The sequence below is a fragment of the Haloarcula amylovorans genome, assembly GCF_004681185.1.
GTDB lineage: Archaea > Halobacteriota > Halobacteria > Halobacteriales > Haloarculaceae > Haloarcula > Haloarcula amylovorans.
The window spans coordinates 57672-115342 of the sequence record NZ_SRIF01000006.1; the positions used below are offsets into that span (position 1 = coordinate 57672).

General features: G+C 55.6%; 48 protein-coding genes and 7 pseudogenes (2 of these 55 cut by a window edge). 24 read left to right on the plus strand and 31 right to left on the minus strand.

All coding sequences use genetic code 11. From position 1 onward, the window contains the following. Together E4S61_RS18550 and E4S61_RS26785 are read left to right on the plus strand one after the other, a co-directional pair. On the plus strand, positions 1–462 hold the 3' portion of the coding sequence (locus E4S61_RS18550) for a metallophosphoesterase family protein (RefSeq protein WP_135305436.1). It extends 18 nt beyond the left edge of the window; 462 of the gene's 480 nt are visible here — the last part of the coding sequence; its start codon lies off the left edge, out of view; the stop codon is at positions 460–462. Further along, positions 455–1414: a metallophosphoesterase family protein gene (locus E4S61_RS26785; protein ID WP_135305437.1), complete on the plus strand. Its 960-nt coding sequence runs from the start codon at positions 455–457 to the stop codon at positions 1412–1414. Before E4S61_RS18550 ends, E4S61_RS26785 begins: the two co-directional genes overlap by 8 nt. Positions 1415–1680: 266 nt before the next feature. Here E4S61_RS26785 and E4S61_RS18560 read toward each other — a convergent pair whose 3' ends face one another. Both E4S61_RS18560 and E4S61_RS18565 read right to left on the minus strand, forming a co-directional pair. After that, entirely contained in the window at positions 1681–2142 is a 462-nt protein-coding gene (locus tag E4S61_RS18560; protein WP_135305438.1) for a hypothetical protein, read from the minus strand. A gap of 224 nt (positions 2143–2366) precedes the next feature. Continuing rightward, positions 2367–3281 (minus strand): hypothetical protein, encoded by a 915-nt coding sequence (locus E4S61_RS18565; protein ID WP_135305439.1) that lies wholly within the window; start codon positions 3279–3281, stop codon positions 2367–2369. A gap of 109 nt (positions 3282–3390) precedes the next feature. Between E4S61_RS18565 and E4S61_RS18570 the strand changes: the two genes are divergently transcribed. Further along, positions 3391–4398: a sugar phosphate isomerase/epimerase family protein gene (locus E4S61_RS18570; RefSeq protein WP_135305440.1), complete on the plus strand. Its 1008-nt coding sequence runs from the start codon at positions 3391–3393 to the stop codon at positions 4396–4398. 78 nt (positions 4399–4476) lie between these two features. On the opposite strand, the gene E4S61_RS18575 is transcribed toward E4S61_RS18570, so the two are convergent. From E4S61_RS18575 to E4S61_RS18595, 5 genes are all read right to left on the minus strand, one after another. Then, entirely contained in the window at positions 4477–5148 is a 672-nt protein-coding gene (locus E4S61_RS18575; RefSeq protein WP_135305519.1) for a metallophosphoesterase family protein, read from the minus strand. Positions 5149–5417: 269 nt separating this feature from the next. Continuing rightward, the gene (locus tag E4S61_RS18580; protein ID WP_135305441.1) at positions 5418–5636 is read right to left on the minus strand and encodes a hypothetical protein; all 219 of its coding nucleotides are present in this window, start codon (positions 5634–5636) and stop codon (positions 5418–5420) included. A gap of 64 nt (positions 5637–5700) precedes the next feature. Then, complete coding sequence (locus tag E4S61_RS18585) at positions 5701–6978, minus strand: Cdc6/Cdc18 family protein (RefSeq protein ID WP_135305442.1); 1278 nt, start codon at positions 6976–6978, stop codon at positions 5701–5703. Positions 6979–8109: 1131 nt separating this feature from the next. Continuing rightward, entirely contained in the window at positions 8110–8472 is a 363-nt protein-coding gene (locus E4S61_RS18590) for a hypothetical protein (RefSeq protein ID WP_135305443.1), read from the minus strand. Between the two features lie 324 nt (positions 8473–8796). Then, on the minus strand, positions 8797–9570 hold the full coding sequence (locus E4S61_RS18595) for a DUF7509 family protein (RefSeq protein WP_449405166.1): 774 nt from the start codon (positions 9568–9570) through the stop codon (positions 8797–8799). A 142-nt stretch (positions 9571–9712) separates the two neighbouring features. Here E4S61_RS18595 and E4S61_RS18600 point away from each other — a divergent pair, with 142 nt between their 5' ends. After that, positions 9713–10105 (plus strand): winged helix-turn-helix domain-containing protein, encoded by a 393-nt coding sequence (locus tag E4S61_RS18600; RefSeq protein ID WP_135305445.1) that lies wholly within the window; start codon positions 9713–9715, stop codon positions 10103–10105. A gap of 341 nt (positions 10106–10446) precedes the next feature. On the opposite strand, the gene chrA is transcribed toward E4S61_RS18600, so the two are convergent. Both chrA and E4S61_RS26290 read right to left on the minus strand, forming a co-directional pair. Then, on the minus strand, positions 10447–11835 hold the full coding sequence (chrA, locus tag E4S61_RS18610) for a chromate efflux transporter (protein WP_135305447.1): 1389 nt from the start codon (positions 11833–11835) through the stop codon (positions 10447–10449). Between the two features lie 150 nt (positions 11836–11985). Continuing rightward, positions 11986–12159: pseudogene (locus E4S61_RS26290) on the minus strand (DUF892 family protein); the annotation flags it as partial. 220 nt (positions 12160–12379) lie between these two features. Here E4S61_RS26290 and E4S61_RS26790 point away from each other — a divergent pair. The 3 genes and pseudogenes from E4S61_RS26790 to E4S61_RS18630 all read left to right on the plus strand — a co-directional run. Next, positions 12380–12679, plus strand: a pseudogene (locus E4S61_RS26790) (zinc ribbon domain-containing protein); the annotation flags it as partial. Positions 12680–13024: 345 nt separating this feature from the next. Beyond that, positions 13025–13330 (plus strand): hypothetical protein, encoded by a 306-nt coding sequence (locus E4S61_RS18625; protein WP_135305448.1) that lies wholly within the window; start codon positions 13025–13027, stop codon positions 13328–13330. A gap of 336 nt (positions 13331–13666) precedes the next feature. Then, positions 13667–15133 carry an amidohydrolase family protein gene (locus E4S61_RS18630; RefSeq protein WP_135305449.1) on the plus strand — a complete coding sequence of 489 codons (1467 nt, stop codon included), beginning with the start codon at positions 13667–13669 and terminating at the stop codon, positions 15131–15133. A gap of 1150 nt (positions 15134–16283) precedes the next feature. Here the strand turns inward: E4S61_RS18630 and E4S61_RS18635 are convergent. Further along, positions 16284–17164, minus strand: a pseudogene (locus E4S61_RS18635) (hypothetical protein). Between the two features lie 687 nt (positions 17165–17851). Between E4S61_RS18635 and E4S61_RS18640 the strand changes: the two are divergent. The 3 genes from E4S61_RS18640 (at position 17852) to E4S61_RS18650 (ending at position 21492) form a co-directional block, all read left to right on the plus strand. Next, positions 17852–19213: a GntP family permease gene (locus tag E4S61_RS18640; protein WP_135305450.1), complete on the plus strand. Its 1362-nt coding sequence runs from the start codon at positions 17852–17854 to the stop codon at positions 19211–19213. A 1131-nt stretch (positions 19214–20344) separates the two neighbouring features. Next, on the plus strand, positions 20345–21190 hold the full coding sequence (locus E4S61_RS18645; protein WP_209309557.1) for a DUF7344 domain-containing protein: 846 nt from the start codon (positions 20345–20347) through the stop codon (positions 21188–21190). Further along, entirely contained in the window at positions 21187–21492 is a 306-nt protein-coding gene (locus E4S61_RS18650; protein WP_135305452.1) for a HalOD1 output domain-containing protein, read from the plus strand. The genes E4S61_RS18645 and E4S61_RS18650 overlap by 4 nt, the downstream gene beginning before the upstream one ends. Here E4S61_RS18650 and E4S61_RS18655 read toward each other — a convergent pair. After that, positions 21489–21728: a hypothetical protein gene (locus E4S61_RS18655; protein WP_135305453.1), complete on the minus strand. Its 240-nt coding sequence runs from the start codon at positions 21726–21728 to the stop codon at positions 21489–21491. The two genes, E4S61_RS18650 and E4S61_RS18655, sit on opposite strands and share 4 nt — an antisense overlap. A gap of 96 nt (positions 21729–21824) precedes the next feature. Beyond that, positions 21825–22019, minus strand: a complete 195-nt coding sequence (locus E4S61_RS18660; protein ID WP_135305454.1) for a hypothetical protein — start codon at positions 22017–22019, stop codon at positions 21825–21827. Between the two features lie 503 nt (positions 22020–22522). On the opposite strand from E4S61_RS18660, the gene E4S61_RS18665 reads away from it, so the two are divergent. The 3 genes and pseudogenes from E4S61_RS18665 to E4S61_RS18675 all read left to right on the plus strand — a co-directional run bounded on the left by E4S61_RS18665 (position 22523) and on the right by E4S61_RS18675 (position 24962). Continuing rightward, positions 22523–23134 (plus strand): hypothetical protein, encoded by a 612-nt coding sequence (locus E4S61_RS18665; protein ID WP_135305455.1) that lies wholly within the window; start codon positions 22523–22525, stop codon positions 23132–23134. A gap of 43 nt (positions 23135–23177) precedes the next feature. Continuing rightward, positions 23178–23741, plus strand: a pseudogene (locus tag E4S61_RS18670) (TVP38/TMEM64 family protein); the annotation flags it as partial. Between the two features lie 582 nt (positions 23742–24323). Then, positions 24324–24962 carry a phosphatase PAP2 family protein gene (locus tag E4S61_RS18675; RefSeq protein WP_135305457.1) on the plus strand — a complete coding sequence of 213 codons (639 nt, stop codon included), beginning with the start codon at positions 24324–24326 and terminating at the stop codon, positions 24960–24962. A 168-nt stretch (positions 24963–25130) separates the two neighbouring features. Here the strand turns inward: E4S61_RS18675 and E4S61_RS27005 are convergent, their stop codons facing one another. The 9 genes and pseudogenes from E4S61_RS27005 to E4S61_RS18715 form a co-directional block, all read right to left on the minus strand. Further along, the gene (locus E4S61_RS27005; protein ID WP_449405169.1) at positions 25131–25259 is read right to left on the minus strand and encodes a DUF7344 domain-containing protein; all 129 of its coding nucleotides are present in this window, start codon (positions 25257–25259) and stop codon (positions 25131–25133) included. A 22-nt stretch (positions 25260–25281) separates the two neighbouring features. Next, positions 25282–25952: pseudogene (locus tag E4S61_RS18680) on the minus strand (IS6 family transposase). A 222-nt stretch (positions 25953–26174) separates the two neighbouring features. Continuing rightward, positions 26175–27347 carry an MFS transporter gene (locus tag E4S61_RS18685; protein WP_135305458.1) on the minus strand — a complete coding sequence of 391 codons (1173 nt, stop codon included), beginning with the start codon at positions 27345–27347 and terminating at the stop codon, positions 26175–26177. A gap of 92 nt (positions 27348–27439) precedes the next feature. After that, on the minus strand, positions 27440–28108 hold the full coding sequence (locus tag E4S61_RS18690; protein WP_135305459.1) for a DUF624 domain-containing protein: 669 nt from the start codon (positions 28106–28108) through the stop codon (positions 27440–27442). Between the two features lie 4 nt (positions 28109–28112). Continuing rightward, positions 28113–28982 (minus strand): carbohydrate ABC transporter permease, encoded by an 870-nt coding sequence (locus E4S61_RS18695; protein ID WP_135305460.1) that lies wholly within the window; start codon positions 28980–28982, stop codon positions 28113–28115. After that, positions 28975–29898: a carbohydrate ABC transporter permease gene (locus E4S61_RS18700; protein ID WP_135305461.1), complete on the minus strand. Its 924-nt coding sequence runs from the start codon at positions 29896–29898 to the stop codon at positions 28975–28977. The genes E4S61_RS18695 and E4S61_RS18700 overlap by 8 nt, the downstream gene beginning before the upstream one ends. Before the next feature lie 5 nt (positions 29899–29903). Further along, positions 29904–31292, minus strand: coding sequence for an extracellular solute-binding protein (locus tag E4S61_RS18705; protein ID WP_135305462.1), 1389 nt, complete (start codon positions 31290–31292; stop codon positions 29904–29906). Positions 31293–31335: 43 nt separating this feature from the next. Beyond that, entirely contained in the window at positions 31336–32475 is a 1140-nt protein-coding gene (locus tag E4S61_RS18710) for an ABC transporter ATP-binding protein (protein WP_135305463.1), read from the minus strand. A gap of 57 nt (positions 32476–32532) precedes the next feature. Then, positions 32533–33849: a glycoside hydrolase family 32 protein gene (locus tag E4S61_RS18715; RefSeq protein WP_245180837.1), complete on the minus strand. Its 1317-nt coding sequence runs from the start codon at positions 33847–33849 to the stop codon at positions 32533–32535. A 57-nt stretch (positions 33850–33906) separates the two neighbouring features. On the opposite strand from E4S61_RS18715, the gene E4S61_RS26300 reads away from it, so the two are divergent. Both E4S61_RS26300 and E4S61_RS18720 read left to right on the plus strand, forming a co-directional pair. Continuing rightward, complete coding sequence (locus E4S61_RS26300; RefSeq protein WP_245180839.1) at positions 33907–34353, plus strand: hypothetical protein; 447 nt, start codon at positions 33907–33909, stop codon at positions 34351–34353. 226 nt (positions 34354–34579) lie between these two features. Next, on the plus strand, positions 34580–36994 hold the full coding sequence (locus tag E4S61_RS18720; RefSeq protein ID WP_167768571.1) for a TrmB family transcriptional regulator: 2415 nt from the start codon (positions 34580–34582) through the stop codon (positions 36992–36994). Between the two features lie 563 nt (positions 36995–37557). Here E4S61_RS18720 and E4S61_RS18725 read toward each other — a convergent pair. Further along, positions 37558–38100: pseudogene (locus tag E4S61_RS18725) on the minus strand (hypothetical protein); the annotation flags it as partial. A 410-nt stretch (positions 38101–38510) separates the two neighbouring features. Between E4S61_RS18725 and E4S61_RS18730 the strand changes: the two are divergent. From E4S61_RS18730 to E4S61_RS27010, 7 genes are all read left to right on the plus strand, one after another. Further along, the gene (locus E4S61_RS18730) at positions 38511–41510 is read left to right on the plus strand and encodes a GAF domain-containing protein (RefSeq protein WP_167768572.1); all 3000 of its coding nucleotides are present in this window, start codon (positions 38511–38513) and stop codon (positions 41508–41510) included. A gap of 78 nt (positions 41511–41588) precedes the next feature. After that, positions 41589–42134 (plus strand): hypothetical protein, encoded by a 546-nt coding sequence (locus tag E4S61_RS18735; protein ID WP_167768573.1) that lies wholly within the window; start codon positions 41589–41591, stop codon positions 42132–42134. A 29-nt stretch (positions 42135–42163) separates the two neighbouring features. After that, positions 42164–43174, plus strand: a complete 1011-nt coding sequence (locus E4S61_RS18740; protein ID WP_167768574.1) for a signal peptidase I — start codon at positions 42164–42166, stop codon at positions 43172–43174. After that, entirely contained in the window at positions 43171–43668 is a 498-nt protein-coding gene (locus E4S61_RS18745) for a hypothetical protein (RefSeq protein ID WP_135305469.1), read from the plus strand. The genes E4S61_RS18740 and E4S61_RS18745 overlap by 4 nt, the downstream gene beginning before the upstream one ends. A 134-nt stretch (positions 43669–43802) precedes the next feature. Next, the gene (locus tag E4S61_RS18750; protein ID WP_135305470.1) at positions 43803–44675 is read left to right on the plus strand and encodes a DUF5305 family protein; all 873 of its coding nucleotides are present in this window, start codon (positions 43803–43805) and stop codon (positions 44673–44675) included. Positions 44676–44898: 223 nt separating this feature from the next. Beyond that, positions 44899–45213 carry a HalOD1 output domain-containing protein gene (locus E4S61_RS26795; RefSeq protein ID WP_167768575.1) on the plus strand — a complete coding sequence of 105 codons (315 nt, stop codon included), beginning with the start codon at positions 44899–44901 and terminating at the stop codon, positions 45211–45213. Positions 45214–45258: 45 nt separating this feature from the next. Then, positions 45259–45453 carry a DUF7576 family protein gene (locus tag E4S61_RS27010; protein ID WP_449405167.1) on the plus strand — a complete coding sequence of 65 codons (195 nt, stop codon included), beginning with the start codon at positions 45259–45261 and terminating at the stop codon, positions 45451–45453. Positions 45454–45779: 326 nt separating this feature from the next. Here the strand turns inward: E4S61_RS27010 and E4S61_RS18755 are convergent. The 9 genes and pseudogenes from E4S61_RS18755 to E4S61_RS18795 all read right to left on the minus strand — a co-directional run. After that, positions 45780–46332 (minus strand): annotated as a pseudogene (locus E4S61_RS18755) (hypothetical protein); the annotation flags it as partial. A 75-nt stretch (positions 46333–46407) separates the two neighbouring features. Next, positions 46408–47463, minus strand: coding sequence for a TrmB family transcriptional regulator (locus tag E4S61_RS18760; protein WP_135305471.1), 1056 nt, complete (start codon positions 47461–47463; stop codon positions 46408–46410). Positions 47464–47523: 60 nt separating this feature from the next. Then, on the minus strand, positions 47524–47979 hold the full coding sequence (locus tag E4S61_RS18765; protein ID WP_135305472.1) for a universal stress protein: 456 nt from the start codon (positions 47977–47979) through the stop codon (positions 47524–47526). Positions 47980–48020: 41 nt separating this feature from the next. Further along, a complete protein-coding gene (locus E4S61_RS18770; protein WP_135305473.1) occupies positions 48021–48230 on the minus strand; it encodes a hypothetical protein in 210 nt (69 codons plus the stop codon). A gap of 96 nt (positions 48231–48326) precedes the next feature. Further along, positions 48327–49466: an oligopeptide/dipeptide ABC transporter ATP-binding protein gene (locus E4S61_RS18775; protein WP_135305474.1), complete on the minus strand. Its 1140-nt coding sequence runs from the start codon at positions 49464–49466 to the stop codon at positions 48327–48329. Then, a complete protein-coding gene (locus E4S61_RS18780; RefSeq protein WP_135305475.1) occupies positions 49463–50515 on the minus strand; it encodes an ABC transporter ATP-binding protein in 1053 nt (350 codons plus the stop codon). The genes E4S61_RS18775 and E4S61_RS18780 overlap by 4 nt, the downstream gene beginning before the upstream one ends. 1 nt (position 50516) lies before the next feature. Then, positions 50517–51530 carry an ABC transporter permease gene (locus tag E4S61_RS18785; protein WP_394346461.1) on the minus strand — a complete coding sequence of 338 codons (1014 nt, stop codon included), beginning with the start codon at positions 51528–51530 and terminating at the stop codon, positions 50517–50519. Positions 51531–51690: 160 nt separating this feature from the next. Continuing rightward, a complete protein-coding gene (locus E4S61_RS18790; protein ID WP_135305476.1) occupies positions 51691–52698 on the minus strand; it encodes an ABC transporter permease in 1008 nt (335 codons plus the stop codon). An 11-nt stretch (positions 52699–52709) separates the two neighbouring features. Further along, the gene (locus tag E4S61_RS18795) at positions 52710–54569 is read right to left on the minus strand and encodes an ABC transporter substrate-binding protein (RefSeq protein ID WP_135305477.1); all 1860 of its coding nucleotides are present in this window, start codon (positions 54567–54569) and stop codon (positions 52710–52712) included. Between the two features lie 263 nt (positions 54570–54832). On the opposite strand from E4S61_RS18795, the gene E4S61_RS18800 reads away from it, so the two are divergent. Together E4S61_RS18800 and E4S61_RS18805 are read left to right on the plus strand one after the other, a co-directional pair. After that, a complete protein-coding gene (locus tag E4S61_RS18800) occupies positions 54833–56575 on the plus strand; it encodes a glycoside hydrolase family 13 protein (RefSeq protein ID WP_245180843.1) in 1743 nt (580 codons plus the stop codon). A gap of 27 nt (positions 56576–56602) precedes the next feature. Then, positions 56603–57671, plus strand: partial view of a glycoside hydrolase family 13 protein gene (locus E4S61_RS18805; RefSeq protein ID WP_135305479.1) — the 5' portion only. Its footprint extends 632 nt past the window's final position; the window shows 1069 of its 1701 coding nt (coding positions 1–1069); the start codon lies at positions 56603–56605; its stop codon lies beyond the right edge, outside the window.

Sequence of the window (57671 nt, forward strand, 5' to 3'; positions counted from 1 at the left end):
GAGCACTGGAATGCCGTAGTCGACTCGAATGACGAGGTGCTGTATGGTGGCGATTTGACTATTCGCACGTCAGCTTCGGCCCTACTGGACTGGCTCGACGAACTCAACGGCGAGATCGTATTTCTGTTGGGCAACCACGGTGGCACCGTAATGGAGGGGCTGAACCGGGTTCAGTTCGTTGAAGAGTTTTGGTTCGAGCACCGAGGAGTTCCGTTTCACGCCGTCCACGACCCGGCGGATGGCCCCTCGAACTGGAAGGGGTGGCTGCTTCACGGCCACCATCACAACAACTGGCCGGAACGCTTTCCCTTCATCGACTACGATACTCGACGTGTTAATTTCTCAGTCGAGCTACTGGACTATCGACCGTTGGCGGCCGACAGATTAGTCGACTATCTGGTCTGCGGCAAACGATTCCCCGATCGAACCACCGCTGAGAACGCCCTGAAGGAAAATGACTAAATCCGATCTTGAACCCATCTGTAGTGTCGAGGGCCCTACCGTTGACTTGCTGGTCACCTCTGACCTACACCTCCGGGCGACAGGGGTGCAATATCCGGTTGTAGACCTCCCGGTCGAAACACACGACATCGTGCTATCTCTTGGTGACGTGGTCGACGAGAACCGTGACCATGCCAAGTCCGTGTCGGCTGGCGAAGCCTACGAAGAACGGGGCCGGGCATTCCTTAAGCGTCTTGACGAGCAGGGAGTACCAGTACTCGCGGTACCCGGGAATCACGACCCTGTCGACTGCACCCAGCGGCTGAGTGAGGGGCTCACGAACGTCCACTCGCTTCACGGCGTTACTCGAAACGTGGTCGTGGGCACAGACTGGTCGCTCACCGTCGCCGGATGGGGCTGTGAGCAGTTCGACTTCACGCCAGCCCTGCTGTCCCCTAACTACCCAAACATCCCAGTCGAAGACGAGGCACGGACGCCAGATGCCGTCGCAAACACTCTTCTCCGTGCGGCAGGGCAATATCTCGCCGGCGATCTGTCCGAAACGAACCTCGCACACAAACTTGGCACCGAGGCGACGAACCCCTCGTTCGAGACGTCGCTCGCTCGGCTCGATGCCCGCTTCGAGACGCTCGTCGAGCTGGTAGATAGAGCCAACAACCCGACTGTCGTCGCGAGCCACGTTTCCCCGTTCAATGTACCATTTGATATCCGCGGACAACACTCGCACAATGGAGACTACCATTTTGGCTCCGTGGCGCTTAGGTTCGCACTGGCGGCGACTGGTGTCGACGCCTGTCTCTCTGGACACACCCACCAACGCGGGCTGACAGCGATACCGACTATCAGCGGACATTCGTACGTACACAATCCCGGTAACGCTGGAGTCTCAAGCGTTTCTGTCAGCCAGGATGGAACCCTCCATGCGGAGCAAGTCGACGTTGAGTGGCGGTAATCTGGGTGCTGTGGGTTCTAGACGGTTTGGACAGCAAATACGTTCCCCGTAATCACTACGATTGAGCATGTCATAGATTTCTCACAGTCTGTTTATCCGGTTCTTGTCAAGGCTCCTGTGCAAGATCGCGCCGTGCAAGAAGTGTGGGACTTGCTAAGACTGTGACGGCAGGATATTCAAGCGGACATAAGAACTTGTCCACCTCACGTTCGCTCCGTTCTTTGGTGTACTCTACAGCATCCTTGCTAATGTGAGCGAGAACTGGTTCACTCCAGATTTTCAATCTTATCAAGCACTTTCTTTTGGAACTTCGTCGTTCTACTGCTCTTTCCATCTTGCGTCCACACCTCGAACTCAGTGTAATTTTGCGACTGTTTCGAACTCCCCTCCCGGGTCAAGAAGGACAGCCTAGTTATATCAAATATTCTAAATTTACACTTCCAGCTCTTTGATTTAATAATTCCATTGCGATACACTGCGGCGTTCACGGTGAATGCAAGCGGATCATGGTAGCTGTGGAGACCGTCTAATGTCCCATTTTCATTACCCTGAGTAAGGTGGAACTTGGCCTTTGTACCACTGGGGACACTACTATAGTCGGGAGAGAGATCCGAATTTGACCAATACATGGTATCTTGGAGATAGTGTGGAGAGGTCGAATCAACAATCTCTTCGAGTTTCTGTTTAAAATCGTGTATCTCCATCTGGAGTTTGACAACTCTCTCCATATGGTGCCTATAGTTGGATATATAATATAATGTTTGGGCAGTCGGATAGCGATTTATGTATCCGCTCAATCTTGCACTGTCTTCTGTAACCATATCCATCTCACTAGTTCATCACTGGGGGAACGTCGCAGAAAATCGGCTGTGATAGTTTCTATGACACGCTCTACGACTAGCTATGCTCAGATACTCCTAATAGGGGAATTTCTGAGGCAGTGAGGCTGAGGTTAGCCAACGATAGGTAGTTCCGAGATTGTTTCCGCAATCAACTCACGGTCAGCTCCACCTGGTTCAAGAACGACCGCGATGTCGTGTTTATTACAGTACGATAATACCCACCGAAGCCCGTCTGCTGGGTGGTTCGTTTCGGGGAGGCCATCTGAGGTCGGGTCATTGAGGTGGATTGCTTGGATCTGCGATCCACCGACGATCGCGAGAGTGACAAATACGGGACGCCACGGACTCTCCTCTGTAGGGGGCGCCACGCCGAGATTGGGATCATTCTTGCTGTGTTCCACATTATCCCGCAGGAACTGCTGGAAGACCTCTGATAGCTGGTCGCGGAGCTGTTCATCACCACGCTCCAGCACGGACTCAAACGCTCTATCGTCAACGGTGAGCGCACGCCGTTCCATCGCGACGTGTGCAGTATCGATTAGTATCGACACATCATCGAGTCGAGGGACCTGCTTGGCGAGAAAAGCCAGCGCCGCGATATCCTCGGGGGTGTGATAGCAGGAGGCATCAGGCGTGTTCTCGATTGCGAGTGGATAGCCACCGACCTGTGTGATCGTTGCAAGCCGTTCGACGTGTTCCCGGTAGTCGAATGTACGCGTAGTGTGGACGGTCAGCCACGTGGGATGGACTCGGTCGCCGACCGCGCTATGCACGAAATCGATTATGTCGCCGACGTTTCCCGGTGCCACGCTTAACCCCTGGGGCTGGCTCGTTCCGGGTGGGAGGTGAATACTAGTAATGGATTCGGGATGAACATCCTGCACGTCGCACTCATCTGTGAGAGTGTTATCCCGAGATAGAGACTCTGTATGCTTCCAATCCAGTTTTGCCTCGATCCCGTCCGCGAGGCTTTCCGCGTGATCGAGATACTCGGGGGACGCCGACAACAGTATGGGAACCGTCATGCCCGAACTATCAATGCAGGCGACGTAATGGTTCGGTAGCGTCTCACACGTTCTATACGGTCTTGGCTGGGAAACCTACTTGTCGATTCCCCAATTCGATATTGTATTGATGGGACGACCAATCCGTATCTCTGTCCCGCGTCGGATTCTATCCAGCGAGAACCCCGTTCGTCAGGAGTACCTCAGTACGATCGCCGAAATGAATCTCAGTATTGAGCTTTTCACACCAGACCCACCGGGGGGACATGGACCACTCGGATCGTTTCTCAATGAAGAACTGTACAACGAATCTGCTGTGGAACGTGCATCGCAACTTGATCTCGACGTGGAATCGGTCCACTGCACCCCTTTGCTAAGTGGCTGTAGCTCGTCAGGAGCGAAGGTCTGCGCTGACAAGGTTCTCGATGCACAGCTCGGATTCCAAGATCAGGATTCGGCCGAGGACACTGACGACGGCGGTGTGAGTCGGTACTCTTACTGTGACCCGTCAGTGTTCGTTTTCCACCCACCACGAACCTACGCGAACGAGAACGCGGATCTACAACGAAGACGAAAACAGTTGGTCGCAACGCTTGGAAACGCCCGACTCCGACTTGAGAACAACGAGAACCTCGACAGCGTTCCGATCCTGACGATTGAGAACGTCTGCCCTCGAGGGCCCTTCGAGTACCTACTAACCGAAGCACCGGACGTGCCGAAGTTCGAGAAGGCGACAGCGGATTTGCAGCGGGAGCAACCAGAGGATATTGATGTGCCGTCGGTACAGTTTACTGTCGATCTCGGTCACGCACCAAACCCGCTGGCTATGCTTGATGCAGTTGGGCGCCCAGCGCACGTCCACCTTCATGGGTCAATACCCATAACAGAGACTGACCGTCTCCAGGGCATCCGGGACAAGTATGGGATTGACGATGATGCTCTTCTCGGCCCAGAGGAACCACCCGGCGAGATACAGCATCTCCCGCCACAGGACGGCCGGCAAGATGTGGGCAGAATGGTGGACACTCTAGATTCATCGGGCTACAGTGGCCCCGTCGTCTTGGAACTCGCTCCACCGTTCCGTACGTCGGAGACTCTGAGACAGACTATCGATGCTCTGCGCACTGCTGGTTGGTGAATTCTATGCCAAAAGATTGCTCTGACAGCTAACTCGACGTACGTGACTAGATAAGCGACCTCGGTATCTTAGATTGCTTCACGAACCGTCGAGGAGCCGCGTCCCGGTTTTGGTGGGCAGCCCACACTCCTCGACACGAGAAATTACCCGGTTGATATCGTATTCTACCCGGCGGAGTTCGACTTCGTTAGCCGCAGTATCGAGAACCGCGTACGCAGCACGCTCGTCGCCGTCTCGTGGCTGGCCGACACTCCCAGGATTCACGATGAGCCGGCCATCGATCGTAGCTTTGTGCTGGATATGAGTGTGGCCGAGCACGATTCCAACGTGGTCGTCCAGATAGGGGCGCATCTTCGAGAACTGTGCCGGTCGTACGTAGGAGCCGAGCCGGTTAGGATCCGGATGGCTATGCGCCAATCGATAGGCGCCGTCTGCAAATTCCGTTCGTTCTGGGAGCTTAGAAAGCCACTCTCGCTGACCGTCACTCAGCTCCTGTTGGGTGAATTCGAGCCCTGCACGAGCCATTTCATTGTGTTCGTAGCGTTGTGGCGTCTCGACGTTGCGGTCATGGTTGCCCTGCACGACAAGTGAACTGACTGCTCGAACGCGCTCGAGACACTCGCGTGGCCAGGGATTGTACCCGATGACGTCGCCTGCGCAGATGATGTCGTCGACAGGTGGCATATCATCCAGGATGGCTTCGAGGGCCGGCAGGTTCGCGTGGATGTCGGAAATCAGGCCAACTCGCATACAGTTTCCTTGAGGAGCATCACTGAAATACAGGTGGTTAACCAACTCACGGTTCTGGGTGTAGACACGCGCCGCCTGTCGGACTATTGCTTCATCCGGGTCGATGGCATTCCGGCGTTTCGCAACCTGCTTGAACGCTGCTTCCAATCCGATTTCATCGTATAGTGCGAGCGCCGTCATAGCTACCGTTGGACTGCGTGAGGCTTCCGCCAAACAATGAGCGAGAAGGTTGTCCCAGTCTTGAGACTAGATAGGACATGGGTAACAGCTCAGTCGAATCTCTGCTGCTCGTTCCGAGGCCCATCTATCATGGGTATATTCTCGACCGGCAGATCGGAGGAAAATCTACCGTCTGGCTCGCTGTGTATCAGTGAGACAATAATCACGATGCTATGCTCCCGTATTAGCGCCTCATCACCAGCATTCTTAACTGGTCTAACGAACAATCCATCTGCAACCTCGTCCATCTCCTCAGAGGATATTGGCATCTATTGTTCGCGAGGACATGTAATGGAACCGGTGGCCGATAGCGAATAAATAGAGAATCAGTGGTTAAACATAGGACATGAGACGCGCCTGCTGGGCATCGTCGGGGTCAGGAACGAGGTCGTAGCGTTCGAGCATCGATTCTGACCCATCCTGGTCGTACTTTAGCCCCTCAAAGACGAGTTCCGGCGACACTTCCAGCGTGTGGATGTACGACCGGCCGCCAGCCCGGCCAAGATTTCGCTCGTCGCGTTCGAGCAGGCCGTAGAGCCGGATCGAGTCCAGAAAGTCGTTGACCCGCCGTTTCGAGCGCGGTTCGTAATCACAGACCTGGCAGATGTTTTCGTAGACCTGATAGATGTTTTTCGCCCGGGGAGATGCATCGTCGTCGATGTTAAGAAACGCCGTCGCGAGCATGGCGAGTTTCATCTGCGAGGTGAGCTGTTCGCGAACAATCGTGAGCACACGCTGTTCTTCGACCCGATTCCCAGCTTCCTCGACGTGATCTTCTGTGACGCGGCCCGCATCACGTTTTCGAGCGATGTTGCCAGCCGTTTCTAGGAGGTCGAGTGCCTCGCGGGCGTCACCCTGTTCCTGGGCAGCGCGAGCCGCACAGAGTTCAACCACGCCATCATCGACGATGTCCTCGCGGAACACGAGCCCAGCGTAGTGAGAGAGAATCTCGGTCAACTCGGTTGCATCGTACGGCGAGAAGAAAATTTCGTACTCACAGAGCGTGCTTTTGACTCGGGGGTCCAGCGAGTCCTTGAACATGTGGTTGTTCGAAATGCCGATGACACCGACTCGTGTGTCTTCTAGTGAGCCCATTTTACGGGCCCGCGGAAATTCATAGAGCAGTTTGTCGTTGTCCGCCCCGAGCATATCGATCTCATCGAGGACGACGACGACATCCCCATCAAGGGTGTCGAGTTCCTCGTAGAGTGTCGACCAGAGAAAGCCTTTCGTCGGGCCCTGTTCCGGGACTTGGTCGTCCGGCTGGCGGAGCTGGTTGATCAGTGAGATGAGGACGTTGAAAATGCTATCGTCCTTGTTACAGTTGATTTCGAGGATCGTTACGGGGATATCGTGTTGGGCCGTCTCCGCGCGGAGGAACTCCATCATCTTCTTCGTCACGACAGTCTTGCCGTTCCCAGTCTGGCCGTAGATAAAGACGTTGTTGGGACCAAATCCCTCGATGATATCCTGAAGTGCTTCCGAATAGCGGCTGATCTCCTCCTCCCGACAGAGGATCGTCTCCGGCGTGTAATCTTCGTCAAGCGGACGCTTGTTGGCGAAGATTTTGCCCGGTTCGTCGAACGGCGAATCCATGGTAGATGTATCCATATACCGAGTGAATATAAATCCCTAGTTCGAGTGTTTCGAGTGTTTCCGCTGTTTCGAGGTCTGAGTGGGCATTTCCACCCCCCATTTCCAGTGTAAGACGTCGTTATGGCGGCTGTAGAGGTAGATATCTGTGCTCTAAGAATTGTATTGAAAACGTGTTCATTTTTGACCCCCCGTTTCGAGTGTTCTTGTAGAGAGGTGGTGCGCGAGCACACCCCATTTCGAGTGTTCTCTCGGAGAGGCGAAGCGTCAACCGCCTCGGGGTTGAGGGGTTCAATAGCGCTCCCCTTTCGTTATTACGAGACCGATCCGCCGTCTTGGATGACCCCGCGGTACTCAGCCTGGTCCACCTGTAGCCACCCCCCATTTCGAGTGTTCTGAGATGGTTGCTTAGTGTTCAGATTGGGCTGCCGTGAAGAGTGGAATGAGGCTCTTGAGCTATTAGGTTGGTTGGGAGTGGAATGGTTCAGTGCCACAGTGGCGCCGAGGGTCCGACCGTCGACGTACTTGAAACGACTGGAGCCGGTGCCGACAAGCACCTTAGTCGATTCGCGTGGAGTACAACGGCTAGCATTTGGCGGTGAATCGAACGGTGTACTGCAGTGGTCACAGAAGGTGTCGCTGCTACGAGTGCTGTGAGAGGGGTGCTCACCGATGAGTGACCACACACACCCCCCGTTTCGAGTGTTCTTGGGAACGCATCGGTCCGGTGGAATTGTGCGGTCGGAGAGTGGCGCTATTCCGGCGAATACGTGGTGCTACAGGACGAATCGAGTTCCGCTTATTCCATGGATGGGGCCGCTGCGTCTTGCTGTTCTATCCCTTATATATATTCTTTTCCTCTAGCTAGAGTTAGTAGTAGTAGTAACAGCTGCTACAGCTAGAGAAACACTCGAAATGGGGTGTGGTCTGTGCACTCTTTATAAGTAAATCCGGGTCATCGGCTCTTCCGTTGGGGAGACCGCTGCTCGTGGATTAACACTCGAAACGGGGGGTGTGTGCGGCCCCGGTTCATCCAGTAGGTTGGGCTGTATTCGTGTTCGTCGACGACGGCAAAGTGCGGCGTAGTCTGGACCGCTAACAGCGGACCTAGTGGGGTGGGACGCTAACTATTCGTGACTCGCATTTCGTTCAAGCTGGGTCGACAGGGCCGACGTATTGGCTCTTGATGGTTTCACCATCTCGCCACTGGAGATAGTAGTAGTCACGGCCGTCGATCGTCTTCGTTGTGAGTGTTCCGTTGGGTGGCGGCAGTTCCGCTTTCTCACGCGCGTCTTCGAGCTGCTCTTCCCACTCATCGTCGTCCCACTCGTCCGGTGTTTCGGCGGATTCGGTCGGCTGGTCGTCCGTGGTTGCTGCCTCAAGGTCGTCGAGAAGGGTTTCGAGGTGATCGATGGCCCGGTCGTAGGTCGTGGCCGCCGGCTCATCCAACGACGCTCTGTCCACTTTTTGGAGTTCCGCAAGTGCCGCTTCGACGTGGGAACGGTTGCTCATCTGCTAACCAACACTGTGCTCCAAATCATTGGGATTGTTGGTTAGTTCATATCCCTCTAGTGTGGGTTTTTGGACTTCGGAAAAGAGTTGCTAACCAACGAAGGCAGCTCTCGTTGGAGTCAGTTTCGAGAGTATCGATACCGGGTCGGTGACAGGGTGGCCGGTGAGACACGAACTATATCGATACGGCGGTTCGACTGTTTCGATGACCCCGGACGTCCCGCTTCTTGAAGGTTGGTTCATGTAGCGCTTCGCCGTCTGAGAGCATGTCTGTTTCTCAACCTTCCTTTAGCGTATTCCTTTCTGCGCCTTTGCAGGAGAAGGTCAAGCGTCTGTGTCGGACGAATAGGTATCACCAGGAATGAATACGGGGAGGTCTGTGTCGCGGGTTTCTCGGTCGAGACTGTCGAACCAGTTGCGGAGCTTCCCGTAGAGATCGCTTTGGGCAGTGAATGAATCGTACTGGATATTGTAGCCTTTCGGTAGTTCATCGATCGTTGCGCTCCTGAAGTTCTCGTCTTGATAGAGCCCGATTCGCTGTCCAGGTTTGTGCGTGAGCGCAGGATTCCCGCGCCGGAGGTGGAACTCACCGAGAATACCGCCGGTTTCAGCACCGACGCCTGTCGTGAGACCGCCTTGGGTGAACAGGAAAATGACGGCGTCGCTGTGGGCAGCGAATGCGACTGACTGGGCAAGCGGGTCCATTCCTTCTACTGCCGGTTCGTCATCACTGCGGCTGTTGTTCTGTTCTTCGGCCTGTTCGTGTGTTGGAATGTCGATATCGGTCGCGATGAACGCACGGCAGTTGAGGGTCTCGCGGAGTTCCGTACAGACGTCTCGAAGGGCTTGTTCCATGTCCCCCTTGCCATCGTTGGTGATGTGCCTGTCTGGATCGAAGAGCGGGTCATTTTGGAATGGTGTGCGGAGTTTGTCGGCGTCGTCGTAAGCAGCTTCAGCGTTGAACGCAGTATACGGGCCCATGACGTAGACAGTGAAGTCGTTGTGGGTGCTGAATTGCGGCGGTGCAGGGGCTTGTTCTGCAAGAATATCAGAGATTGGGCGGCCGTTGTATTGGAAATTCGTTTCGCCGTCAAACATTGTGTTTTCTACGGATGTGGGGCATCAAAGAGGTGTCCATCGAGGACAGGGTCTCCGGCCAGAAAATGGCGGTGATAAACAAAGAAATAATTCGGTGTAACCGTCAACCTCATATAATGGCCACCCGTATATCCATGTACCAATGGCCGCTGAAACTGCTCACACGACGCCAGATCCCGATGAGGGGGAGCTCGAACAGTATGTCGACCAGCGGCTGTTCGACGACAGTATGGGCACGCTCGCGGATCATGCTGCCCGGAAGGCAGCGCTCGGTGACCAGCGGCGGTACGCTATCTTGTTCCTGCTCTGGGAACGAGAGGAGGTAGCGCGCAAGGAACTCGCGGCGGCGATCGACGATGACAGCTATGACCTCAGTCACCACCTCGGCGAACTCGTCGATGTGGGACTGGTCGCCCGGACGGGTGCGCCTGCGGATGCCGATGGCCGACAGACGTTCTACACAATCACGCATCTCGGGCATCAGGAGATCGAGGCAGATACTCGAAACATTACTGGCGCAGCCTCCTCACAGTAGATCGTCTCCAACGGAGAACCGTAGTCAGCGGCCAGTTCTACTGAATTGAGTCTCAGCTACGATTTGGTGGCTGCACCGCGAACTCGGTCTACGAATGGAACGGCGCCTTATTTCGCGGTTCCGTCGTTCAGCGGGGTGCATCTGAACGACGTCCGCTTCTTCGAACGTCACGGTCGATGCCACCCTTGGACGACTGAGAACGAGCTACTCGAGACGACGGACGATCTTCTAGGCTCACTGAGGCCGGAATAGGTGCCATAGGCACGAATCACGATCCTATTACTTCGACCCATTACACCTGAAACAGCTGTTAGAACGAACCTGTGTACCGACAGCGCCGCTCACAGCAGAAAGAACACACCTGCACCCAGCACGCCGCCGCCCAGAATCAGATACATCGCGTCGACATCGCGTGTGAAGAGACCAAAGGTGACGACGGCGAGCAGCACTCTCGCGGGGTCGAAGCCGCTGACAGCGAGGAACATGGGTGACCCCTCGATGACCGCGAAAGCGTCAACGGCGAGTGTGACGGTCGCACCGATGATGGCGCCGACGACAGCGGCGTTGATTCCGGCCAGCGCGGCCTGGACGACCGTGTTGTCCCGTACTCTGGCGACGTAAGGGAACGCGCCGGTGATAAAGAGGAACGACGGCGCGAAAGCCCCGAGCATGGCGACGAACGCGCCCAGGGCGGCCCAGCCGATCGAACCGTAGGTGTCGAGCATGAGTTTGTAGCCGACGAAGGCCGTAGTCATCACGACCGGGCCCGGAGTGAGTTGCCCGATGGCGATGCCGTCGACGAACTGCGTCCCGGTGAGCCAGCCGAACGTGCCGACGACGTAGGTCTCGATGAAGGGGATGAGCACGAGCCCGCCGCCGAAGATGAACGAGCCGGTGTACAGCATGAAGAGGAACAGCTTCACCCAGAGGTTCCCCCAGAGCACGGCGCCAGCGGTGGCGACGGCGGCTGGGATGGGGAGCGTATCGCCGAGTGTGTCGACGACACGGCCCCGGAGGGCGTAGAGAGCGGCGATGAGGCCCCCGACCAGCGCGCCGACCGAGACACACCGCCAATTCGTCAGGACCCAGTCGGGCCGGAACAGCGCGACCGCGACGACACCAGCGATTGCGAACTCCACGACTGGGTTTGGGTTAATCAGCACCGTCGCTGCGAGCGCGCCGGCCAGCAGCGCCAGCAGGCGAAGGTCGACCTCCCAAGACTCACTAGCGATATCGAACGAGAGATCGGCTCGTCCCTCCTTCAGTGAGCTCTGCCCCATCGAGTAGGCCGCGCCAGCGATGAGCCCGATGACGACCGGGTTCACGCCGTAGAAGAATGCCTGCACCGAGGGGAGCTGTCCGAACCCGAAGTAGACGTACGACAGCGTGAGGACGATGATGAATGTCGGCGCCATGAACATCGCGCCGGCGACGAGCGCCCCCAGATTCCCGCCTCGAACCCAACCCATGAAGATGCCCAGCTGGGTCGAGGCCGGCCCGGGCAGCATGTTGCATATGGCAAGGCCCTCCATGAATGTGGCCTCGTCGGTCCACTCGCCGACAAGTTCGTCCTCCATCATCGCGATGTGGACGAGGGGGCCGCCGAAGCCGACGAGGCCGAGTTTCAGGAAGAAGCGGGCGATGTCGACCAGACGCTCCCGCGACGCTGTGCCCCTGTACTCGCTCGCAGTGCCCGCTGCGGCCTCGGTCGTCGCGGCGTCCCCGGCCATGGCTGTACCGAGGTCCCACCCGGACAAGAAATCCGGTGTTCTGACCAAATCTGGAGTCCACTTTTTGTTGGGAGTCCGTTGACCGATTCACCCTCTGTATCGTGCGACTTCTGGTATCTCTCTTGGAGGGGTTTCTTGCTGGGAGGTCCGTCACACCCGTTGTGAACAGTAAATCGGGACTGGTCGCTCCGTTCGTGTTACGACCACTTCGCGGAGCGTTTCCTCTAAGAGATCAGCGGCTTCATCGTAGCCCGCTTTGCCGGCCAGTGAGGTGACGTTCCCGTAGGTGGCGATTTCGTAGTGTTCGGTCTGGTCTGCGAGCGTGCCGACCGCATCGACTAATTGCTATTCGACATAGTAGAGCTCCTGTACCCCTTCGGTAAGAAGCTTCTCGGTTGAGTCAGTTGTCATCGTGGTCCTCCATCACACGGTTAGTTCGTGCGACGAATGAACGGTGGGGCTGGGAGAGGAAGTCTACTAAATCCAGGTGAATACAAGGTTCGCTCATGTCGGGCTGTGGACACAGCGATCCACGGTCGCCGTGCAATCCGAGGAACACGGGATCCTCATTGACCGTGTAGACGAGGACAACACGAGCAAGACGTGTTCGTATTGCGGGCTGATTCGGAACAGCAACCCTGTAGAGTGCGGTCTATACGTCTGCTCGTCATGTGAGACGACGAACGCAGACGTGAACGGTGCGGTAAACATTCGGAGAAAGATAACTCAGAGTCCCCCGACGGGCGATATGAGTAACGGCTGGTTGGCACAGCTGGGAGTGTTCCTGTTCGACCGCGAGAGTGGGTCGTTCAACACGAGAGAGCAGGGAGACTGCAAACCGTAATATCCCACCGCTTGGGATTCTTCCGGCTTTAGCCGGCGGGGGGTGTCAAATGCTCACACTTGGGTGCAATCGATTGGCAGATTCGTCAGTCTAGTTTCCAGGGGGATTCAAGACGAATGCCACGGGGCTTGATTCCGTGGACGGTACCGACAACGTATGAACCAAACTATCAGGTTTCAACGCCCGCCCAACGAGATGTGACGGCACCACTCGCGTCTGGCTTTCAAGTTCAAAAACAGGGATGGTCAGACGACCTGCCGTGACCACCAAGCTAGGTGGGGAGAGCCGAATCCATCCTGCTCGGCCGTCCGATATAAGTTTTCGTCGCTCCACAATACTAGTGCGATGACCCCCGATATCGATGATACCGAGGTCGAGTACGCGACCGAACCGACGCTCGCTAGAACACTCATTGAGGACCGAGGTGGGTATCCAGGACATGCCTCTAAATCGGAAGGCGAAGGTGACAGCGGCCTGCTTCGAGTCGGGTTTCACGACCAAGACGAAGACCTCAAAGAGGTCTCCTGGGAGCAGTTTCGAGAGGAGTTCGAAGACAAGGAGCTCGCGGTAGCCTATCGGCCCGACGAGAAGCCCGTCGAAGACAACCAGCCAGTTGTCTTGCTCGAACGAGATACGCTCGAAGAGTCGTAACGAGGGTCCTTCGCTCTATACGACGCGGTAGAGGGCGGCCTGCAGGCCACAGCGTCTCCGATTTTCAGATACGTCCGTCGCCTAGTCTCCTCACTCGACGATTCGCACGTCTCGTCTGGGCATCTGTCCGCGGTCTGTGTGGATATAAACCTCCCAGTCTCCGTTCGAGACTGATGCGATGGCGTTTGCGCCGCAGTACTAACTGCTCGGTGGCAAATCTGCGCTGTTTCCCCTATGTACGTAGCTCCGAACCGAGATTAACGAGATCTACTATAAATTGATGACTATGAAAAGCAACGCAAATATTAATAAGAATCATTTAATATCTGAACAAAAATGGACGCCGACATCGCGATTCACGACGCATACGTCCTCACGGTCGACGACAGGAATCGCCTCTACGAACGGGGTACGGTACTCATCGAGGATGGTCGCATCACCGAGGTACGAGCCTCCCGAGACGACGATGCGGACATCGATGCGACTCGCGTCATCGACGGCGAGGGCAAGCTCGTGATGCCGGGGCTGGTCAACGCCCACACCCACCTCGAACTGACGCCGCTGATCGGCGCGTTCAGCGACCTCGACCTGATGGAAATGATGAGCGGGATGACCGCGATCTTCGGCCACATCGCCGAGGGCGAGTACGACTACCTCACGGAGGCGGGGTACGAACTCGCCGCGCTCAACTTTCTCGCCGGCGGCGTCACCACCGTCAATTCGATGGACGTCCGGCCGAGCGCGGGCGCGGAGACGTTCGGCGAGGCGGGGCTCCGCGGGTTCTTCGGGATGGCGCTCTCCGACCTCTTCTGGGACGTCCCCGTCGACGAGCAGTTCGCCCGTGCCCGCACGTTCATCGACGAGTACCACGACACCTACGACGGGCGGATTCGGGCGACGATCAACCCCCACGACGACTGGTCGTGTACCCGCGAGATGTGGAATCGAACAGCCGACCTCGCCGCTGAATACCCCGACCTGCTCGTCCACACCCATCTGCTCGAACTCGAAGCGAGCAACAGGATGGCCCGGTCGAACGGCGCCGCGGACTCGCTCGACCTCCTCGACGACGTCGGCCTCCTCGACGACCGACTGGTAGCCGCGCACTTCCGGCTGGCCGACGACGAGGACATCCGGCGGACGGCCGAGGCCGACGCGTCGGTCGCACACTGCCCGTCCATCTTCTGTTACTGGAACACGGACGGCGACGTGCAGTGGACGCCGGTGCCGGAACTTCGAGAAGCGGGCGTCGACGTCGGACTGGGCATCGACGACCACTACTGGCACGACTCCTACAGCATGTTCGGCGAGGCGCGGCAGGCACGGCTCGCGGCCAATCTCAAGCGGTCGGCCGGTCAGTACCATTCGATGGAACTGGTGCGGATGCTCACTATCGAGGGGGCGGAGGCGCTCGGCGTCGGCGATGAGATCGGCAGCCTCGAACCCGGCAAGCGGGCTGATGTCATCTTGCTCGACGTCGAGAAGCCCAAGTTCACACCCCTGACCAATATGCCAGCGCAGGTCGCCAACAACGCGGCGCCGGCCGACGTGGAGACGGTCATCGTTGACGGCGACGTGTTGATGCGAGATGGCGATGTTGAGACGATGGACGCCGATAAAGTGCGCGAGCGGGCCGAATCCGCGGTCGACCGCTTCGCGTCGGAGACGGAGTGGGAACTCGGGATTGGTGGGAGTGAGCCGCCGAGTAAAGTGGATGTCGCCCGCGACCTGCCGAAGCGTGGCCCTGCCCAGTTGCTCGGTCGACTCGCCTTCCAGTCTGTAAAGGATAAGCTCCCATTCTGAGGCGAGTCTGGGAAATCGCCCGGCAACAATCACATCCGATGCCAAGATTCTGGTGCAGCGATGGCAGTCTGGGTTGCCTCCATGCCGTTTGCCGAGGAACCGAGGCTACGCCAAAATACCCCGCGTCGTACGAAACCCATCGCCGGAATGTACCCTCGGTTCGTCGGGATCCGCGTGAGAACCCCCCAAGAACAGCAGGTGATGGTGAACTGGCAAGCCAAGATGTCCGCTACAGGATAGCACCCTATCTTTGAGTGAGAGCACGGCTCGTTTCCGTTGAAGCGTCACGGGGTGAGTGAAGCAGGAGTCGCCCTGACTTTGACATCCTCCTCCGCGTGAACGCGGAGGAATCCCGAGCGGTGGGAGTTTCAGGTTTGCAACCATGCTTCTGTCACTTAACAGGAACTCGTTTAACCCAGCCATCGTGAACAGCGGCTGACTGGCGGTGCCAAACCGCCGTTACTCCTATCCTCAACACCGTTGACTCCCATCTGTTGTTTTTGCCAGCAGGGAGTCGCTGGCGCTTCGCCGGATTCGGAGGTACCGTGGGCTTGCTCAACCGACGGACACGAGACGAACCCTTCAAGGATTCGCGTTCACCACGTCGGCGTTTCGGATACTGTCTCATTAGTGGCGGGGAGACCGCCTCCGAAGGCCGTTTGGAACCGCTCTGTTCCGGCCTGACCTTACACTCTACGCCGAAGTGACAGGACTTGAAACTATGGATTGGAGACACAGAACAGCTATCGACGGTGGTTCGATGTAGTATATTGTCGGATTCATCCTGCGGCTTTAGCGCAGGTATTCTCCTTGCTTTGTATAACCTCTGTATTCAGCACGCCATTCTTAACAGCAGTTGGAGAGACTGCACTCCGTAGCGTTACATCTTTCACCTGTATCGTGCGACTTTTGGTATCTTTCTCGGAGGGGTTTCTTGCTGGGAGGTCCGTCACACCCGTTGTGAACAGTAAATCGGGACTGGTCGCTCCGTTCGTGTTACGAACACTCACTACACTCCTGTACGAATGGGGTCGCTCCCGAGTTCTGCAGCTAGCAGACAGAGGCGTCGGCGACGGCAGGGCACGTGCCACCGCGTTCCTCAAGGTTGGTTCCGGGTCGATTCCCTTCTTAGACCGTGCTCGTCACGAGGTTATCCCGAAGACTCCACCACAACGGGTGTGACGCCGCCCGTCGTTGCTTTCCGGTCGCTGTTCTCCAGCAAATCCAGCCCGACGTAGCGTTGCTCGACCAGTCCTTCGGCGGTGTCAGCGTCCATCGCGAGCAACTCGGTCTGTGTTTGGTCCCGTCCCACTTGCCGGGCCTTCTGAATCAGGTCATCGCCGCCAGTCTCGATCAGCTTCTCCCAGACACGCTTGACCATCTGGCGGTGCGATTCTTGCCCAGTTCGGCGGTCAGGGCAGTCTCCACATCGTCCTTAGTGAAGAACACGCCGCTCCCGTCAGTCCGTTCCGTAGCGAACTCGGGCCATCGTTTGGCGATGCTAATGGCACGATACGTATTCTGGCGGTTCGACCGCTCGACGAACATCGTCTTGACTTTGGCCTGCCGACAGTTCGCGAAGAAATCTAGCGGCGAGGAACTTGGTTCGGTCCCCTCGGGCAACGTCTCGGCGTCTTCCTGCTGGTCGGGGTCGGCTTCGAGTTGCTGCGCCTTGGCGATAGCACTCTTGGCGACCTCGTGCGTTTCCTCTTGCTGTTCCTCAATGTCGTCGAGGCGGCTCTCGGCTTCAGCCGACTTCCCAACGGCCGTCGTTGCGATGTCGTGCGTTTGTTCTTGTTGGGCTTCGAGTTCCTCGACGCGGTCCTGCAACTGATTTATCATCGCAACTAGCCCTTCCAGAACACTCGAAACGGGGGGTGACGTTTCCTCCTCTAACTGCCCGATCAGCTCCTGCAGGGCCTCCGTATCTGGGGCGTCGTCACTGATATCCGTCCCTAGCTGGGCGGCTAGTTGGTCGTCGGTGGCTGTGCTGTCGGTCGCACTCTCGTCGGAGTTGGTGTGTCGTGGCATGCTGACCGCATCCTTGCGATCGCTCTCCTGATCCCCTGTCGACGTGGGCGGCGGGGCCCGCTTTCCACGTCGCTGCTCGGAATTCTTCGGTGGGCCACTACCCCGAGCCCCCTTGACTGGCCGGCCACAAGCATTACCGTGCGTGCCGGCGATAGTCATCTGTGGATTCCGGTTGGGTCCTGTCTGTACCGTGAGTCCATTATTCCCGGAATCCACTCCTGCCGTCGTGGGTGTGACCTGGGATGACTGCCATGCTGTAGTGCCGGGGTTTTATGAAATAATCTCGACAGCTGACTAGATGGGCCCGGCGCTCCGTCGTCGGTTTGTACCCTCAGCTTACCTGCCTCCCTTGCGAACGTGAGCGTCGTGCTCCCTATTCCTCGTCGCTACATAGCCGGTACTGGGTCGTTTCGATCTGGTAAGCGACGATGCCGTGGGTGGTTCGACAGCATCGCGTGTGCACCGCCGTCGGTAGTCCTCGTCGACAAGTAGATGCTAGTGATAACCTTGACAATTGAGGCCGAACAACAGACAGGTGGGTGCTGGGGGACAGCCATTGGTAGGACTGACTCATTCCAAGCCACCCCAGCGTCAGTAGGTGTGTCTGCAAGGCCGCTGTCAGGCTCGATAATGACCAAATCAATACATAGTAAAGTCCATTACAGTTCGTGATTGTGTCCTGAGTGCATGCTTCAAGGATTACCACTGATACTGTTACTCGTCGGGGCAGTAGCGTTTATCATTATCGCCACGGCGAAATTGGATCTGCACGCATTTCTTGCACTCCTCATCGCCGCCTATTTGACCGGACTCGTCGCAGGACTCGACCCCGCAGAAGCCGCCACACTTGTGACAGACGGGTTTGGCGGCATCCTCGGCTACATCGGGATCGTCATTATCGCCGGGACGATTATCGGCACCTGTCTCGAGCGGTCCGGTGCGGCGATTGTCATTGCGGAGACAATTCTCGATTACGTCGGCGAAGAGCACACGACAGAGGTGATGGCGATTACTGGGAGTTTCGTCTCCATTCCAGTGTTCTGTGACTCTGGATTCGTTATCCTCTCTGGATTGAACCGGTCGCTTGCCGAGCGCTCCGGGCTCTCGCTGTCGACGCTCGGTGTGGCGCTCGCCGGCGGGCTCTACGTCACGCACGTATTCGTCCCGCCGACACCTGGCCCAATTGCGGCTGCCGGGATCATCGGCGCGGACATCGGTCTCGTCATGCTCGCCGGAATCATCGTCAGCGCGCCAATCGTCTTCGTCGCTGCGATATGGGCCGACAAAGTCGCGTCGAACTATCACATCGATCCCAACCCGGAAATGACAATCGACGAGATCAAAGACGAATACGGGACGATGCCATCACGCGCCGCGTCGTTCGCGCCGCTACTTATCCCGATTGCACTCATCGCTATCGGGTCGATTGCAGCCTACCCCGAAGCGGAGAATCCAGAACTGATCACCGGGGCACTCCAGCGCTGGCTGCTGTTCCTCGGTGATCCGGCGGTCGCGCTGCTTATCGGTGCGTTCATCGCCTTCGCGATTGTGCCCGATTTCGACAGCAGCGTCACAGACGAGTGGGTCTCCGACGGGATTAAAAACGCCGCCGTTATCCTCGCGGTGACTGGCGCCGGCGGCGCGTTCGGCGAAGTCCTCGGCGCACTGCCGCTCCAGAACTTCATTACCGACACGCTGGGTGGTCTCGGCATCGGGCTGTTGGCCGCGTTCATCATCGCCGCGGCGATGAAGTCGGCGCTGGGTTCCTCGACGGTCGCGATCCTGACTACCGCTAGCCTCGTCGCGCCGCTGCTTCCGTCGCTCGGACTGAACACGGAGCTCGGCCAAGTGTTCGCCGTCCTCGCGATTGGCGCCGGCAGCATGACCGTCAGTCACGCGAACGACTCCTACTTCTGGATCATCACGGAGTTCTCTGACATGGAGACGGCGACGGCCTACCAGGCCTGGACACTCGCGACGCTCGTGCTCGGTGTTTCGAGCATCATCTGGATTGTCATCCTCCAGAACATCGCGGGACTGGTCTTCTAGCCGACGACTAGTTCCCGCAGATAGTTGAGGTTCGTGCCAGTCGGGCCCGTCAGGACGAGGTCCCCGCGGGAGTCAAGGTCGACCACGCTATCGCCGCCGGAGAGCTAGAAGCGAACTTGCGCCAAGACGAGGAGCTGAATCAAGACAAAATCAATACCCTCACTGGCGAGATTGAAGAGCGCGTGTTCCCCGGGCATGGCGTAGCTTTTTCACGGAGATTCCGTCACTAGCTAGCTGGGTCCTGTCCGTCTATAGATCGATCGAGTCCATTATCCGAATCCCTAGACGGAGGCGTCAGGGCCTACGGTTTCCGTCGCTCGCCTTGAGTAATCGTGCTGGTATACTGCTCGACGTCCCTCGCTCACCGGTCGTCGGTGTTCCTTGTCGGCAAGCAGATGCTAGTGATAACATTGACAATAGCTGACGAACAACACACAGATAGACGCTGGGATACAGCTATTGGTAGGACTGACTCACTCCACAGCTACCCCAGCGTCAGTAGGTGTATCTGCGAGGTCGTTGTCAGGTCGACCTCGCTTTTGTGTGCCTGCTGGTGGGACTGTCCGGGAGTGCCATCGGTAGTGATCGGGTGTGGGTGGCCATAGTTGGCCAGCTTGCTGGTGAGTGTATTCGGTAACGTGCAGTGACGCGGCGGTGCGCTCGTCGATTGGGGTTTGTGTCGAGGGGTTGCTCAAGGTGTGTCTCGTGGGGCAGAGAGTGGCGGCTGGCGGACAAACCACGGGAGTTACTCGTCTCGGAGCAGACTCATCGAAACGATTGATACAGGTCCCAACTGTGGAACGAGATGTGGAGAGCCTGTCCTAAGCAACTCCGAACAATTCTCCTAGAGGCGGGCCGGATTTGGAGAGCCAGCATACCCGTTGTGAACAGGTGATTGAGACTGGTCGCTCCGTTCGTATGACGACCACTCACTACACGCCTGCAAGAAGAGGGTCGCTCCCGGTTCCTGCAGCTAGCAGACAGCAACGTCAGCGGCGGCAGAGCATCTACCACCGCGTCCAATAATCCTACTCACGGGTCCCAGAGTATTGCGCCCAGATAGTTACCCAGTAGTGATAAAAATATAACACAAGCACTAATACTTGCTATACGTACCAGTTGACAATGGGTATGAATGATAGCGAAGTAATCCAGTTACTACTGGATGACACCAATCGAACTATCGTCTCTCAGCTCAATGAGTCTGCTCGCGAGCTTACGGTCGATGAACTTGCAGAACGCATTGTCGGTGAAAATGTTCTCGCGCTGCATGCCACAGAATACGAGAACCAGTTTGAAGAAACCGTTATCTCACTGCATCATAGCCGCCTCCCTCGACTTGCTGAAGCCGGATTGATTGAGTACGATGCTGCCGACAATATCGTCAGCTATGGGGACTATACTACCCTTGACCCGAACTGGGAGGAGATTGGTGCTATCGATGAACTCCTCTCGCGGTTCCGAACTGAGAGCCCCGCTGGAACGGAGAGTATTGGCGTCCTCGAGGGCCGAGATGAGGTCTATGAGTATGGCCGTGAGTTAGCTGATCGAGCCGACGATGAGCTCTTTCTCATCTACACCTCCCGTGAGTTGCTCCACAAGGAGTGTCTCCCGCACGCGAAAAACGCCATCGACCGCGGTGTTGCCCTCGCTGCTGGTGCAAAAAGCGAGGATACACGTCAGTTCTTCCGCGAGTCCCTTCCAGAAGCGACGGTATGGGACCCACAGCTTGACTGGATGAACAACCCGGATGACTTCCCGAAGATCAGCCGGCTGATCTTCGCGGACCGCGAGACGGTCCTTGTCGGGCTCTGGAAGAAATCAGACGCCGATGATTCGAAAGAAGAGATCGCGATGATCGGTGAGGGGGCGCGTAATCCGTTGGTCGTCCTCGTCCGGGAACTACTAGGACCGCGACTGGATCACCTTGACTATCAAAGTGAGAACTTCATGACGGGCCTGCCATTCGAACCATGACTGCCAACAAGGAGAGAGACGACACCGCGAACAGCACTATGACGGAACCAACACAGAGCATGAGCTACGAGATTGGCGAGACCGAGCCGCCGAGTATCGCTGTTGTAAAGGCGGTTGCTGCGATGACTGGTGAGGACGTGCGCGACCTTGAGCCGCTATATGAGGTACTGAATCCAGTCCATCTCGATGGAATGTTTGACGATGTGGATGGGGGGGCACATTCCCACGCCGAAGTCTCGCTGCAGTTCAACGGGTGTACGGTTACCGTGACTGCTGGGTCGGTCCAGGTTCAACGGTGTTAGTAATGATGGGAGCGTGTTTGGACCGAGTAGCCTAACCAAACGTCTACCGTAGCGAGGCGAGCGATGAGAGAAGAGACGTGGCCAACTTGCTCTTCCCACTCATCCGGTGTCTCGGCGGATTCGGTCGGCTGGTCGTCCGTGGTTGCTGCCTCAAGGTTGTCGAGAAGGATTTCGAGGTGATCGACTGCTTGGTCGTAGGTCGTGGCCGCCGACTCATCCAACGACGTTCTGTCCACTTCTTGGAGTGCCGCAAGTGCCGCTTCGACGTGGGTGGTACATCCAGACTGAATTGCTCCCCGCCCGTGTCAAACATGCTTCCGTCAGTCATCACCCTACATCGACGATTCGAGTAGGTCAGATTCCTCTTCAAGCAGGTCCCATACGTCGTGGGTTTCTGCAAGCGAATCAATGTCCTGCAATCGCTCTCTCAATTGGTCTGCTTCTTCAGGGCCTAATGAACCGTCTATGACCGCCTGTTGAATCGTATCTGCCAGCAGCCCGAGTTGATAGTCGAGGCTACTAACCATCTCTTATCTGGTTATCTGGCGACCTGGGAAGAAGTGATGCATGCATCCTATCGTCCAGCCAACAGAGTCAGTTACGACAGTTCTATTTATTATCCTTTTCGAGTGAAAATTGCGAATTTTAAATCAAGTAGCGGTGCTTTCTTCCTGAATTCGATTACTCAGTCAACAAAAGATGTCGATACTGTGAAGTAATCCACACGTTAGCTGTATCTGAGTTTAGATTATGCGACTGAGGGGGATAAGAGAGGCGCCCATCCTCGTTGCTGGAACCCGCGTGAAATGCAAGCCCAGAGTTATTACGTTGATTGTGGTGCTACGACCAACGTGGCTCTGTTGGGACCGTTGTCGATGGCAGGTTTCAGCAGGTGTGCTGTCTCGGGGTGCATATCCCTCCCCACGAAATGTTCAGCTGAAGAGAGATAATTGTCTATAAATCTTGAATAATAGTTGACAATAGCAAGCACGTGTCTTACCACCATCACAAACGAAGCATGTCTGTAGCTATGAGAGAGACAACGTCACCGACCGAAGGAAACGAACTGTTCAATCTCGACAGCGACTCGCGCCGGTCGTTCCTGAAGAAGGGTGCGTTGGCATCGAGTGCGCTTGCTCTAGGCGTGTCCGGAACCGCAGCTGCCCAAGAAACCGACGGTGGTGTCGGCGACCTCGACGACAACTGGAAGGCATTGACGTTCATCGACAACTTCCACCCCAACGCCCGGTTTACGTTTGTCTCGGGGGTCGTCGAATGGACCCCTAACTATGGAGATGTCCAAGATAGCTACTTTTCGGACTACAACACGTATATGATCCGGTGGCTGAACACCGACAACGTCGTCCCACTGTTCGTTGCTCAAGACGCAAACATCGGCGAATACGACGCCGATCTTGGGTTTATTCCCGATGCCGACGACGACCAGAACCAGCCCCAATTGTTCGAGATGAACCGCGAGTGGACTCCCTTCGGTGACAATGAGCGGCTCATCACTGTCAACGCGAGCCCCGTGAGCGAAGAAGATGAAGATGAGATTCTCGATAACGACGACTGGTGGCAAGAGACTCAGAACAGCGGTACGACGCCAACCGAAACAACGCCTACCGGCAACGGGAACTAAGAGAGCGCCACCCCCCGAGAGCCTGTTTTATTTTCGACGCTAGGCACTCCGCGAGTGGATCAGCCAGTTTGGTATTTTCGCGCCACTCGTCTTTGTCCTCATCCAAGCCCTGCAAGTCATCATCGCTCCGATACCTGGTCAAATCGTCGCACTCGTCGCTGGATATCTGTTCGGCCCGGTCGCGGGAACTGTATACAGTCTTACCGGTGTGTTGCTGGGAAGTACAGTTGCGTTTAGTCTTGCCAAGCGATTTGGGCGACCGATGGTCGAACGCCTGCTTCACGAGGATGTGGTAACCCGCTTTGATGGGTTCGTCGACCGGGTTGGCATCCCGGGGCTGTTAGCATTCGTTCTCATTCCGGGACTCCCGGACGACGCGATTTGTTTTCTGAGTGGCCTCACGACGTGGCGACTCCGAACATTCCTCGCTGTAATTATTGTCGGTCGCCTTCCGGCATATGTTATCACCGTCTACGCCGGCGGGGAGTTGGCCAATGGGCAGGTCATCTCGGCATTAGCGCTGATCGGCGCTGTCATCCTCTTTTCTGTGATCGGCTACCAGAAGCAGGATGCGATCCGAGAACTGATTCAACAGGGTGGGTCCTGAGTTCGCGCTCGATTGCAGCCATCAGGAATCCTCGTCGGACTGATGGTCGTACCTCCTTCCCTCAGCTGAGCATTAGTATTCTCCACTTGACAAACGAACGCGATATAGTTAGCATGCACACACGTTTTCTTAGCTTGGAGAGGCACCAACCGAATCTATGGCTGAATTTTGTGAGTCCAGTAATCGCCCCGTTTTCATCGAATTTCGCCTTTTGTGCCACGCGATATTCACCGACGGATTCCGATTAGCGTGGTCTTGCAACACCTCACATTTGTCGTTCGTACACCAGAATCACGGTTGGGGACTCTTACATCCGTCACGGATGCACCAGCCGTTACTTATTTCAGGGGGTTTTTAGAACTTCATCTGCCAAATAGGTGTCTTTGACACCCTATTCGTAACGCTCACGGATACCGCACCCACTGAGACGGAGTCCAACGAGAGATTCGAATACCGGTGTGTATCGTCCATCAGTGTCGGTTCCGTGCCGATTCTCTCCTCAGAATGTGCTCGTCATGCGGTTCAAGTGAGATGTCGAGAGAGACAGTAGTGTTTTCGGTCCCGCTACCGTACTCCCGGATGATGAGTCTGCTATCGCAGGCGATGACATACTATCCATACGTCTTCCACCCGATCACGGTACTCGGCGTAGGTATCTTGGTACTGATCCACCACGAGTGGACGCGACAGGACGGAGACCAATCAGTGCTCTGGCGCCGCGTAGGTGGATTCCTCGGGGTGGGCCTACTTGCGCTCATCCCGACAGTAGCGTACTTCGGCATTACGGGAGCGAATCCAATCCAGTCCACAATGGGGAATAGCTGGCGGATGGACGCGCTGGTCGCGGTTGGCTTGTTCATCGCTGGCGTCGGTATGTGGTATCTGTGGCGCCACTTCGACTGGGGACAGCTCATCCCTGGGGCGATGGTGGTTCTCATCGCCGTGACAATACCGTACATCGCGCTCTCGCCGTTCTGGAACGTCTCGGGACACGTTATCATCTCGCTCATGCCGGCGCTCTATCTGGCCCTTGTCGACCGGAAATTCTGGCCCTTCCTTGCAATCCCGATTGTGATGGTCTACAACCGCATCTTCCTAGACGCCCACACATGGGCACAGTCGATTGGTGGGTTTGTTATCGCCGCAGCCATCATCCTTGGTCTCTATTGGTTGCAGACTGACGGATCGCTCCGATCGGAGCCTGAGTCGACTACGCTTTGAACGCTTGGCACATGGGAACGATCGAATGTTCCTAATAACTTATCAACTCGAGAGAGCAGGGAGACTGCAACCCCTAATATCCCACCGCTTGGGAGTCTTCCGGCTTTAGCCGGCGGAGGATATCACTGGACTGCCCAGCTGCAATATACCCTTCTACATGGGTAGCGATTAGAGAACGTCCGACCTGATTTCGGCGCCCTGGTCTGTGAGTGTGACGACATTCTGCTCACTGTCGAATGTAACGAGTCCTGCCTCCTGCAACAGTGGAAGATGGTTGTGATACAGCACAATAGCGATGTCTTCACGTGGACGGCACTGTCTAGTTCAGCACCTCGGCGGGTGTTTTGCCGTTAAGCGCTTGATTTGGCCGTTGCTGGTTGTAATAGCGTTTGAACTGCTGACACCACTCGGTGACGGCCGGCCGACTGCCCACCCAACACGTATGAAAGCGGCCAGTTCGCTGTTTGAGGGTGTGAAACCACTTTTCGATGTGGTTTCGGTCGCTGTATTCGACCCGACCGCTTAACTCTAATCGTGAGAGGGTAGTCCGATAGCCATAGCCATCGACCAAGAAGTCTGTCTCGGAGATATCGTACTTCTCGGTGAGCCGATGCAGAAATGCGGCCGCCGGATTGGTGCCGTGGCGGCTGAAAACATCGATATCTAGCAGATATAACGAATCGAGATCGACTGCCGCATACAGCCAATACCATTCGGTGCCGATCTGGACAGCGGTCTCGTCGACCGCGACGGCTTCGCCGTCGGCGGGTCCGCGTCACTGTCGGCCAGCCGATGAACCCACTGCCAAACTGCGCCGTGAGAACGTTGGACACCCAGAATATCTAAGATTGCGACCGTCTCCCTGATCGACAGCCCCGCCGTGTGGAGACGCACCTCAAATCGCCGGACGGGTGTCGGGGTGCGCTCATTCTCCCAAATGTCTTGGCTGTCCACATCTAATGTCTCCCTGAGCAGGTCTGCGAGTTGCATGAGCACTTCTCGCTACGACCTGCTCGCTTCTCAAACTCCCTCAACTAGACAGTGACTCCTTAGCGCACCTCGTGTTACACACACACATTCCATTATACCTCGTGAGGTTTACGCTGATACACAATACTCTCAACATCACTGTCGGGAGAGAATCGAAGTTCCCGGCGTCGGCGCTACTATATTCACCGGAAAGGTAGTGTCGGTAAAAGGAGTCCATCTGTATCAGTAGTCAAGCGAGAACAGGGTGTTGCCAGCAATGAGACAGCAGACGATCGTGAGGAGGGCGACAAGGAAGTTTAGCGAGACAATCCACCCGTACTGATCCGCAAGGAATCCGACGACGATTGACCCAGCTGCGGCCACGACCATGTAGACCGTTCGAAATAACCCGAATCCAAAGCTGCGTTCACCTTCGTTCAGGTGATCCATAAACCGGGGGAATACGGCTGCTCCCCACCCCATTCCTAACCCAAGGAATACAATACCGACAGCGGATTGTGCGATACTTGCACTATAGAGAAGGAGCCCGATACCAGTGATACTGGTCACCATACAAATCGAAATCGCGATGTCGCGACCGAACCGGTCTGCAATTATTCCCACACCGATCTGGAGAATACCCTGAACGACGAAGTATACTGCGAATAGCGTGCCTGCAAGCGTCTGGGAATAGCCGTGGTATTGTACAAAGAACGCGGGGAGAAATGATGCGAGTCCCTGCCAAGAGAATTCCACGATAATAGCGATGATGCCAGTAAAGAGAACCCCTGGCCGAGTGAGGACATCAACTATCTCGGCCCGGTCAACTTGTTTGCGCATCGGCTGATTGGGTTGGCGAGGTCCAGAGGGACGGATACCGATCGCAATCAGCGCGGCAATCGGAAGTGCGACGAGTGCACCAAGTGAAACCGCAGGACGCCATCCAAACCTGACAGCGACCCACGACACAGTGATAGGGGCCAATAGCCCTGCAAGTGGTGCACCGGAGTTGTGTATCCCGATAGCGGTCCCAATGCCGTCGTAAATTCTCGTAAGAAGTGCGGTCCCAACGCTGTAATGGAACCCGGCGACAGCTCCCAACAAAATTGCCCCTAGAACAAAGACACCGAAGCTGGGAGCAGCGACAATAACTAATGCCGTAAGTCCGGTTCCACCGACCGAGACAAGGATAAGGAGTCGGTCACCAAATCGGTCAGCAAGAATGCCGCTCGGGAATTGTGTAAGTGCGTACGCTAGCCACATCCCAGTTAATGCCACACCAATTAGCGTATTTGATGTGTGGAACTCGGTTGCAATATCAGGGACAACCGGGCTGAGCGCAAGCCGACCGAATACTGTGACAAACAGAGCGAGTGTACAGAGACTCAACACTGTCGTTCGATACTGCCAACGCATTCTACTACCTCCTAGCCTCGATTGTTACCATGGTAGGTACAGTCATGTTAGTCGGGTGCGCTTCGGTCTGTAGTGGCAGAGATAAGGAGAGATTAGAGGATAGCGGTCCGAACAGTGGTACTTGACGCCGGTGTCTGTGCTTCGACAGATTCGACAATGCTCACCTGTAGGGAAAAGGCGATACCCGCAAACAGTAGGACAAACGCAATTGTTAGCACAGCAGTCAGCACGAAGATGATAACGGTCAGCAGACCCATCGTCAACGCAGGCGTAGGATGTTTCACCAACCAGCCGATTCCGAATCGGAGTGCCGTGATTGGATCCTCGCCTCGGGCGAGTTTCACGTATGTCGGCATTAGTGCAAGCGCGAGGTACAGAGCGACGTAGGCAGCGACAAGGGCAACAGCCTCGCCAATCAGTGAACCCTGTTGCAGCGCTGTCACACCGTAGGTAGCTGCGACAAAACCGAACGCCACGGGGACACCGCTGAACACGACGCTCGCCACGCCATTCTGGCGGAGGACTGCGCGGATGTGGCTGCGATTAATGTGGTTCCGGTCGCTGCGAAGGTCTTGGATCGCAGTGTAGGCAGCCAATGTCGCTGGACCGATAGTCAGTATTGGCAGTGAAGCGAGGAACCACGCCAAACTGATGAGTGCGAGCTGGAGGCCATTATGGTAGATGAATCCGGGCACGTCGGCGAGTGCGTGGCGGAACGCCACTTGATCGGTTTCTTCTGGTGTGGTCTTCTCTCTGGGCATGATGTCATCCCGTTCCGGCCTGCATCTGGACACTCGAAATAAGCTTATCTTGGAACAATAGGAAGACGATGAACAGTGGCATCGAGGCTAACGCTAGTGACGTCATGATAACGTTCGGTGCGAGCGCATTCACGTCCCGCAACGTCACGACGCCAATGGGGAGCGTGTAGAGCATGTCATCGTTCAAGACGATGAGCGGCCAGAGGAACTGGTTCCAACTCCAGATGAAGATGAACAGGCCAAGTGCCGTCATGATGGGTGCAGACAGTGGTAGGATAATGCGTGCATAGATTCGTAGCGACGAGAAGCCGTCGAGCCGCGCCGCTTCCTCCAGTTCTTCGGGGATGTCTCGGAAGAACTGGACCAATAAGAACACGCCAAGCGGGCCAGCCGCAAACGGCAGGATGATGGCCCAGTAGGAGTTCATCAGGCCGAAGTTATTAATGAGCGTGTACAGCGGGATGAAATTAACATAACCTGGAATCATGAAGCTCGCCATAATAATGCCGAGAATCAGCCCTCGGCCGGGCCATTCCAGTCGGGTGATGGAGAACGCAATCATTGAGTCAACCACGAGTACAATAGCGGTCGTTATACTCGCGATCAGGAACGTGTTGAGCGTCCAGCGGTAGATTATCGGTTCCTCCAGCAGATAGCGCTGCCAGACCGCAAAGGTAACTTCCGGCGGAACCCAGTGGAATCCGCCCTGCGAGAGAACGCTTAATGGCGTTACAGACAGCTGGAACATCCGCCAGTACGGAACGAAGAAGACTACAGCGAGGCCGTACATCACTGCATAGATCGCGATACGGTGCAGTGTGTCACGGTCAGTAAAGCGATCCGTCAGTGACTGGGAGGCATCCGCGTTACTCATCGTTGGTCCCCACGAGTACGTAGTTCAGAGCGGACACGCCGATCAATATCAGTAGTAGCGTATAGCCGACTGCCGACCCAAACCCGAGTTCTCGCGTCTGGAACCCGAGTTGGTAAAGGTAGTAGACGAGCGTTTCTGTGCTTCCGACCGGGCCACCTTTTGTCATCAGGTAAGGTTGTCCGAACACCTGAAACTGGAATATTGTCGACGCGATAACAACGAACAGTAATGCGTTCTTCATATGTGGAAGCGTAACGTCTCGGAACATTCGCCACGGGCCAGCCCCGTCGAGGCGCGCAGCTTCATAGAGACGTTCTGGGACATTTTGACGGGCAGCGAGCAAAACGGCGAAATAGAATCCAGCTTGCCACCACACAGTCGTAATGACGATGGTGGGCATGGCCCAGAACTGTGAGTTCAACGGCGATCCCTCGAATAGCCAGCCGAAATACTGTGTCCCGACGCCACCCTGAGAGAACATCTGTGCCCAAACGAGACCCACAACGGAGACGGTCAGCACATACGGGCTAAAGTAGATGAACTGTAGGATACGGCTGCCTTTGAGTTCCTTGTTCAAGCCGAGTGCAAGCACGAGGCTAACGCCAACGATGAGTGGTACAGTCAATACCACGAACTCCAGCGTATTCCAGAGCGCGTTCCAGAACGCGGGATCTTCTAGGAGTCGAGCGTAGTTATCTAAACCGACAAAAGTGGATTGAGACGGTTCAAGGAAGTTCCACTCGTGAAGACTCATGTACAGCCCCTTCAACAGGGGGTACAGCAGGAACATCGTGAACAACACAAGGTAGGGGGCTGCGAACAATACCCCCGTTATCAGTTCCCGTGTCGATCGGTCGAACAGTCGCTCTAATCGGCTTGCGGTCCGGGCGTCAGTTGTCGCTTCAACGTTGCTCATGGGTACTATTGGTTGAGCGCCTGCTGGAGTTCACTGGCACTCTTGTTCACGCCCGTCTCAACATCAGTATTCTGGAGATATATGTCGAGGAATGGCCCCCAGAATCGGTCACTATTGAGATGGATATTAGTCTGTGGCTGATAGCGGACCTGCTGGTCGGTGACCATCTCGTACATCGTCGAGATGGTGCCGTAGTCCTGCCATAGTTTGGTGTTCTTGACTTCGTTAGAGGTGGCGACAGACTTCGCTGCCGGAAGATGACCGCCGGCCGATGCCCACAGCGTATTGTTCTGGGTAACGTATTCCGCAAACTCAACAGCTGCCTGTTTCTCCGCATCTGAGTGGTTAGGGTTCTTCGGGAAATACAACGAATTGGACTCACACCACGCCACCTCGTCGCCATCGCCTGGGAACATAAACGGGTTCTTGAAACTAAAAGAGAGATCTTCAGGAATCTCCCCGTTCTCATTCTCAAAGTTATTGACCGACCACGTCCCTGCAATGAACATTCCGAGATCGCCACTGACGAACTCCTCTACTCGGGCCGAGTCGCTCTGGAACTTCGACGTGTCCCAGCCAAAGTCACCCGTAATATTGGACATTAATTCCGCCGTTTCCATGCCAACTGTATCATCGTAAACTACATCGTAGTTGCCCGGTTCGCCTTTCAGTACTTCACCCCCAGCTTGCGTGAGTGCAATAAGATACGTACGGAATGCGGCCCCTCCGCCCTTCCAGTTGAGGAAGGAAAACGCTTGTGACGCCGTCTCGTCGACGATAGTGTCACAGCCGTCGGAAAACGATTGCCAATCAGTGAAATTTGGTTCGACACCAGCCGATTCCAGTACGCTGTCGTTTGTGTACAATCCCTTGCCGTGGATGTCAATGGGCAGGGCGTACGTTGATCCGTCAACCTGTAAGTTGTTCCAAGCGATATCGAAGTACTTGTTCTTCGCTCCGTCTGAGAGGTAGTCGTCGATAGGATGGGTGATGTCCTGAAGGTGGCGGCCGTACGAACCGTAATAGCTTGCCACGTGGGGCGCATTTCCAGAATTGACCGACGTGAACAGTTTGTTGAGGAAGCTACCGAAGGGGACGCTCTGTTTGTTGACGTGGATGCCATTATCCTGTGAGTTGAACTCCTCAACGAGCGTCGTCATCTCCTCGTTCTCCTGTGCGCCGAAGTACATCCAGTAGTTGATTTCGACATCCCCGCTGGATCCACCACCGCTGCTCCCGTTGCCATTACTGCTACCGTCACCAGTGCTGCCGCCGGTCAACCCTGCACAGCCAGCGATGCCGGTCGCGAAGGCGGCCCCACCTGCTCCGAGGAGGCGGCGACGGCTGATTTGCGTGTTGTTCGACTCGTCAACTGTATTGTTATTGCGTGCCATAGTGTTGATATAGTTTGTATGATGTCTGTATCGTTACGCGATGTTATGCTGTGACAGACGAATCGCCCGCTTCTGGTGGTGCGGCCTCATCGAGGACCAGATTCTCCCCCGTTTCGGCGTCGAAGACGTGGAGATGGTCGCTCGGAAGCGTGAATTCAACAGACTCGCCCGGCTCGAAACGGGTGTTGCCGTCGACCCGGACAGTCCACTCTGTCTCGCTCTTCGAGAGGTAGAGGTAGTTATCGCTGCCTTCGTGTTCGAGGACATCAAGCGTCGCCGCTACAGTGTCCTCACCATCTGTGTCAACGCTGATGTGCTCCGGTCTAATCCCGAGCACCAGGTCATCACTCTGGCGATTTTCGCGGACTTTTGTGGCCAGCTCTGGCGGAACCTCATACTCGAAGTCCTCGCCCTGGAGGACACCGTGTTCCAGCTGGACATTAAAGAAGTTCATCGAGGGCGATCCGATGAAGTCCGCAACAAACCGGTTAGTCGGCTTCGCGTACACCTCTGCCGGTGTCCCAACCTGCTGGATAGTCCCATCAGAAAGGATAACGATACGGTCGGACATCGTCATCGCTTCCGTCTGATCGTGAGTGACGTACACCGACGTTGTCTCCAAGTCTTCTTGGATGCGCTGGAGTTCGGTGCGCATGTGCAGGCGGAGTTTAGCGTCTAAGTTGCTGAGTGGCTCGTCGAAAAGGAACACATCCGGTTGCCGAACGATAGCGCGGCCAGTGGCCACACGCTGTTGCTGTCCACCCGATAGGTTATTTGGCTTCTTATCAAGCAAGTCGCCGATACCCATCATCTCCGCCGTGTCCTCAACCCGCTGACTGATCTCCTCCTTGCTGAGGTCCGTAGTCAGTTTCAGCCCGTAGGACATGTTCTGCCGGACGCTCATGTGCGGATACAGCGCATAGTTCTGGAACACCATCGCGACCCCGCGATTCTGCGGCGCGATGTTGTTGACAACTGTGTCGCCGATTCTAATTTCGCCGCCTGTGATGTCTTCCAGTCCAGCGATCATCCGCAGGAGCGTCGACTTTCCTGACCCCGACGGTCCAACGATGGTGAGAAACTCACCGTCAGCGACGTTGAGACTCACGTCATCGACAGCGCATATCGTCCCGGCATCGGAGTCGTACTCCTTTCGTACATTGTTGATTGTGATACGACCCATCGATACAAACACTCGGCCCCACCTATTTCAACTTTTCCCAACTAGAGTGGTTAATTCTTATTCCGCCGAGAGCTCCCACACATCGAGCGATTCGACCGTCACGTCACAGTCCTTAGCATACAGCGAAATTCCTGTACTGTCTCGACGCGTGGGATAAATTCGAGTTGCAAGTGCTTGTGCGTCGTTAGCAAACAACTCGATAATAGAACGATCGAGAAATAGATGGAACGAGAACGTTCCGTTCTTCTCTAGCGCTATCGGCATGGACTCCGAACTATCGACTACTGCATCGCTATTAGAGGACTGAGACCGGTCGACGATCAGAGACCGATGACGAATTGAACAGCGGATGACGGTGCGTTCCTCGCCGTCAGGCGTCTCCCGTATAACGAGGCCGAACTCCCCCACGTCATTGGCATCGACTGTCATCTTTACCTCCAGTGTATCTCCTGCTACCTCGGGGAGCGGATTCGATCCATCCGACGAAATAGTGAAATTACTAAACGAGTGGTGAGTCTGACGCAGCGTCTCTAGTTCCGTCGGGAGCGAGTATTGAGGTGTCCCATCCTCGGTTAGCGAAACCACTCTCGGGAGTGACATCGCGCCGGACCAGCCAGCATCCCACTGTGCCTGTTGGTCCCGGTCCTCTTTCAACCATCCAAACATCACTGTGCGGCTCGCATCGTCTTCGAAGGACTGGGGCGCGTAAAACACCCCATGGTCAAGTACGCCGTCGTTGCTCGGTCGAAGACGGTGCGCTTCCTCATCGTACTCGCCGGTGAAGTACGCCACCTTTGAGTAATCAGACACGTGCAACAACGCCCCCTCCTCGAACTGCAGAAGTTCGGGACACTCCCATATCGGTCCGGTTTTGCGCCAGTCGCCAGTAAGCAGCGGATGGCAGTACTCCCACTCTATGAGGTCTGGTGACTCGAACAGGAGCGCCGCGCCGCCCTCACCGTCCAATCCTGAGCCGATGAGCTGGTACCACGTTTCGCCTTCCCGCCAAACGCAGTGGTCACGGAACTCACCGTGCCAGTCGATGCTGTGGAGGATGTCTATTTCCTCGGGAACCGATTCTAGAAGCGGATTCTCGCTCGATTTCTGCCAGTTTCGAAGCGAGTCGTCCGTCGCTCGAGCCAGACATGGGAGTTGATTGGTACCTGCTCCGCCCGTGTACATCACTGTCGGTGTCCCATCGTCATCGACGAAACAACCGGACCAGACACCAACGGAATCAGGACCATCTGGATCGGGTGCGAGCGCTATCGGTTCGTCGGTCCAATTTACGAGGTCCTCGGAAACGGCATGGCCCCAATGTATGGTGTCGTGGAACGGTCCAGCCGGGTTATACTGATAGAACAAGTGATACATGCCATCCCACTGAACGAGGCCATTCGGGTCGTTGAGCCAGTTCGCGGGCGGCGTGAAATGGTAGGCGGGACGGTGGTTGGCGTCGGGAACGGCTTCGCGAAGTGCCTCAAACTCCGCACGTCCCTTTGGTCGTCCGACTGTCGGTGGGTCCTCACCGTTGCCAGCAGCATAGGCAAGGCAGTTGTCGAGCAGCGTTTGCTGGACATCAGTTGTAATGGTATCGAGGCCATGGCCGACACCGACGACGTGGCCGTCGTCAACAGACCAGCGAAGTACCGACTTTCGGGCCGGTTCGTCCTTTCCATCCGTCCGACGGGCGGCAAGCACATCTGCATCATGGGGATGGCGCGACTCGTAGTGAACCGTAACAGCGTCGCCAGCGGGCACGCTCTCGGGACGGAGCGTCTCGAACCCATCGAACACCGGATGATCAGCATACGCTCGCCGGAGGAGAAAGCCAGTTTCCTCGCCATCAATGGGTTCGACAGCGTCTGGTTCATGTGATTCAATACCCAGAGCGGATGCGGCCGTGACGGCCCCATGGGAGAGAAGGAGACCGCCACCATCGGCTACGTAGTCGAGTAGAGCGTCAGCGACGTCATCGAGAGTTGCCCGAGTAGATTCGTCCAGCGCTGACTGGTGATGCCACCACACGACCTCATACTGGCTGAGTTTGTCAGCGGTGATGTGCGCGAGCGGTAATGTTTCAGCGTCAAAATCAGTTATCTCGGTGCTCTCGGTCGTCAGACGCCCAATCCGAGGGCGTGCATCGTTCAATAGGGGGGGACTTCTATCATCCATTTTCACAACTATCGTGATGAAATTCTATAGGCTTATGTGTATCGGTCGTGTTAGTGTCCAACATGAAGCTAATCAACGGGGTCGTTCAGCAAACGGCTTATTTCGGAAGCACAATGACCTCACAATGACCGCCGAGGACGACGCGAAACTCGCACTCCTGCGCGAGACACTCCAGGAAAACGTCGACTTCACGACTTACGAGACAGAGGTCTACCTCGCGCTCGTTCAAGGAGGAACGCAGTCAATGACGGATATCGCCGAGTCTAGTGATGTTCCCAAACAGCGAGTCTACGACATCGTCGACGACCTCCAGAGCCGGGGGTTTGTCGAACTCATTGATGACTACCCGCAGAAAGCGTATGCGGTCGACCCATCCGAAGCACTGTCGTCGATCCGAGGTCGCCTCTCAGAAGCCGAAGAGTTCCTCGAAGAACTCCACGATACCGTCGAAACGGTCGAGAGTGGCGTCGCACTGTTCAAAAGCGAGAGTACGATTCGTAGATACGTCCGTGATCTCCTCCAGACCGCAGAACGCGATGTCCTGTTGTTGCTCCCTGTCGGTAAAATTTCATCAGTTGTCGACGATCTCAAACAATGTGAAGACCAGCAGGTTCGACTGATTCTTTCGAATGTCTCGCCCGACGTAACAGATGTAGAAGAGATGGATATAGCCGTACCCGACACTGTTGACGAACTCAGAATCGTCTCGACAAAGGAGGATTTCGCACTCACTACCGATCGTCGTCGGGGACTCTACTGGGCACAGGCAGGCTACAATTATGTCGATAGTGAAGAACACGGCTACTACGTAACGAATCCCAGCCTTGCGATGGTTCTCGATCGATTTATCTCCGAGTCGATATGGCCACTCGCGAAACAGATCAAGAACGAGTCACGAAGCCCCGTTCTTCCCAAAGAATACATGCGGATTCGAGATTGTCTGGCCGATATCGCGGCCCTGACCGATGGTCAGACGGTCGACTCGTTTGATATCACATTTCAAGGATACGACACGGAGACGGGCGATGAAGTCACGAAAGAAGGGACGCTGACTGGTTACTACTATACTGAGTACGATATCCGCGCTTCGCTCACACTGGACATTAACGGAGAGACGGAAGGTGTCGAATCATCGCTAGTAACCATTGGTGGCGTGGGAATGCGGAATGCCGATTATGTAGCATATTACATCACGCTCCGAGAGAGCGATACGATCCATTCCAATCAACTTGATGAGGAGACGAAACGCCATCTCGAAGCGTGTCATGCAGAACTCCCAGCGGAGTTCGGGAACAAATCGGTCGTCACTGGATTCGACGCATATATCGACCGCATGCGTGAACTTGTCGAACCGAAATCGGGTGGAGACTATGAACGGATCCGGAAGTTCGAAGCGTTCCGCGAAGCGCTCGTCAGGTTCGAAGCTAGTGAAGTCGCTCCGCGGGTACAGTGGCGACAGATCAGAACGGAGGCTGGCGGCAACGTCGCCCACACTGGACGTGTCTTTGACGAACTAGGTTACGACCTGACACTCGTCGGTCAAATGGGCGACCCGATTCGATCAGAATTCGTCCGCGAGTTTCCGGAGCAGAAACTAGTAAGCGTTGGCCAAACGACGGGTACTGACTTCGTCTGGTTTGAAGACCGGAAGCTTCTCCTAACCGAGCCGAATCTTGAACAATTGGACTGGGAACGACTCAAAGAGCGAATTGAACGCTCCGTACTGGCCGAGTACATCGACGGGACTGCCGTTCTATCTCTCGGCACCTGGTTTACGAATCCAAATCTTCCCGACATCCTCGACGGCCTTCGAACGGAACTCTGGCCTCTTCTAAATTCGCCGCCGCCGCACATCCACCTCACATTAGGTGATATCACGCAGTACTCACAGGCAGAAATCGAGGCAGGAATACCGTCGATATCGTTGCTTGATGATACTGTGCCGGTGACGGTGGTTATGAATCGCAGCCAGACGCGCCAGCTCCGAGATACGCTCCTCACGACTGATAGCCACGGTACCGAATCGACTATCGAATGGATCCGTGACCAACTCGGTGTTACGCGATATGTGATGCACTCTCAGTGGGGTGCGACGATGGCTACACCTGAGAAAACTCTCTCCGCGCGAGCTCCTCAGGTTGTCAATCCACGCCAGATTCGTAACGTAGACGAACATTTCACCAGCGGAATGGCGCTCGCCCTCTCTGAGGGGCTGTCCGACGGTGCAGCATTGGTGTTGGCTAATTCGGTCGCAAGCTACTTTATGCGCCACAAAAAGGCACCTAACCCCGAGGAGCTTCGCTCGTTTGTGACGGAGTATGGCGAGTTCTTCGCCGAGTCGTAGCCGTTCGTTCGAAATGAGGAGATATCTAGGTCCACAGATCAGGAAGCCACATAGCGATATCATAGCTCCTGAAAAGCGCTTGCTCCAGCAGTATTTCATCGAGATCATAACGACTGGGCCGTGACTATTACTACGTCGACAGCTTTGGCGAATCGCTGGAACACTTTCCGATTTATAGAACCGTTCCGGTGGAATCTAGAGAAGGTTGATTTCAACAATCAGTTCGAAGATTAATTTAGCGGTTGTCAATGAAAACCCACTACATCGGACATGATGTCTTGTTGATAGCGTTGCCGCTCTATGGGGCTCAAAATTAGGGTGAGCTCCGAAATACATTCAGAGGTATTCGGTAAGGACGTCCGTCACACCCGTTGTGAACAGCGAATCGGGACTGGTCGCTCCGTTCGTGTTACGACCACTCACTACACTCCTGCAAAGATGGGGTCGCTCCCGGTTCCTGCAGCTACCAAACAGCAACGCCAGCGGCAGCAGGGCACGCGCCACCGCGTCCACCGACGCCGATTCTCTGCCGATTCGTTCGTTAGACCGCGTTCGTCACAGGGTCAGGTCGAAGACTCCACCACAACGGGTGTGACGCCACCAGTCGTCGCCTTTCGGTCACTGTTCTCCAGTAGATCTAAGCCGACGTAGCGTTGCTCGACCAGTCCTTCGGCCGTGTCGCTATCCATCGCAAGCAACTCGGTCTGGGTCTGCTTCCGTCCGACCTGTCGTGTCTTCTCGATGAGATCATCGCCGCCTAACTCCTGCAGTTTCTCCCAGACACGTTTGACCGTTTGACGATGCGGCTCCTTGCCAAGTTCGGCGGTCAGAGCGGTCTCCACGTCGTCCTTCGTGAAGAAGACGCCACTCCCATCAGTCCGTTCGGTCGCGAACTCGGGCCATCGCTTCGCGACACTGATTGCCCGATACGTGTTCTGGCGGTTCGAGCGTTCGACGAACATTGTCTTGACTTTGGCCTGACGACAGTTCGCGAAGAAGTCCAGCGGCGAGGAACTGGGCTCGATTCCTTCAGGGAGGGTTTCGGCGTCTTCCTGTTGATCAGGGTCGGCCTCTAACTGTTGGGCTTTCGCGATGGCGCTCTTGGCGCCCTTCATGAGGCTGGCGTCTGGATTGCTGACGATCTCTATGCAAAGATTCTCGATGAAGCAGAATCCGAGTAGGATGATAGCCAGTATCGACCCATTGTCCCACGTAGACAGTTGAGTCGGTTATTGTCGGGCCTCCTGAGGGGTCCCGAGTAAATTCGTTCTTTCCAGAGAAGGCGGCGGCATGGGCAGCCTTGCTGTTTTCGAGTGTCAGTCTGGTTGTGAGCATCAGTAGGTATGTGTCCCACCGCTATTACGTACATCAGCTATCGGTGGTGTTGGCAGAGCCGTGGTGAATATACAGCATGTATCTTGCAGTAGAAAGTACTCTAAGTACTGTCAATGTGAAAAGTCATTTTATACACCTATTTGCCGGTGATACTATCTGTGCTGGGGCTTACGAATACTGTATGACTGATTCCATTCAAGTACTTCACGTTGATGATGATCCGGATTTGAGTGAATTAGTAGCAGAGTTTCTGCACCGGGAGAATGACCGGTTTGAGGTTACTACTGCGGCCAGGGCTAATGAAGGGCTCAGCTACCTCAAGAGCGACAATTACGCGTTCGATTGTATTGTAAGCGACTATGAGATGACAGATAAAAATGGCATATCGTTTCTCGAAGACGTCCGGGAAATCTATCCAGATATTCCATTTATTTTGTATACTGGTAAGGGGTCCGAGGAAGTCGCCAGTGATGCCATCTCGGCCGGAGCGACCGATTATCTCCAGAAGGACGCAGGCACTGACCAGTATACTATCCTTGCCAATCGCATCCAAAACGTAGTGGAGCAATATCGGTCACAACGACGTGCTGAGGAACATCAGCGAATTACGAAGGTCATCCGGAATCTCAATCGCGCGCTCGTCTATGCCGACTCTGTTGCTGAAATTGAACAAGAAGTCTGTGCCATCCTGAGTGATGCCGATCCGTACGTCACAGCATGTATTGCAGATGTGAATACGGACACAATGCAAATTGAGCCCCACACATGGGCTGGCAACGCAGCCGATTATTTTACCAACCTGGATATGTCCGTTGATGAAGATTCACCAGGCCGTCACGCCCCCGGCGGACGGGCTTACCACGAAAGGGATATCGCTACCTCGCAGAATATTGCTGATGATCCACAGTATGAACAGTGGCGTGATGCAGCCACAGAGCTGGGATTTCAGTCGCTCGCAGTTATTCCCTTAGAGTACGATGACGAGCTCTATGCGCTGTTGGCGGTATTTGCCGACCGACGCTATGCCTTTGATGCGGCTGAACAGGATCTGCTTGCTGAATTGGGCAACGACATTGCACATGCGATGCATGCACAGGAAGTCCAGTCCACTCTCCGGACCCGGAACCGGGCAATAGAGGAGGCACCAGTAGGCGTCACAGTTACCGACCCCGACAAGACAGATAATCCGCTGATATACGTAAACGACGAGTTCACAGGAATGTCGGCGTATCCGGAAGAAGAAATTCTTGATGAGAACTGTCGGATTTTGCAAGGACCAGAGACTGACAACGAACCAGTGGCCACACTGCGCGAAGGCATTGACAATGAGGAGCGTGTAACGGTTGAACTCCGAAATTATCGCAAAAACGGGGAGCAGTTCTGGAATCGCGTCTCGATCGCTCCTGTATACGACGATGCGGGCCAACTAATAAATTACATTGGATTTCAGGAGGAGATAACTGAACGGAAACAGCAAGAACATCGAGCCGCTGGCCTCAACGAGATGCTTGCCGAGTTCATGGAGGCAGATACGGAACAACGGATCTGTAACATTGTCGTTGCGGCCGCCCAAAGTCAGTTGGATATTCCGATAGCTGAGGTACTGCTCGTTGACGAAACAAGTGGCCAATTACGTCCTGCTGCCCAGTCAAAACTGGCTCAGCAATATCTGAGTGAAAAGCAGCTTTTGGAAGAAGAGAACGGTACTGCCTGGGAGGTGTTTGTTTCAGGAGAACCAACAACAATCGAGAACCCGCCAACGAACTTGGTCGATAGAGCAGCGGCTGTCGAGACACTATACATTCATCCGTTAGGCAAGCACGGTGTATTTATTGCAGGTCTAGATTCAGTTGATTTCGATTTCGTACAAACGGTTTCGGAAAATATTCGATCGGCAATTGAACGGCTCGGTCGGAAGAAGCGCCTCAAAGAACGCGAGGAACTACTCGAAGAACAAAACGAGTGGCTCAACCGGCTAAACCGAATTAATGATGTCGTTCGCAATATTGACCAGATCCTCGTTCAGGCATCATCTCGATCAGAAATCGAGCAAGCAGTCTGTACTGAACTCATAAATGTTGATGCCTACTCTTTCACATGGATTGGCAAGTATGACTCGACCAGCAAACAGATAGCCCCCCGAGAATGGGCTGGTAACGAACAAAACTATCTGGAAAGTGTTTCATTTTATACAGGAGACACCTCCGTTGAGCAGAGTCCAACTGTTCAAGCCATTCAGTCCCGAGAGCCGCAGGTACTGAATACGGTACTCTCCGACCCACCATATGAACCATGGCGTGAAGCAGCTTTGAAACGAGGGTATCGATCAAGTATAGCTCTGCCACTCATCTACCGAGATAGCCTCTACGGCGTGCTTAACATCTATACAGATCAACCTGCCGTGTTTGATGAATTAGAGCAACAAGTTCTCAGCGAACTCAGTGAGACGATTGCCTATGCGATTAATGCCGTTGAAAGTAAAAAGGCCCTCGTAAGTGACGAAATTATCGATCTCGAGCTCCGGGTAGATGCATCCGACCATCCACTTATGGCGTTCATCCAAGAGGATCCGACGCGTGAATTCGAACTCAAAGGTGTAGTCCCTGCCGAAAATAATGTATTCAAAATGTACTATCTCGTTCGAGGTACTACCTCTGAGGCGGTCTTCGAATTCGCTGAAAATTCGGTAGTTGTACGAGATACCGAATTAATCACGGAGCGAGATGGGGAGTGCTTGTTCGAATGTATTGTGACTGAGAAGAGTCTAATCTTTTGGCTCCTCAATCGTGGTGCAGTTCCTCGGTCGATTTCAGTTTCGAAAGACAGCGGACGAGTCCGGCTTGAACTCTCTGGGGATGCGAGTGTTCGCGACTTCGTTGAACTCTTCGAAGCGGAATACTCGAACTCAGAATTAATTGCCAGTCGCAAGCGTGAACGCCCAATCTCAACTCGTGAGGAATTCGATGCAACCTTTGAAGAAAAAATCACACCCCGGCAGCGGGAAATCCTCCAGACAGCGTACTTGAGTGGCTATTTCGAGACCCCTCGAGAGCGCAACGGACAAGAAATCGCTGAATCGGTGGGCATCTCCCAACCGACGTTTAGCGACAATCTCCGGGCCGGGCTGCGAAATTTACTTGGCCTCCTATATGAAGAGGATGACGCTGACCTAGATAGTTAGCCAGCTATTTTCCAATACCTTTTGAAATAGTGACCAAACATATCTCAGCTACAGCTTGTATGTAATTCTGTAATGCGATTGAAAATTGCGGCAGTAGCAATGGTCGTTATCGCGATCACAGCAACACTCGGTGCAAGTGCGTTCACAACTGGGAACGTTACTCGATCCTCGAACGTCGACGTCGTCACAGACGACCAGGGTCTCATCGCCCTGTCCGACGGAACATCCGGTGACCTCGTGATGCAGAACACGAGCGGTGCATTGAATATTGACTTCACGGCGGGTGGCGCAGGCGGCGTTAACACGAATGCGCACTTCGAACTCGGAAATCCGTCAGATCCGACGAATCAGTCGGCATTCAATATTTCGAACCTCGACGCTGAGTCCCATGACCTCACTGTTAGCTACACGGGCGCCGGTGGTACGAGTGATACTGACAAAAACATCCAGTTCCAAATTTACGACAATGCTGGGACGCAAGTTGGTACTGTGAGTGAAGAGAGTACCTCGGCATCGATTACTGGTGCGAGTTCGGGCACAACCTACTACGTCGTAATCGTCGTCGACACTCACGGTCTCGACAGTACAGACAATCTCTCGGGAACCCTCGAGGTCTCGGCCTAAACTAATCGGGATTTCTGATCAATAGTACTGTGCTCAAACAACTCTGTGTTATACTGGTGCTCATTTTTCTTGGACTCTCTATAGCACCAGCTGGCTCCCCGGTTCAGATCTCATACGTGTATTCTGATAGCATGGAACCAACAATTCACACGAACGATGGGTTTTTTGTAACTTCTTCAAACTCAATCGAAGCCGGGGATATCGTCACTTTTTGGGCCCCTCAGCGAGACAGCTACGTCACTCATCGGGTAGTTGGTCAGTCCGATTCAGGATACATCACGAAAGGCGATAATAACCCAACGTCTGACCAATCCACCGGCTATTCTCACGTCAAGCAGAACGAGATTGTTGGGGAGGTCGTGACTTACCACGGGGCACCGATCCTCATCCCAAAATACGGGTCAACTGTCTCGGCACTCCGCGGTTACAGCCCAGTCATCCTGCTCGGATTAGGCCTCCTATTGCTCATTCGAATGGGAGGGACGGCAACACAGGGAGCCCGGCCTACACGCTCAGTACTTCGGATACAGGACGTGATGCTCCCACTGCTTGTGGTTAGCGTCGTCTCATTGGTTGGATTCATGCTTGTGGGTGCTTCTGTCCACCAGTTTACCTTTGTTGCTGTCGCCACCACTTCAGATACGCCGAATATTATCACGGTAGGAGAAAGCAAAACAACGACAATGATGATCAATCGGTCCACGACACCATTCACGCGGTCAGTCGTGACTGCTGAGAACATGCAAATTACGGAGCAGTCCAGAAACGAATCGAGTATCACGGTTACCACACGAATTCCCCCACCGGAGTCTACCGGCCGGTATGTATCACGCCTCTCAACACGGCATTATCCAGCTGTGCTGCCCCTCTCTCTGCTCCAGCAATTGGATCGAATTCACCCGGTGATACCGGCAAGCATCAGCACACTCCTCGTGATGACGCCAGTCTATCTTCTTTCGCTTCTCATATTCGATAGAAAAACGCCGGTTCGGCCGTCACGATCTCGATGGCTCTATCGCTTAAAGGAGGTAGTCAAATGAAAGGACGTCGTTCCCGCCGACGGGGAGGGAAATCATCTTCGTTCCTTCTCGTCGGTATCGTCCTCGTCTGCTTCCTTCTGGTGGGGGGAGCGGGGATCAAGTCCACCGCATTCAGTACGGCAACAGTGCCAAGAGAGGCGACCGCTGACGTGACGATTGATGAATCTGGTGCACACGCGATAGATACTGCTCAATCAGTACACGTCAATTCAACGGAAGCACTAGTGAATATCACTAACCATCTCGCCCAAGACACAACTGTCACCGTTGCGCTACGTGATGATTCTACATCGGTCGGTGATCTCATTGTCAATGGCGCCAATCAAGGCGATACTGCGACGTTCACACTTCGAGAAGGCAATACAGAGACAGTGAAAATCAAAATTCCAAACGATAGCGCTCTAGTGGGACAAACGGTGTACTACCACGCTAATGCTTCTGCAACAGGCTTAGCTGTGAGTGCTTCCAATCGTTCAGCGGCAATCAAAGGATGATACGAGCAGCGCTTCTCCGTGCCCGGTATCTCATCATTCAGCACGGCCACCTCTTGGCCTCCGTGCTGATAATTGTAGGACTGCTGTCGATTGGCGGAGCCGGATGGCTGTATACACATCCACCGACGACTCAGGTGACAGACCAAACCAATCAGCAGACGATTCAATCTAATATTTCGACACAGGCTGTCGTTACTGAGAACACGACACTGTACACTCCAAATCAGACCCTGGAAAATCAGCCAGTATACCTCAGGTCGGCTGCGCCGTCACCGACGCTTATCCTCACAACTACAGTGCCTTCTAACCAGAAAGTCGCCGTCTCTCAACAGATTCTAGTAAACTATACTGCCGACCGAGGCGACGAAACATTCTGGAAGAATTCGACTGTCATCAAACAGACAGAGGTGACGACCCACTCGGGACGAACTCAAATGAAGACCCAAGTCAATCCCGAGATGATTCAAGAGCGCGTGCAGGAACTCGACGAGACTATCGGTGATGCGGGGTCCGTAAATGTCGATCTACGATTTGTGGTGTCATATACGACAGCCAGGTACAACGGAACGCTATCGAAACCCATCAATATACAAATCACAGACAACTGGTATCAGATCGACTCCCCCACCGCCTCGAGAACGCATAGCATACCGGATGAGAGAACAGTTACCGTACCAACACGCCAACGAGGTGGTTATATCGGTCTTGGTATCCTTGGGGGGATTGCGCTGCTCCTCGGTATCGCGGTCAGCATAGTATCCTGGATTGAACCGAACCAGTTAGATTCAGCTGATATGGTTCATGAACTGCAACGTCTACGATATGCAGAGTGGATATCTACTGGTACTATTCCAGACGACGCAGGTGAGACCCTCATCGAGGTTGCCTCACTAGAGGAGTTAGTCGACATCGGGATTGATACAAACAATCGTACGATCTATGATCCTTCACGTAGTCGGTATGCGATTATCGATGGCACGACGGTCTACTACTACGACCGAGTCTAGAACCTGTGTGTGAAGAGATACCGCCAGTGAAATCAGCATATTCGTATACTGAGTCCCAGGATTATCTGCTCTCATCATTGACAGAGAAGCATTGGTTTTCGTCCTATCTGAAGGCGGTATCTATCATCTCGAGTAATAGAAATAGTCTCCAATTTCGGGGACCCCTTCTAATATAGGGAGTGTTAGTATCCGACCGTTACCCGTTCAACTAAGTAGAGATCCCGTGACCAACGATTCAAAAGAACACTCCCATTCATCGAACTACGAACCGATTTCTCTGTCGGTCATTCAGAAAGTTGCTAACACGGTCAACAAACCCCCCGAGCAACTAACTCCGACGCTGTCCGAAATTGTTGACCTAGGCGCGTTGAATCGCCTGTTTCAGAGCTGTCAGGATGGTTCGGCTCAGATGAATGGCCAAACCACGTTTACGTGGATAGGTTGTCGAGTCATCGTAAAGAGTACTGGAGATGTCGAAGTCTCACCTATTGAAAGTGAGTCTCAGGCTGCCTGTAGTGGAGGAAAAACTGCTGAATAGATGGCTCACTTGGATTGCAGTCTGAGCAAATGGAATCCCACCTTCATGACAAATACAAATAATACTGGGTCAAAATCAAGCAAAACACAATGTGAATGGTGCGGCGAGAAGGTCAACTGCGATATGTGGCATCCGGTTGCTAGTGGCACGGCGAAGGATGGGACATTTCAGCTATTCCGTTTTTGTAGTGAAGAATGTCGTGAAAACTGGGTTACAGAACAAGATACTGCCCCATCGTAGACTAACATGATCGTGCCAATCGTCAGAATCGCATGTGTGAGTTACCCAACTATAGGGTGGTTAGTACATCGCCTACTGAGCGGTACCTGGGACTATCTTAGAACAGATCCGTGTTGAATGGGGCGTCACACCCGTTGTGAACCAAGATTGGGGACTGGTCGCTCCATTCGTGTTACAAACACTCACTACACTCCTGCAAAGAAAGGGTCGCTCCCGAGTTCTGCAGCTAGCAAACAGCCACGTCAGCGGGGGCAGGGCACGTGCCACCGCGTTCCTCAAGGTTGGTTCCGTGTCGATTCTCTCCTCAGACCGTGTTCGTCACAGGGTTACCCGGACGACTCCACCACAACGGGTGTGACGCCACCAGTCGTCGCTTTCCGGTCACTATTCTCCAGCAGATCTAAGCCGACGTACCGTTGCTCAACTAATCTCTCGGCAGTCTCGGCGTCCATCGCTAATAACTCCGTTTGCGTCTGCTCTCGACCCACTTGTCGCGTCTTTGCTACAAGAACATCACCGCCAATCTCGATCAGTTTCTCCCAGACACGTTTGACCGTTTGCCGGTACGGTTCTTTTCCCGAGTTCGGCAGTCAGGGCAGTCTCGACGTCGTCCTTCGTGAAGAAGACGACACTCCCGTCGGTCCGTTCGGTGGCGAATTCTGTCCACCATTTTGCGACACTAATCGCCTAGTACGTGTTCTGGCGGTTCGACCGCTCGACAAACATCGTCTTCACTTTGGCCTGCCCGCAGTTCGTGAAGAAGTCTAGCGGCGACGAACTGAGCTCGATTCCTTCGGGAAGTGTCTCGGCGTCTTCCTGCTGGTCAAGATCTGCTTCGAGTTGTTGCGCCTTGGCGATGGCGCTCTTGGCGACCTTGTGCACTGTCTGAGATCGACTCCGGACGATTTGATATCGACGCCGAAAAGCTCTAGAGTCAGAAGACGGCCTTAGTCGTTAGGAGTTTGTCCGAAGACGAACAGTTTTACCCTCGTAATCTTCTATAAACGCGCCAGGTCCACCAACGCTCACCTCGCCGTTGTCGGTTTCGAGAAACAGGCTCATCTCTAATGTATAATCGTTCGTCGCTGGCTCAATGATTGCCTGACGGACCTGACTCACCGCACCGGAGATCAGTTCACCGCTTACAGTTTCGATATCGGCCCAAAGATCCGTCCCCTGTTGCATGTGAAGATACGCATGGAAAACCGCCTGTCGAAACCAACCGTACGTTTTCGGAAGCGGGTCGGGGTCGGTTACGTACAGTTCGGTCGATGCGGACCAGTAGGCGCTGAGCGACATCCCCAAAACCGACCCAGTGAGATGTTGTTGTGAGACGGAAACTACCTCTGTCTCCGTGGTGGGTCCGGAGAAGATATCCGGTTCACCGATCATTGCTGTGGTGTCGTCGACGACGAACGCAAATGGCAGGCTTTCGTCCCAGTATCGGATGGCATCCCCAACGCCCTCGAACTGTTCGATTTCGGCAGGCGTGTCCAACTCTCCGACCAATAGAAGGACGAACACACCCCGGTTGACCGCGCTTCGTAAGCCTGATTCGATTTCTGGATAGACGTGTTTGGGGACCGCGACAAATATCTCGTCCTCGGCATTGGAGATCGAGGTCCGGAGCCGCTTGATCGCTGTCTGTCGAGACTTCAACATCTGAATCTCGGGCTCCGTGTCGGTCGTCTCGTTGAACCTGTCTTCAAGTGACGGCGTTATCGATTCGAGCCGTTCTGAGAGAGAGCCGATTGCCTCCTCAGGCGGCAGCGCACGGATAACTGTTGGTGATGCATGTTCCTTGACGCGAACGAGCCCTCGCTTTTCGAGGCGCTCGGCAATGTTATACACCGCTCGCTGCGTTACGTCCGCTTCTTCTGCGATAGTACTCGTCGGTGCCTCGCCTCGTGGCAAAAGCGCGAGATAGGTATCAATCTCTGTATCAGACAGCCCCAAGATGCTCAGCTCTTCTCTGATCTCAGTCTCGGTTCGTTCGTCAGACTGCGTCATCGTGCTGTGTGATAGAAGGTCGTCGGTGAAATAGCTGGTCAGTGCGGTTTAGCACGCGATTCAATCCATCGAGACGGTTACGTACCCGTCGAAATTAAGAAGGACTTCTTGGGTGCGGTCGCCGAAGACAGCTTTTCCGGTTGGAGACCGTCGATATCCTGGGAGAAAAATATGATTACAGTCCATTTCGTGGGCCATCTCGACGATAGTGCTTGCTTGTGACCCCTTCTCTTCGACGAGCGTGCGAAGGTCGTACTCGATAGTCCCACCGAGGACATCACTGGCGAGATCTTGCGTGTCTCCGGACACCCCGTCGAGGACATCATCCTCGTCGTAGCTCGTGTGCTCGATACGGCCGATTTCGTCGAGCGTCGATGCAACGTCTTCGTACTCGTTGGGCGTCGCCAGTGCGACAACCACGATATCGGTCTCTTCGCCCAATGCGACTGTCCGTGCTTTTTCCAGCAATGCTCTGTCGCGGTCTGTGTTTTCGATAACGATGAGTGTGCGTGTCATGGTAGTGGTTGAATCGATTGGTGTAGTTCAAGTCTATACGTTCAGGGGGTTGATTCCAGCAGCTTCGCGAATGGATCCCAGTTGAAGTAGATAAACGCGGCTGAGGCCACGAGCATTACCACGAGCATGCCGAGGCTCATGAGGCTAATTACAAACGTGCCAGTTCCGGGTTCGATATAGGGAACCGACAGCCCCAGCAGTGCGAGCAATACGAGGCTTGAGGCAAAGATGGCCCGCCAAATCGTAGTCATCGGACTGCCCTCCGAACGCGCTCTCCGAACGCGACTCTCTGGACAGATGCGTCGCCAACTGTTCGGGAAATCATTTCGGCCATTTTGGCACCGTGGTTAGTCATCACTGATTGGTGGGGTTTCCGCACTCTCGACACCTTCGAGTGGCTCGCTGTCCCAGTATTCATGGTCAAGATCGGTCCGGTGGCAGGCCGCACAGCGGGTGCCTGGCTCGCCAGCTTCCGCGCCGAGCGCAGGCTTATCGGTCTTACACGCTTCACGTGCTTCGGGACACCGAGTGTGGAACCGACAGCCCGATGGCGGGTCCACTGGGTCCGGAATGTCGATAGACCGGACCGGTGGGTCGACCATCTTCTGCTGGCTTGGGTCTAGGTCGGCAGTTGCCCACCGCAACACTCGTGAGTACGGGTGTTTCGGGTCGTTCAGAACCTCCTCAGGTGGCCCGATCTCGATGATTTCTCCCAAGTACATGATGCCGATTCGGCCATCGGCCTTCTCGGCGAGGTAGCGGGCGTTCGACAACGTGTGCGAGATGAACACGAAGGAGGTGTTGAACTGCTCTTGCAGCTCCAACAGCAGATCCATCGTTTCGACCCGGAGAGATACGTCAAGTGCCGACACGGCCTCGTCGGCGAGAATGACGTCAGGGTTCATCAATAACGCCCGGACCAGTGCCACACGCTGTTGTTCCCCGCCGCTCAGCTGGTGAGGGAACCGATGAGCGTACTCTTGTGGTGGCTCCATCCCGACCCGGTCCAATAGTGCAAAGATTCGCGCCCGTCGGTCTTCAGTCGACATCTCCGGATCCCAGCGCTTCAATGGCGCTTCGAGTGATGTCAGTACCTTCTGGTTGGGGTTGAGTGACCCACCGGGGTCCTGATGGATGATCTGCAGAGCCTTTCGGATATCGCCGTACGGGATCTCCACGTCACCTTTCCCGTCTTTGGCGTCCCAGACGTCTTGGCCCCGGTACTTTACGCTCCCTTCGGTCGGGCGTTGGACACCAATAATCGTCTTGCCAAGCGTCGTTTTCCCACAGCCGGACTCGCCGACCAGCGCCAACACGTCGTTTTCTGGGATATCGATAGAGATCCCATCGACTGCTCGGACCTGCGGTGCGTCTTTCCGCAACGAGTCGATGAACCCCTGTTCTTTCTCGAAGTGAACCGAGACGTCTTCGAGCGACATCACGATATCCTCGTCGTCGCTCTGCTCGGGAGACGAACGTCCGCTCATTGTTCAACCACCTCGGCTTCCATCGGCACAGCCTCCTCGGCCTCGTCATGGTGGAAACAGGCGCTCTCCTGGTCGTCTGCCACTTGGAACCATCCTGGTTGCTCTTCGTGACACTCCTCGGTCGCCAGCGGACACCGTGGCGCGTAATGACACCCAGCCGGTGCGTGGGCTGGATTCGGTGCCGTCCCTTCGATGGGTTGCATTGTCGACAATGGCGCATCTAGATTGGGGACAGCCTTCAGGAGCGCTCGTGTGTATGGGTGCTGGGAGTTTCTAACGATTTGTTCAGTTGGCCCGACTTCCGCTAGTTTGAACGCGTAGAGAATCGCCAATCGGTCGGACAGTCCGGCCACGAGCGGTAAGTCGTGCGTGATGAACAGTATCGAGAGTTCGTACTTCTCCTTGATGTCATCAAGCAGGCTCAAAATCGAGCGCTGCATTAGCAGGTCTAGCGCTGCCGTCGGCTCGTCCATCAACAGCACCTTCGGCTCCAGTACCAGTGACAGCGCGATAAGCGCCCGCTGGCTCATCCCGCCCGACAACTCGTAGGAGTAGGAATCGAGTACCCGGTCCGGATCCAGATAGAGGTCCGAGAGAAGTTCACGGGCCCGTTCCATCCCCTCGCCGATGTCGTAATCGTGGGCTTCGAGTGTTTCTTCGAAGTGCCCGCGAATCTTCATCGTCGGGTTGAACGAGGAGAGGGCACCCTGGAACACCATCGAGATCTCCTCCCAGCGGAGTTGTTTCAACTCTTCGTCGCTCAACTCGAGGACGTTCACCGGATCGTCGCCTTTCTCGGGGTAGTATCGTATCTCTCCGGTCGTAATGCCGGGCTCTTCGACGGCGTCCATCATCGCGTTGGCAAGCATCGATTTGCCGGATCCGGATTCGCCGACGACGCCGAGTATCTCCCCCCGTCGGAGGTCGATACTTGCGTCGTCCAGTACCATTGCGTCTCTGTGCTCTAAGTCGTAGGTGACGCTGACGTTGCGGGCCTCGAGAATCGGATCCGCCGCGTCGCGCCCTGTCTTGTTAGCAGGTCGTGACATGTTAGTTACCTCCAGCGGTCGACATTTCGCGTGCGGTGGCAGACGTCGTTGGCGGATCACCGTCTTCGTCGTCATCGCCGTCATCGCCGCTGCTGATCGATTTGGCGTGCCGAGCGCGAACTCGGGGATTGAAGATGCGGTCGGCTCCCTGCGCCAACAGCGTCAGTCCGAGTGCGAGGAAGATGATGGTCAGCATCGGCATCAACAGCCAGTGGAAGGCTAACGGGGATGATACGGCACCCGCTCGTTCGACAGCCGCGTTCATCATCACGCCCCAGTTGACGTTGTTGTACGGCAGCACGCCCAGGAAGTACAGGCCAACCGAGCCGAAGATGACCGCACGGGCCTGCTGGACGAAGTTCATCGTGATGTACGGCATCAGATTGGGGATGATGTCGCTGGTGATGATCGTGGGCGTCTCTATCCCCATGATACGCGATGCCTCGACGTATTCGGAGTCGCGGAGCGTCAGGACCTGTGACCTGATCGCACGGCCGAGACCGGCCCACGCATTCACCGTGATGAGGATCCCGATGACCGCAGGGTTCCCCTTGATCTGGAGCGCGGCTGCCAGGACGATAGTCAGCGGCAGTCCCGGGATGGTCATCATGATGTCGGTGACCGTCATCAGGGCACTGTCCGTCCGTCCACCCTTGTATCCGGCCAGTGTGCCAACGGCCGTTCCGAGGACGACGGTGAACACGGCGCCCGAAGCGATCATGATGAGCATCGACGGAGTCGCGTGGATGATTTGAGCGAAGATGTCCTCACCGGACGCTGTCGTCCCAAGTGGGTACTGGAGCGACCGGAACGCCCCGATAAGCCGGGGTCCTTGGTTGGGTTGCGGGGCGGTGACCACCAGCGGGCCAATCGTCCCCATCAACAGGTACAGGAGAACGATGAGAGCACCGGTTCGAGCTCGCCAGTCATCCCAGACGATACGGGCAGGAGCCAGGATCTTCTCATCGAACCACTGCCGACGACGTTCGGCCGTCGTCATCGAGACGTCGGCCATCTGTTCGAACTCGGAAACCGTTCCGCCGTCAGTCAGCGCCTGCCCCTTCTGGTCGTGGCCAGTGATTGACGAACGAGGGGGGGTGCCGGACTGGTGGTCCTCGACAGACTCACTACCGACGGTGTCGACGCCCGGGTCGGCATCTGCCGAGTCGTTTCCATCAGTAGGATTCACGCGACCCACCTCCTTTGGCGCGTGGATCAAGCCACCCGTAAGTGAGGTCCGCGATGGTGATGCCGATGACCATTGCGACCGTAATGAGGATGAACCCGCCCATCATCAACGGATAGTCACGGGCGTGGATCGCCTGAATCAGGTAGAACCCGACGCCCGGGTACGCGAAGATGTTCTCGATGATGACCGCGCCGCCGAAGACGGTCCCGATAGCGATCATCAGACCGGTATACATCGGCAGGATGGCGTTTCGAGCGACGTATCGGATGGCGATACGTCGAGTCGGCAATCCACGCAGCCGAGCCACACGAAGGTAATCTTCCCCGAGGACACGGATACTATTGCCTCGCATCGAGAGCGCCCAGCCGCCAAAGCCGACGAGAGCCATCGACAGGATGGGTAATACCCCGTGATAGAGGACACTCGTCAAGAAGGGGATATTGAATCCTGTCGTCAACTCAGACGCGTAGCGTCCGCCAGTCGGAAACAGCTGGAAACGGTAGCCAAGGAACGCGATGAGCAGCAAAGCGATCACGTAGCTCGGGGTGGAGTTGAGGAACAATCCGATGCCCGTACTGGCGATGTCGAACGACGATCCTTCCTTGTATGCCATGAACGCACCGAGCGAGATGCCAACAGTGAATGCCAGAAACAGGGCCGACGCCGTCAGGAACACTGTCCATGGAATCGCCGGACCGATAACGCTCGCGACGGGCTCCTCGTACCAGATCGACCGCCCGAAGTCTCCTTGGACCATCGCGGTCATATAGTCGAGATACTGTACGTACATCGGCTCGTCGACGGCGATGTTGGTCTGGGCGGCGATACGGCGGTTGATCTCGGCCGACGACAGATCGCTGCCTTGCTTGATCATCTCTGCCCGAAGGTAATCCATTGGGCCACCGGGGAGCAGCCGAATGAGGCCGAAGCTCGCCGACACTACCACGAGGATGGTGAGCAGCGATTGTCCCAATCTCTTTAAGACATAGTTCATTCGTATTCTCCTTAGTTTCCAGCCGTGGACAGGTCCGAGACGAGCGATGCAGGGGCGACGGTCTGCCCGTCACGCAACTGGTCGTTCAGAACCGGTGCTTCAAGCTCACTGGGCATATTCCAGGAGTTCGCCGCGTCGGAACTGTCGAACAGGAACTTGAAGTGGAAGTACGGGTGTGACTGGTTGTACGATGCCCAGCCCTGCAGCCCGACGACAAAGTCGGCGTTCGAGTAGTCTTTACCCCAGTAGGTTGAGGTGTCTTTCATCACACTCTCGGCCTGGATGCCGAACTGCTTGAGCTGTGAGACGACGGTTTCCGCACCTGCAACCCAGTCAGAGAACCCAGACGGACCCTTGATTGGGATGCGGAGCGGGTTACCGTCTTTCTTCCACGTCCCACCCTGCTTCTGGTAGCCAGCGTCCTGAAGCAGCGCAGCGGCCTTCTCTGTCTGAGACGTACTTCGTCCGTACGTCTCAAACTGGTTGGTGACCCCCTTGAGCCAGGTCCCCTCGACCTGCCCACTGAATTCGCTGGTCAAACCACTCGGGTACGTGACCGCGATTTTCGAGTTTGTGCCGGCGCCGGAATTCCCGGCAACCGCCTCACGATTAACCACGTGGGCGATTGCCTTGCGGACGCGCACGTCGTTGACCGGTTCTCGCTCGTGGTTGAACAGGAGGCCGAGTCCCCAGTGTCTCGGGATGAGGCTGACCTGCACCGAGTCCGGAAGTTGGCGCAGCTTGTTGCTCGGCATGAACAGTGTCGCCGACCCGTCCGTCTCGTTGTTTATGAGGGCGTTCCAGCGGCTCTGGTTCGACGGCTTGTAGCGGTACTCCACCTCGGGGTAGTTGATATTACCCGCGTCAGGATGATTCTCGAACTTCGTGAGGAGCGTCCGCTGGCTGTCGGCGTCTTCAAACTGGAAGGGGCCGGAGCCAACCGGGTCCGTGACGGCCATCCCCGTGAGTTCGCCGACGATTGTCGACCGCTCATCTTGTGATCCCGCCTCGTCGAGCCGAGTCACGAACTCGCCATAAGTTCCCTCGTGGGCCGAGAGATACTTCGGCTGGATGTACGGCAGGACGACGTCCTCGTTGAACGCTTTGACGAGCGAAACTTCGGCGGTCGTCTTGTTGGGTGCAGTGATGCGGTCGGCGACCTTCCCCTCGTCATCAGGCGCGACGAACTCTCCGAGGTTACCGCCGGTATAGATGTCGAGCTTGAGTTGGTTCACCACATCCGTCGCCGTGATCGAACTCCCGTCGTGCCAGACACCATCGTCACGGACGTTCAGTGTAAGCGTCTTGCCATCGAGCGACCAATCCGTGATGACATATCCTCTGTACTCCTGGCTGGAGAGCTCGTACTCCATGAACCGGTCGAACATCATCCGGCGTCCCTCTGCGAAATTCTTCGCGTTCCAAGGGTTGTACTGGGAGTCCGCAGGAACAGCCCACTGTGCCAGCGTCAGTCGCTTATCGTCAGAGCCGTTCGCGCTCGTCCACTCGCCCTCCCGTGGGAGCCACTCGGTCGGCCAGTAGGACTGAATCTTCGAGCTGTCCTTCGAGGGGACGTTCCAATCGTCGGTCGTCTGGAAAGACTGTGCAAGCTTCTCCTGAAGTGGCAATACAGGTAGTGTCTGGTTAGTAACGTAGGCTAACTCTTGGATTAATCCCAGCGACTCGTCGCCAACATCGATAGATGTGGACTCTACGTCGGAGTTACTCTCTGTCGGGGTGTCATCTACCGCTTGTTGGCCGCCACAACCCGCAAGCCCTGCTGCGAGTCCTGTTGCACCGATTGCCTGAACAAATCGACGGCGTGTGAATTGCTGCCCGTTGAGCTCGCTGTTGTCGTGCCCGTCCATCATAGACTATGGACAACTGTAGACTTCAAGGACATAAAGGTTTTGGAAATGCGGAAGAAGAAGAGCTTCAGGAATTTATATCTTTAAGTGGGAGCGGAGATAGCGTATTATCAGACGGGCAGATCGCCCTGGGATTACAGTATGAACGAACGGTACTCACGCGGACGAACAAGCAGAACCAAGAACAGGACGGCACGGACGTGCCTGAGAGATCAGCGTACCACACCAGCGCTGACGCAGCAGGATGGCAACACCGGTGATGGATGGTGAGCAAGCTGGAGTCGAAGACGCTCGAACGATCCGACCGTCAGTGGTGGAAAGAAGCAGTCATCTATCAAATATACCCCCGGTCTTTCAACGATAGCGACGGCGATGGCATCGGCGATCTGCGGGGTGTGATAGAGAAGGTCAACTACCTCGACGACCTCGGTGTCGACGCCATCTGGCTCTGTCCGGTTTACAAGTCCCCGCAGGCCGACAACGGCTACGACATCAGTGACTATCGGGCCATCCACGAAGCCTACGGCGACATGGACGACTGGCGAGAACTGCTCAATATGCTCCATGAGCGAGACATGCGTCTCATCATGGACTTGGTGGTCAACCACACGTCCGACGAACACGAGTGGTTTCAGCAGTCCCGGCGCCGTGAGGGCGAGTTCGAGGAGTACTACATCTGGCGCGACGGTCGGTCAGCCAAAGAGGCCGACTACGACACCGCCGACGGCCCCGCCGACGAAGTCGCCCCCAACAACTGGGAATCGGTCTTCGGTGGGCCCGCGTGGGCGTACGACGAGGAGCGCAGCCAATGGTACCTCCACCTCTTCGACGAGACACAACCGGACTTGAATTGGCGCAACTCCGACGTCCGCGAGTCCGTCTACGAGATGATGAACTGGTGGCTCTCGCAGGGCATTGACGGGTTCCGGATGGACGTCATCAACCTTATTTCGAAGACGGAGGGTCTGCCGGACGGCGACGCGGAATCTGGGCATACCGGTGCGAAGCACTTCATCAATGGCCCGAACATCCACGACTACCTCCAAGAAATGCACACGGAGGTACTCTCTGACGACTCGCTCCTGACCGTCGGAGAGACTCCGGGTGCACACGTCGACGACGCCCAGAAGTACGTCGGTGAGGACGGCGATGGTCTCTCGATGGTGTTCCAGTTCGAGCACGTCACGTTCGACCACGACGAGCACAAGTGGGATGCCGGTGACTGGTCGCTCGTCGAGTTCAAAGAGATCCTCTCGAAGTGGCAGAACGGCCTTGCCGAGGGCGGATGGAACAGTATCTACCTCAACAACCACGACCAGCCACGGATGGTCTCTCGCTTCGGCAACGACGGCGCGTATCGCACCGAGAGTGCGAAACTGCTCGGGACGCTCACCCACACGCTTCAGGGGACGCCCTTCGTCTATCAGGGAGAGGAACTCGGGATGACGAATGCCGAGTTTGCGTCTCCCGAGGAACTCCGGGACGTCGAGGCGCTGAATTTCGTCGAGGAGGCCATCGAAGAAGGGGATGCCGCTTCCTACGACGATGTCCGAGATGCCATCGAGTATGTGGGGCGGGACAACGCCCGCACGCCGATGCAGTGGGACGATTCGGAGCACGCTGGCTTCACCGACGGTGAGCCGTGGATCGACTGCAACTCGAACTACGAGACGGTTAACGTAGAGCACGCCCGTGCGAACGAAGGCTCCGTCTGGCACTACTACCGCGACCTCATCGAACTCCGCAAGGAGCACGACGTCCTCGTCTACGGCGAGTTCTCCCTCCTCTGTCCCAAGGACCCAACCGTCTTTGCCTACACGCGAACGCTCGGCGAGGAACGCGGCCTCGTGATCCTCAACTTCGACCCCGAACCGGTCGAGTTCGAGGTGCCAGCCGACATCACGCTCGATGGACTCGAACTAGCTATCGCGAACGCCGATGTCCCGACGACGCCGCAATCGTCGTTTGAACTGGGTCCATACGAAGCGCGGGTCTACCTCACTTCGTAGCATCACGGATAAGCAAATAATCACAACATGACACAATACAATTCACAGCTCACGACCGAATCGACACAACGTACAGACATCGACAGACAGTGGTGGAAAGAAGCTGTCACCTATCAAATCTACCCGCGCAGTTTCAACGACAGCGACGGTGACGGCGTCGGCGACATTCCGGGGATAACAGAGAAGGTCGACTACCTCGACGATCTTGGCGTCGACGTTGTCTGGCTCTGTCCCGTCTACGAGTCGCCCAACGCCGACAACGGGTACGACATCAGTGACTACCGGGCAATTATGGACGAGTTCGGGACGATGGCCGACTGGGAGGAGCTACTGGCGGAACTGCACGCACGTGACATCCGCCTCATCATGGACCTGGTCGTCAACCACACCTCCAAACAGCATGAATGGTTCCAGCAGTCCCGGCGCCGCGAGGGTGAGTTCGAGGACTATTATCACTGGGTTGATGGCACTCCCGACGAGCCGCCGAACAACTGGGAGTCCATCTTCGGAGGGCCTGCCTGGACGTACGACGAGGAACGCGGCCAGTGGTACCTCCATCTCTTTGACCCCGGACAGCCCGACCTGAACTGGCGCAATCCTGATGTCCGCGAGGCCATCACCGATATGGTTACGTGGTGGCTCGAGAAGGGCATCGACGGCTTCCGCCTCGACGCCATCGACCATCTCTCGAAGTCTGACGGTTACCCGTCTGGAGATCCTGACGCGCCGATCGTCGGCATCGAACACTTCAGCCACGGTCCTCACCTCCGAGAGTATCTCAGCGAGCTCGCAGCAGCCTTCGAGGGGTACGACACCCTGACGGTCGGTGAGATGGGTGGTGCCGACATCGACCAGGTCGACGACTACACCGGCGAGGACAGCTTGGACACGATCTTCCAGTTCGAGCACATGGGTGTCGACACCGGGCCTGACGGCCCGTGGGACCCGGAACAGTTCGGAGAATGGGAACTCAGCGAGCTTAAAAAGCTCATCAGCCAGCAACAGAACGAGATTGACTGGCCGACACTGTTTTTCGGGAACCACGATCAGCCTCGACCCGTATCCCGATTTGGCGAAGAAGGCTGTCACGCCGAGA

What these genes read in the sequence shown, in the direction of transcription:
- E4S61_RS26785 (WP_135305437.1), top strand. Translation starts at nt 455, where the DNA reads ATGACTAAATCCGATCTTGAACCCATCTGTAGTGTCGAGGGCCCTACC.
- E4S61_RS18560 (WP_135305438.1), bottom strand. Translation starts at nt 2,142, where the DNA reads ATGGAGAGAGTTGTCAAACTCCAGATGGAGATACACGATTTTAAACAG.
- E4S61_RS18565 (WP_135305439.1), bottom strand. Translation starts at nt 3,281, where the DNA reads ATGACGGTTCCCATACTGTTGTCGGCGTCCCCCGAGTATCTCGATCAC.
- E4S61_RS18570 (WP_135305440.1), top strand. Translation starts at nt 3,391, where the DNA reads ATGGGACGACCAATCCGTATCTCTGTCCCGCGTCGGATTCTATCCAGC.
- E4S61_RS18575 (WP_135305519.1), bottom strand. Translation starts at nt 5,148, where the DNA reads ATGCGAGTTGGCCTGATTTCCGACATCCACGCGAACCTGCCGGCCCTC.
- E4S61_RS18580 (WP_135305441.1), bottom strand. Translation starts at nt 5,636, where the DNA reads ATGCCAATATCCTCTGAGGAGATGGACGAGGTTGCAGATGGATTGTTC.
- E4S61_RS18585 (WP_135305442.1), bottom strand. Translation starts at nt 6,978, where the DNA reads ATGGATACATCTACCATGGATTCGCCGTTCGACGAACCGGGCAAAATC.
- E4S61_RS18590 (WP_135305443.1), bottom strand. Translation starts at nt 8,472, where the DNA reads ATGAGCAACCGTTCCCACGTCGAAGCGGCACTTGCGGAACTCCAAAAA.
- E4S61_RS18595 (WP_449405166.1), bottom strand. Translation starts at nt 9,570, where the DNA reads ATGTTTGACGGCGAAACGAATTTCCAATACAACGGCCGCCCAATCTCT.
- E4S61_RS18600 (WP_135305445.1), top strand. Translation starts at nt 9,713, where the DNA reads ATGGCCGCTGAAACTGCTCACACGACGCCAGATCCCGATGAGGGGGAG.
- chrA (WP_135305447.1), bottom strand. Translation starts at nt 11,835, where the DNA reads ATGGCCGGGGACGCCGCGACGACCGAGGCCGCAGCGGGCACTGCGAGC.
- E4S61_RS18625 (WP_135305448.1), top strand. Translation starts at nt 13,025, where the DNA reads ATGACCCCCGATATCGATGATACCGAGGTCGAGTACGCGACCGAACCG.
- E4S61_RS18630 (WP_135305449.1), top strand. Translation starts at nt 13,667, where the DNA reads ATGGACGCCGACATCGCGATTCACGACGCATACGTCCTCACGGTCGAC.
- E4S61_RS18640 (WP_135305450.1), top strand. Translation starts at nt 17,852, where the DNA reads ATGCTTCAAGGATTACCACTGATACTGTTACTCGTCGGGGCAGTAGCG.
- E4S61_RS18645 (WP_209309557.1), top strand. Translation starts at nt 20,345, where the DNA reads ATGAATGATAGCGAAGTAATCCAGTTACTACTGGATGACACCAATCGA.
- E4S61_RS18650 (WP_135305452.1), top strand. Translation starts at nt 21,187, where the DNA reads ATGACTGCCAACAAGGAGAGAGACGACACCGCGAACAGCACTATGACG.
- E4S61_RS18660 (WP_135305454.1), bottom strand. Translation starts at nt 22,019, where the DNA reads ATGGTTAGTAGCCTCGACTATCAACTCGGGCTGCTGGCAGATACGATT.
- E4S61_RS18665 (WP_135305455.1), top strand. Translation starts at nt 22,523, where the DNA reads ATGAGAGAGACAACGTCACCGACCGAAGGAAACGAACTGTTCAATCTC.
- E4S61_RS18675 (WP_135305457.1), top strand. Translation starts at nt 24,324, where the DNA reads ATGAGTCTGCTATCGCAGGCGATGACATACTATCCATACGTCTTCCAC.
- E4S61_RS18685 (WP_135305458.1), bottom strand. Translation starts at nt 27,347, where the DNA reads ATGCGTTGGCAGTATCGAACGACAGTGTTGAGTCTCTGTACACTCGCT.
- E4S61_RS18690 (WP_135305459.1), bottom strand. Translation starts at nt 28,108, where the DNA reads ATGCCCAGAGAGAAGACCACACCAGAAGAAACCGATCAAGTGGCGTTC.
- E4S61_RS18695 (WP_135305460.1), bottom strand. Translation starts at nt 28,982, where the DNA reads ATGAGTAACGCGGATGCCTCCCAGTCACTGACGGATCGCTTTACTGAC.
- E4S61_RS18700 (WP_135305461.1), bottom strand. Translation starts at nt 29,898, where the DNA reads ATGAGCAACGTTGAAGCGACAACTGACGCCCGGACCGCAAGCCGATTA.
- E4S61_RS18705 (WP_135305462.1), bottom strand. Translation starts at nt 31,292, where the DNA reads ATGGCACGCAATAACAATACAGTTGACGAGTCGAACAACACGCAAATC.
- E4S61_RS18710 (WP_135305463.1), bottom strand. Translation starts at nt 32,475, where the DNA reads ATGGGTCGTATCACAATCAACAATGTACGAAAGGAGTACGACTCCGAT.
- E4S61_RS18715 (WP_245180837.1), bottom strand. Translation starts at nt 33,849, where the DNA reads ATGTATCACTTGTTCTATCAGTATAACCCGGCTGGACCGTTCCACGAC.
- E4S61_RS26300 (WP_245180839.1), top strand. Translation starts at nt 33,907, where the DNA reads ATGGTAGGCGGGACGGTGGTTGGCGTCGGGAACGGCTTCGCGAAGTGC.
- E4S61_RS18730 (WP_167768572.1), top strand. Translation starts at nt 38,511, where the DNA reads ATGACTGATTCCATTCAAGTACTTCACGTTGATGATGATCCGGATTTG.
- E4S61_RS18745 (WP_135305469.1), top strand. Translation starts at nt 43,171, where the DNA reads ATGAAAGGACGTCGTTCCCGCCGACGGGGAGGGAAATCATCTTCGTTC.
- E4S61_RS27010 (WP_449405167.1), top strand. Translation starts at nt 45,259, where the DNA reads ATGACAAATACAAATAATACTGGGTCAAAATCAAGCAAAACACAATGT.
- E4S61_RS18760 (WP_135305471.1), bottom strand. Translation starts at nt 47,463, where the DNA reads ATGACGCAGTCTGACGAACGAACCGAGACTGAGATCAGAGAAGAGCTG.
- E4S61_RS18765 (WP_135305472.1), bottom strand. Translation starts at nt 47,979, where the DNA reads ATGACACGCACACTCATCGTTATCGAAAACACAGACCGCGACAGAGCA.
- E4S61_RS18770 (WP_135305473.1), bottom strand. Translation starts at nt 48,230, where the DNA reads ATGACTACGATTTGGCGGGCCATCTTTGCCTCAAGCCTCGTATTGCTC.
- E4S61_RS18775 (WP_135305474.1), bottom strand. Translation starts at nt 49,466, where the DNA reads ATGAGCGGACGTTCGTCTCCCGAGCAGAGCGACGACGAGGATATCGTG.
- E4S61_RS18780 (WP_135305475.1), bottom strand. Translation starts at nt 50,515, where the DNA reads ATGTCACGACCTGCTAACAAGACAGGGCGCGACGCGGCGGATCCGATT.
- E4S61_RS18785 (WP_394346461.1), bottom strand. Translation starts at nt 51,530, where the DNA reads ATGGCCGACGTCTCGATGACGACGGCCGAACGTCGTCGGCAGTGGTTC.
- E4S61_RS18790 (WP_135305476.1), bottom strand. Translation starts at nt 52,698, where the DNA reads ATGAACTATGTCTTAAAGAGATTGGGACAATCGCTGCTCACCATCCTC.
- E4S61_RS18795 (WP_135305477.1), bottom strand. Translation starts at nt 54,569, where the DNA reads ATGATGGACGGGCACGACAACAGCGAGCTCAACGGGCAGCAATTCACA.